The organism is Rhodococcus sp. B7740 (assembly GCF_000954115.1).
Taxonomy (GTDB): Bacteria; Actinomycetota; Actinomycetes; order Mycobacteriales; family Mycobacteriaceae; genus Rhodococcoides.
In genome coordinates, this window is record NZ_CP010797.1 from 1784302 (window position 1) to 1841972 (window position 57671).

The 57671-nt window shown below is 65.8% G+C and carries 55 protein-coding genes (2 of these 55 only partly in view); 32 read left to right on the plus strand and 23 right to left on the minus strand.

Annotated elements, in window-relative coordinates:
- From NY08_RS08215 to NY08_RS08250, 8 genes are all read left to right on the plus strand, one after another.
- Window positions 1-518, plus strand: the 3' portion of a protein-coding gene (locus NY08_RS08215) for a condensation domain-containing protein (protein ID WP_045195786.1). Its footprint begins 940 nt before the window's first position; only the last 518 of its 1458 coding nucleotides appear in the window; the start codon falls outside the window, past its left edge; the stop codon is at window positions 516-518.
- Window positions 496-1869, plus strand: a complete 1374-nt coding sequence (locus NY08_RS08220; protein WP_045195787.1) for a condensation domain-containing protein — start codon at window positions 496-498, stop codon at window positions 1867-1869. The genes NY08_RS08215 and NY08_RS08220 overlap by 23 nt, the downstream gene beginning before the upstream one ends.
- Before the next feature lie 154 nt (window positions 1870-2023).
- The gene (locus tag NY08_RS08225) at window positions 2024-2920 is read left to right on the plus strand and encodes a sulfurtransferase (protein WP_032397641.1); all 897 of its coding nucleotides are present in this window, start codon (window positions 2024-2026) and stop codon (window positions 2918-2920) included.
- The gene (locus NY08_RS08230; RefSeq protein WP_032397640.1) at window positions 2917-3330 is read left to right on the plus strand and encodes a SufE family protein; all 414 of its coding nucleotides are present in this window, start codon (window positions 2917-2919) and stop codon (window positions 3328-3330) included. Before NY08_RS08225 ends, NY08_RS08230 begins: the two co-directional genes overlap by 4 nt.
- A gap of 131 nt (window positions 3331-3461) precedes the next feature.
- Window positions 3462-4931: a condensation domain-containing protein gene (locus tag NY08_RS08235; RefSeq protein ID WP_032397639.1), complete on the plus strand. Its 1470-nt coding sequence runs from the start codon at window positions 3462-3464 to the stop codon at window positions 4929-4931.
- A 128-nt stretch (window positions 4932-5059) separates the two neighbouring features.
- Window positions 5060-6859: an acetyl/propionyl/methylcrotonyl-CoA carboxylase subunit alpha gene (locus NY08_RS08240; protein WP_045195788.1), complete on the plus strand. Its 1800-nt coding sequence runs from the start codon at window positions 5060-5062 to the stop codon at window positions 6857-6859.
- A 66-nt stretch (window positions 6860-6925) separates the two neighbouring features.
- Window positions 6926-7351 carry a DUF1707 SHOCT-like domain-containing protein gene (locus tag NY08_RS08245; RefSeq protein ID WP_045195789.1) on the plus strand — a complete coding sequence of 142 codons (426 nt, stop codon included), beginning with the start codon at window positions 6926-6928 and terminating at the stop codon, window positions 7349-7351.
- Complete coding sequence (locus NY08_RS08250; RefSeq protein WP_032397423.1) at window positions 7348-8034, plus strand: haloacid dehalogenase type II; 687 nt, start codon at window positions 7348-7350, stop codon at window positions 8032-8034. The genes NY08_RS08245 and NY08_RS08250 overlap by 4 nt, the downstream gene beginning before the upstream one ends.
- Window positions 8035-8047: 13 nt before the next feature.
- Here the strand turns inward: NY08_RS08250 and NY08_RS08255 are convergent, their stop codons facing one another.
- Genes NY08_RS08255 through NY08_RS08265 form a run of 3 tightly spaced genes read right to left on the minus strand, consistent with a single transcriptional unit; the run spans window position 8048 to window position 9662 of the window.
- Window positions 8048-8611: an AAA family ATPase gene (locus NY08_RS08255; RefSeq protein ID WP_442970813.1), complete on the minus strand. Its 564-nt coding sequence runs from the start codon at window positions 8609-8611 to the stop codon at window positions 8048-8050.
- Complete coding sequence (locus NY08_RS08260; protein WP_045200007.1) at window positions 8608-9231, minus strand: class I SAM-dependent DNA methyltransferase; 624 nt, start codon at window positions 9229-9231, stop codon at window positions 8608-8610. Before NY08_RS08260 ends, NY08_RS08255 begins: the two co-directional genes overlap by 4 nt.
- Window positions 9232-9260: 29 nt before the next feature.
- A complete protein-coding gene (locus tag NY08_RS08265; protein WP_045195790.1) occupies window positions 9261-9662 on the minus strand; it encodes a VOC family protein in 402 nt (133 codons plus the stop codon).
- A gap of 167 nt (window positions 9663-9829) precedes the next feature.
- Here NY08_RS08265 and NY08_RS08270 point away from each other — a divergent pair, with 167 nt between their 5' ends.
- On the plus strand, window positions 9830-10354 hold the full coding sequence (locus tag NY08_RS08270; RefSeq protein ID WP_045195791.1) for an alpha/beta fold hydrolase: 525 nt from the start codon (window positions 9830-9832) through the stop codon (window positions 10352-10354).
- Here NY08_RS08270 and NY08_RS08275 read toward each other — a convergent pair.
- Window positions 10345-10881: a nucleotidyltransferase family protein gene (locus tag NY08_RS08275; RefSeq protein WP_045200009.1), complete on the minus strand. Its 537-nt coding sequence runs from the start codon at window positions 10879-10881 to the stop codon at window positions 10345-10347. The two genes, NY08_RS08270 and NY08_RS08275, sit on opposite strands and share 10 nt — an antisense overlap.
- A gap of 175 nt (window positions 10882-11056) precedes the next feature.
- On the opposite strand from NY08_RS08275, the gene uraD (NY08_RS08280) reads away from it, so the two are divergent.
- The 4 genes from uraD (NY08_RS08280) to pucL are packed head-to-tail and all read left to right on the plus strand — an operon-like array spanning window position 11057 to window position 14720.
- Complete coding sequence (uraD, locus tag NY08_RS08280; RefSeq protein ID WP_045195792.1) at window positions 11057-12961, plus strand: 2-oxo-4-hydroxy-4-carboxy-5-ureidoimidazoline decarboxylase; 1905 nt, start codon at window positions 11057-11059, stop codon at window positions 12959-12961.
- A gap of 10 nt (window positions 12962-12971) precedes the next feature.
- Window positions 12972-13475 carry a 2-oxo-4-hydroxy-4-carboxy-5-ureidoimidazoline decarboxylase gene (gene uraD / locus NY08_RS08285; RefSeq protein WP_032397426.1) on the plus strand — a complete coding sequence of 168 codons (504 nt, stop codon included), beginning with the start codon at window positions 12972-12974 and terminating at the stop codon, window positions 13473-13475.
- Window positions 13472-13798, plus strand: a complete 327-nt coding sequence (uraH, locus tag NY08_RS08290; RefSeq protein ID WP_032397427.1) for a hydroxyisourate hydrolase — start codon at window positions 13472-13474, stop codon at window positions 13796-13798. The genes uraD (NY08_RS08285) and uraH overlap by 4 nt, the downstream gene beginning before the upstream one ends.
- 1 nt (window position 13799) lies before the next feature.
- Window positions 13800-14720, plus strand: coding sequence for a factor-independent urate hydroxylase (gene pucL, locus NY08_RS08295; protein WP_045195794.1), 921 nt, complete (start codon window positions 13800-13802; stop codon window positions 14718-14720).
- Between the two features lie 10 nt (window positions 14721-14730).
- Here the strand turns inward: pucL and NY08_RS08300 are convergent, their stop codons facing one another.
- Window positions 14731-15363 carry a DUF2461 domain-containing protein gene (locus NY08_RS08300; protein WP_045195795.1) on the minus strand — a complete coding sequence of 211 codons (633 nt, stop codon included), beginning with the start codon at window positions 15361-15363 and terminating at the stop codon, window positions 14731-14733.
- Between the two features lie 9 nt (window positions 15364-15372).
- Complete coding sequence (locus NY08_RS08305) at window positions 15373-16941, minus strand: PucR family transcriptional regulator (protein ID WP_045195796.1); 1569 nt, start codon at window positions 16939-16941, stop codon at window positions 15373-15375.
- 216 nt (window positions 16942-17157) lie between these two features.
- On the opposite strand from NY08_RS08305, the gene NY08_RS08310 reads away from it, so the two are divergent.
- The gene (locus NY08_RS08310) at window positions 17158-17970 is read left to right on the plus strand and encodes an FAD binding domain-containing protein (protein WP_032397431.1); all 813 of its coding nucleotides are present in this window, start codon (window positions 17158-17160) and stop codon (window positions 17968-17970) included.
- Window positions 17967-20681 carry a molybdopterin-dependent oxidoreductase gene (locus tag NY08_RS08315; RefSeq protein ID WP_045195797.1) on the plus strand — a complete coding sequence of 905 codons (2715 nt, stop codon included), beginning with the start codon at window positions 17967-17969 and terminating at the stop codon, window positions 20679-20681. Before NY08_RS08310 ends, NY08_RS08315 begins: the two co-directional genes overlap by 4 nt.
- Here NY08_RS08315 and NY08_RS08320 read toward each other — a convergent pair.
- From NY08_RS08320 to NY08_RS08330, 3 genes are all read right to left on the minus strand, one after another.
- Window positions 20653-21090: an Lrp/AsnC family transcriptional regulator gene (locus tag NY08_RS08320; RefSeq protein WP_032397433.1), complete on the minus strand. Its 438-nt coding sequence runs from the start codon at window positions 21088-21090 to the stop codon at window positions 20653-20655. The genes NY08_RS08315 and NY08_RS08320 overlap by 29 nt on opposite strands.
- Window positions 21091-21188: 98 nt before the next feature.
- The gene (locus NY08_RS08325) at window positions 21189-21899 is read right to left on the minus strand and encodes a CPBP family intramembrane glutamic endopeptidase (RefSeq protein ID WP_032397434.1); all 711 of its coding nucleotides are present in this window, start codon (window positions 21897-21899) and stop codon (window positions 21189-21191) included.
- Entirely contained in the window at window positions 21899-23083 is a 1185-nt protein-coding gene (locus tag NY08_RS08330) for an NAD(P)H-binding protein (RefSeq protein WP_045195798.1), read from the minus strand. The genes NY08_RS08325 and NY08_RS08330 overlap by 1 nt, the downstream gene beginning before the upstream one ends.
- A gap of 54 nt (window positions 23084-23137) precedes the next feature.
- Here NY08_RS08330 and NY08_RS08335 point away from each other — a divergent pair, with 54 nt between their 5' ends.
- Window positions 23138-23740, plus strand: coding sequence for a ribulose 1,5-bisphosphate carboxylase large subunit (locus NY08_RS08335; RefSeq protein ID WP_045195799.1), 603 nt, complete (start codon window positions 23138-23140; stop codon window positions 23738-23740).
- Between the two features lie 3 nt (window positions 23741-23743).
- On the opposite strand, the gene NY08_RS08340 is transcribed toward NY08_RS08335, so the two are convergent.
- Window positions 23744-24862 (minus strand): acyl-CoA dehydrogenase family protein, encoded by a 1119-nt coding sequence (locus NY08_RS08340; RefSeq protein WP_045195800.1) that lies wholly within the window; start codon window positions 24860-24862, stop codon window positions 23744-23746.
- A gap of 377 nt (window positions 24863-25239) precedes the next feature.
- Between NY08_RS08340 and NY08_RS08345 the strand changes: the two genes are divergently transcribed.
- Together NY08_RS08345 and NY08_RS08350 are read left to right on the plus strand one after the other, a co-directional pair.
- Complete coding sequence (locus NY08_RS08345; RefSeq protein ID WP_045195801.1) at window positions 25240-26469, plus strand: aminotransferase class I/II-fold pyridoxal phosphate-dependent enzyme; 1230 nt, start codon at window positions 25240-25242, stop codon at window positions 26467-26469.
- A complete protein-coding gene (locus tag NY08_RS08350; RefSeq protein WP_045195802.1) occupies window positions 26466-28031 on the plus strand; it encodes an NAD-dependent epimerase/dehydratase family protein in 1566 nt (521 codons plus the stop codon). The genes NY08_RS08345 and NY08_RS08350 overlap by 4 nt, the downstream gene beginning before the upstream one ends.
- Here the strand turns inward: NY08_RS08350 and NY08_RS08355 are convergent.
- Together NY08_RS08355 and NY08_RS08360 are read right to left on the minus strand one after the other, a co-directional pair.
- On the minus strand, window positions 28015-28539 hold the full coding sequence (locus tag NY08_RS08355) for a J-domain-containing protein (RefSeq protein WP_045195803.1): 525 nt from the start codon (window positions 28537-28539) through the stop codon (window positions 28015-28017). The two genes, NY08_RS08350 and NY08_RS08355, sit on opposite strands and share 17 nt — an antisense overlap.
- Before the next feature lie 102 nt (window positions 28540-28641).
- Window positions 28642-28893, minus strand: a complete 252-nt coding sequence (locus NY08_RS08360) for a hypothetical protein (protein WP_032397441.1) — start codon at window positions 28891-28893, stop codon at window positions 28642-28644.
- Between the two features lie 96 nt (window positions 28894-28989).
- Between NY08_RS08360 and NY08_RS08365 the strand changes: the two genes are divergently transcribed.
- The 4 genes from NY08_RS08365 (at window position 28990) to NY08_RS08380 (ending at window position 36096) form a co-directional block, all read left to right on the plus strand.
- Window positions 28990-33567 (plus strand): ATP-dependent helicase, encoded by a 4578-nt coding sequence (locus tag NY08_RS08365; RefSeq protein WP_045195804.1) that lies wholly within the window; start codon window positions 28990-28992, stop codon window positions 33565-33567.
- Window positions 33568-33610: 43 nt separating this feature from the next.
- Window positions 33611-34399: a DNA-formamidopyrimidine glycosylase family protein gene (locus tag NY08_RS08370; RefSeq protein ID WP_032397442.1), complete on the plus strand. Its 789-nt coding sequence runs from the start codon at window positions 33611-33613 to the stop codon at window positions 34397-34399.
- Between the two features lie 93 nt (window positions 34400-34492).
- On the plus strand, window positions 34493-34843 hold the full coding sequence (locus tag NY08_RS08375; protein ID WP_045195805.1) for a YciI family protein: 351 nt from the start codon (window positions 34493-34495) through the stop codon (window positions 34841-34843).
- A complete protein-coding gene (locus NY08_RS08380; RefSeq protein WP_045195806.1) occupies window positions 34840-36096 on the plus strand; it encodes an RNA polymerase sigma factor in 1257 nt (418 codons plus the stop codon). The genes NY08_RS08375 and NY08_RS08380 overlap by 4 nt, the downstream gene beginning before the upstream one ends.
- A gap of 148 nt (window positions 36097-36244) precedes the next feature.
- Here the strand turns inward: NY08_RS08380 and glpD are convergent, their stop codons facing one another.
- From glpD to NY08_RS08395, 3 genes are all read right to left on the minus strand, one after another.
- Window positions 36245-37975, minus strand: coding sequence for a glycerol-3-phosphate dehydrogenase (gene glpD, locus NY08_RS08385; RefSeq protein ID WP_032397444.1), 1731 nt, complete (start codon window positions 37973-37975; stop codon window positions 36245-36247).
- A gap of 66 nt (window positions 37976-38041) precedes the next feature.
- On the minus strand, window positions 38042-39259 hold the full coding sequence (locus NY08_RS08390; RefSeq protein ID WP_045195807.1) for an aminotransferase-like domain-containing protein: 1218 nt from the start codon (window positions 39257-39259) through the stop codon (window positions 38042-38044).
- A 142-nt stretch (window positions 39260-39401) separates the two neighbouring features.
- On the minus strand, window positions 39402-40805 hold the full coding sequence (locus NY08_RS08395) for an NAD(P)H-quinone dehydrogenase (RefSeq protein WP_045195809.1): 1404 nt from the start codon (window positions 40803-40805) through the stop codon (window positions 39402-39404).
- A gap of 181 nt (window positions 40806-40986) precedes the next feature.
- On the opposite strand from NY08_RS08395, the gene NY08_RS08400 reads away from it, so the two are divergent.
- Complete coding sequence (locus NY08_RS08400) at window positions 40987-41451, plus strand: gamma-glutamylcyclotransferase (RefSeq protein WP_032397447.1); 465 nt, start codon at window positions 40987-40989, stop codon at window positions 41449-41451.
- Window positions 41452-41464: 13 nt separating this feature from the next.
- Here the strand turns inward: NY08_RS08400 and NY08_RS08405 are convergent, their stop codons facing one another.
- The 4 genes from NY08_RS08405 to NY08_RS08420 form a co-directional block, all read right to left on the minus strand.
- Entirely contained in the window at window positions 41465-41941 is a 477-nt protein-coding gene (locus NY08_RS08405) for an SAM-dependent methyltransferase (RefSeq protein WP_235387143.1), read from the minus strand.
- Window positions 41942-41943: 2 nt separating this feature from the next.
- The gene (locus NY08_RS08410) at window positions 41944-43107 is read right to left on the minus strand and encodes a M20 family metallopeptidase (protein WP_045195811.1); all 1164 of its coding nucleotides are present in this window, start codon (window positions 43105-43107) and stop codon (window positions 41944-41946) included.
- On the minus strand, window positions 43104-44267 hold the full coding sequence (locus NY08_RS08415; protein ID WP_045200012.1) for a M20 family metallopeptidase: 1164 nt from the start codon (window positions 44265-44267) through the stop codon (window positions 43104-43106). The genes NY08_RS08410 and NY08_RS08415 overlap by 4 nt, the downstream gene beginning before the upstream one ends.
- Before the next feature lie 113 nt (window positions 44268-44380).
- Window positions 44381-45085 carry an enoyl-CoA hydratase/isomerase family protein gene (locus NY08_RS08420; RefSeq protein ID WP_045195813.1) on the minus strand — a complete coding sequence of 235 codons (705 nt, stop codon included), beginning with the start codon at window positions 45083-45085 and terminating at the stop codon, window positions 44381-44383.
- On the opposite strand from NY08_RS08420, the gene NY08_RS08425 reads away from it, so the two are divergent.
- On the plus strand, window positions 45084-45986 hold the full coding sequence (locus NY08_RS08425; RefSeq protein ID WP_442970814.1) for a purine-nucleoside phosphorylase: 903 nt from the start codon (window positions 45084-45086) through the stop codon (window positions 45984-45986). The genes NY08_RS08420 and NY08_RS08425 overlap by 2 nt on opposite strands.
- A complete protein-coding gene (locus tag NY08_RS08430; protein ID WP_045195815.1) occupies window positions 45983-47584 on the plus strand; it encodes a phospho-sugar mutase in 1602 nt (533 codons plus the stop codon). Before NY08_RS08425 ends, NY08_RS08430 begins: the two co-directional genes overlap by 4 nt.
- 14 nt (window positions 47585-47598) lie before the next feature.
- On the opposite strand, the gene NY08_RS08435 is transcribed toward NY08_RS08430, so the two are convergent.
- On the minus strand, window positions 47599-48453 hold the full coding sequence (locus NY08_RS08435; protein ID WP_235387144.1) for a DUF2797 domain-containing protein: 855 nt from the start codon (window positions 48451-48453) through the stop codon (window positions 47599-47601).
- A gap of 74 nt (window positions 48454-48527) precedes the next feature.
- Window positions 48528-49151 (minus strand): uracil phosphoribosyltransferase, encoded by a 624-nt coding sequence (upp, locus tag NY08_RS08440; RefSeq protein WP_032398209.1) that lies wholly within the window; start codon window positions 49149-49151, stop codon window positions 48528-48530.
- Between the two features lie 133 nt (window positions 49152-49284).
- Here upp and NY08_RS08445 point away from each other — a divergent pair, with 133 nt between their 5' ends.
- Genes NY08_RS08445 through NY08_RS08465 form a run of 5 tightly spaced genes read left to right on the plus strand, consistent with a single transcriptional unit; the run spans window position 49285 to window position 52690 of the window.
- Window positions 49285-49617, plus strand: a complete 333-nt coding sequence (locus NY08_RS08445; RefSeq protein ID WP_144407326.1) for a type VII secretion target — start codon at window positions 49285-49287, stop codon at window positions 49615-49617.
- A gap of 6 nt (window positions 49618-49623) precedes the next feature.
- Window positions 49624-50748, plus strand: a complete 1125-nt coding sequence (locus tag NY08_RS08450) for a C40 family peptidase (protein WP_045195817.1) — start codon at window positions 49624-49626, stop codon at window positions 50746-50748.
- Between the two features lie 11 nt (window positions 50749-50759).
- Entirely contained in the window at window positions 50760-51098 is a 339-nt protein-coding gene (locus NY08_RS08455; protein WP_045195819.1) for a hypothetical protein, read from the plus strand.
- The gene (locus NY08_RS08460) at window positions 51095-51409 is read left to right on the plus strand and encodes a YbaB/EbfC family nucleoid-associated protein (RefSeq protein WP_045195821.1); all 315 of its coding nucleotides are present in this window, start codon (window positions 51095-51097) and stop codon (window positions 51407-51409) included. Before NY08_RS08455 ends, NY08_RS08460 begins: the two co-directional genes overlap by 4 nt.
- Window positions 51410-51424: 15 nt before the next feature.
- Window positions 51425-52690 carry a hypothetical protein gene (locus NY08_RS08465; protein ID WP_045195823.1) on the plus strand — a complete coding sequence of 422 codons (1266 nt, stop codon included), beginning with the start codon at window positions 51425-51427 and terminating at the stop codon, window positions 52688-52690.
- A 21-nt stretch (window positions 52691-52711) separates the two neighbouring features.
- Here the strand turns inward: NY08_RS08465 and NY08_RS08470 are convergent, their stop codons facing one another.
- Window positions 52712-53836 carry an adenosine deaminase gene (locus NY08_RS08470; protein WP_045200020.1) on the minus strand — a complete coding sequence of 375 codons (1125 nt, stop codon included), beginning with the start codon at window positions 53834-53836 and terminating at the stop codon, window positions 52712-52714.
- Window positions 53837-54082: 246 nt separating this feature from the next.
- Here NY08_RS08470 and NY08_RS08475 point away from each other — a divergent pair, with 246 nt between their 5' ends.
- On the plus strand, window positions 54083-55585 hold the full coding sequence (locus tag NY08_RS08475) for an APC family permease (protein WP_045195825.1): 1503 nt from the start codon (window positions 54083-54085) through the stop codon (window positions 55583-55585).
- Window positions 55586-55605: 20 nt separating this feature from the next.
- The gene (locus NY08_RS08480) at window positions 55606-56460 is read left to right on the plus strand and encodes a universal stress protein (RefSeq protein WP_045195827.1); all 855 of its coding nucleotides are present in this window, start codon (window positions 55606-55608) and stop codon (window positions 56458-56460) included.
- A 75-nt stretch (window positions 56461-56535) separates the two neighbouring features.
- Here NY08_RS08480 and NY08_RS08485 read toward each other — a convergent pair whose 3' ends face one another.
- Window positions 56536-57671 carry the 3' portion of an NAD(P)/FAD-dependent oxidoreductase gene (locus NY08_RS08485; RefSeq protein ID WP_045195829.1) on the minus strand. The gene runs 286 nt beyond the window's last position, so the window shows 1136 of its 1422 coding nt (coding positions 287-1422); its start codon lies off the right edge, out of view; its stop codon occupies window positions 56536-56538.

Here is a 57671-nt window from a genome sequence, read left to right on the forward strand (position 1 = left end):
GGCACCACGGTGACTACGGGCAATCCCAGGGGTGGTTCGTCAATTTCGCTCCGGTCGCGTTCGAGGTGGCAGGAAACGACAGGTTCTCCGACGTCGCCGTTCTGGCCCACCGAGGCTTCGAGCAGGCCAAACGGATCGCGGAGGCCCCGGTGCACGCCGTACTGGGTGCTCTCGCCGCCGACGGCACTCTGGGTAGCGAGTTGGCCGTGAGCCCGAACATGCTCTCGTACATCGACTTTCGCTGGTTCCCCGGCGTCGGACGAGACGCGGACACCCGCGCCGAGCACTTCACCGGCGAGGGTTCGACGTCGAACGCATCGATGTGGATCAACCGAGACGGTGAGCACTTGTATCTGGTGGCCCAGACCCCTGACACCGACGTTGCGGCCGCAGCGGTGAAGCGCTACCACGATCATCTGGCACACGTGCTCGAAGCCATTGCACGCGACGGTGATTACCGCCTCACGCACGACGATCTCGTTCAGGAGCCGGCCGGTGCGGGTCACCTCGATCACTGAGTACACCCCACGCGCGGGCACGGTCGTCGAGTTCACCGCCGTCGTCACCGGGAATCCGCAACCCTCACCGGTCCCACCGTCGTTCAACCAGCGGTTTCACCTCGGTGATCTCGAGCAGGCCGAGCGCGTCTGGATAGCCGGAGCCTTCGAAGTGCAAGGCAACCTCGACATCCGAGCGCTCGAGTGGGCCTTCGAGCGCCTGATCGACCGCCACGACACCCTGCGCAGTTCGTTCGTTCGCGTGGTGGACGGAATCGAGCGGACGCTCCACGAACCGGGTTCGGTGGAGATGAGGCAATCCACTCGAACCACCTTCTCCTCGGCGTCGACGCTCCGGAATCACCTCCGAAACACGCTCGAACTGCACTGCGATGCACGACGATTCCCGTCGTACACCTGCGTCGGAATCGACCGACCGGACACCTCGACGATCCTGTGCGCTTTCGACCACTCCAACGTCGACGCCATGTCGATCGCCGTCGTCGTCGACGAGATCCACACCCTGTACGAGGCCCACCGCCGCTGCCCGTCGAACCCGGAGACAGACCTGCCCCCCGTCGGTGGGTTCGTCGAATACTGCCGCATCGAAGCAACCCAGCCACTCGTCGATCCAACGGACGAGCGCATGGTGCAGTGGTCGACCTTCCTCACCGAGTGCGGGGGCACCACGCCGCGCTTCCCGTTGGACCTCGGCGTCGCCGAGGGTGAAACAGCGCCTCAGGCAACGACTGTCACCCCCTTGCTCGACGCGCGGCACACCGCCGACTTCGAGCAGCTCTGCGCCCGTTCCGGAGCCGGAATGTTCGCCGGGGTCGTCGCAGCGATCGCACAGGCCTGCGCCGGCACGGGCGGACCGAACCGTGTGCCGTTCCTGTTCCCGTTGCACACCCGCCATCAGCAGCACTTCTCGCGAGCACTGGGCTGGTTCACCACCAACGCTCCCATGACCGTGGAGGTCGAACGAGATCTCACCGACACGATCACCGCGGCCCACACAGCGTTTCGCGCGGCACTACCTCTGAGCACAGTTCCGATCCCCCAGGTACTGAACAACCTCGGTGACGCCTTCACCCTGTCGCGTCGAGACGTGTTCATGGTGTCCTACATCGACTACACCAGAATCGGTGGACACGAGCGCTTCGACCGAACCGACGCACACCACATCAGCAATGCCACGGTCTCCGACGACGCACAGTTCTGGGTCTCCCGCACCGCTTCGGGCCTGGCACTGCGATCACGATTTCCCGACACGGCAACGGCACACTCGGTGATGACCGCATTCACCGCGGAACTGATCGCACTCATGCGGGCCTCCGCAGCGAAACCCGAGAGCGCAGCCCTCACGCCCTGACAAACTGCGTTCCGCAGGCTCCACTCCCGCCCCCTGAGGTCATTCCGCAGGCTCCACTCCCGCCCACCCGCGGCGGTTCCGCATAGGATCGAGAGTGCAGACCGTTCACCCCCGGGCGGGCCGCCAGCCGAATATCTTCCGTAGGAGCCGATACGTGCCTGTACCAACCGATTCCACCGCAACGTTCGCCGACTATGCGCATCCGGATCGTCTCGTATCGACCGAATGGCTGTCCGCTCATCTCGGCACCCCCGGCCTTCGCGTCGTCGAATCCGACGAGGACGTGTTGCTCTACGACGTCGGCCACATTCCCGGCGCAGTCAAGATCGATTGGCATCTCGACCTCAACGATCCGGTCACCCGCGACTACATCGACGGCGAGCAGTTCTCGAAGCTGATGAGCCGCAAGGGTATTTCCCGGGACGACACCATCGTCGTGTACGGCGACAAGAGCAACTGGTGGGCCGCGTACGCACTGTGGGTCTTCACGCTGTTCGGACATCAGGACGTGCGTCTGCTCGACGGCGGCCGCGACGCCTGGTTGTCGGAGAACCGCGACACCACCCTCGATGTGCCCGAGTTCCCCGCAACCGAGTATCCGGTGATCGAACGCGACGACGCGCCCATCCGCGCGTTCGCCTCCGACGTCCTCGGCTCGCTCGGAACGGTGCCGTTGATCGACGTGCGCTCCCCCGCCGAGTACACGGGCGAGCGCACCCACATGCCCGACTACCCCGAGGAAGGCGCATTGCGCGGAGGTCACATCCCCACCGCCGTGAGCATCCCCTGGGCCAAGGCAGCCGCACCGGACGGACGCTTCCGTTCTCGTTCGGAACTGGACGAGATCTACTCCGGCACGTCTGCGACCGACGACGTGATCGCGTACTGCCGTATCGGTGAGCGTTCGAGCCACACGTGGTTCGTGTTGACCCATCTGCTCGGATACCAGTCGGTTCGCAACTACGACGGCTCGTGGACCGAATGGGGCAACGCCGTCCGCGTTCCGATCGCCAAGGGCGAGGAGCCCGGATCGGCTCCGGCCACTCGATGAGTGCCCTGCCGGAGTCGCTGGCCGAGATCGTCGAGGACTTCGCCGCGGTGGAGGGACAGGACAAGCTGCAGCTTCTGCTCGAGTTCAGTCGTGAACTTCCTCCGCTGCCGGAGCACCTTGCTCAGGATGCGATGGAGCCGGTGCCGGAATGCCAGTCTCCGCTGTTCCTGTCGGTGGACGCCGCCGATCCCGAGCGAGTCCGGCTGTACTTCAGCGCCCCGCCGGAAGCGCCGACCACGCGAGGGTTCGCCTCGATCCTCGCGCAGGGACTCGACGGCCTCGGCTCGCAGGAGATCCTCGACGTACCCGACGATTTCTACTCGGCGCTCGGGTTGAGCGACGCGGTCAGCCCGCTCCGACTGCGCGGCATGTCGGCGATGCTGGCGCGGATCAAGCGTCACCTTCGCTGACGGTCGATCAAGACGACGGCGCGGTGGCGCGCCGTCGTCTTGATCGATACAACGGGTCGTCGTTAGACTCCGCGGCGGGGCATCGATGCCCAGTCCCCCGACGCTGACGACGAAGGTTGGTTGCTGCCGATATGGAGTTCACGGAGTTGGCGGACTACGCGGTTCCCGCGGGCACGCTCACCGAGTGGATACCCAGCGTCGGTCCGCAGGCCCGCACTCCTGAGGCCGCAGGGTGGCACCCCGACGCCAGGCCGACGTCCTACGTCCACGAGGCGCACCTTCGTACGAGCCTGAGCAGTCCTCGTCGCGGCCGTGAATCATGGCTCGGCGCGGCCTTCGAGATCGCGGGCCCCCTGGACAAACCCGCGTTCCGCCGGGCAGTTCTGAACTGGATCGACCGGCACGAGGCGATGCGGTCGAGCGCGTCGATCGACGAGGTGACGGGCGAGATGACGCGGGTGACCGCGGCGCAGGGTGCCATCGACATCTGGCAGGTCGAGCAGGAACGGTGCGCGCAATCGAGCGAGGTGTTCGAGCACCTGCAGTATCTGTTCGACGAGTTCACCTCACCGTTGATCTGGCCCGCCTACGCCTTCGTGACTCTCGAACCGGTGGACGAGACGCGTCCGATCACCGTCTTCTTCGCAGCGGATCACTCCATCATCGACGGTCTGTCCACGGTGTTGGTCGCGCACGAGATCGCTGCTCTGTACGGAGAGGAACTCGGCGGTGCGCCTGCTGCCCTGTTCGAGGCCGGCAGCTACCTGGACTTCGGTTCCTCCGAACGCGAAAGGAATGCTGAGCTCGAACATTCGCACGACGCCGTGAGGATCTGGCGAGACTTCCTGGTCGACGGCGACGGCGAACTACCGGCGTTCCCCCTCGACATCGGCGATCCGAGTCCGGACGATCTGCCGCAAGGCGGTTTGTCCGCGTGGGTGCTCGACCCCGAGCAGGCCGACTCGTTCTCGGTCGCGTGTCGCAAGACAGGACACAGCCTGTTCGCGGGATTGCTCGCGGTACTCGCCATCACCGGCTCGGAACTGGGCGGGGGTAGTCGTTTCCGCACGGTAACGCCGGTGCACACCCGAGACGAGCCCCAGTGGGCCTCCGCACTCGGCTGGTTCGTCGGACTGTGCCCCATCTCGTTCGACATCGCCGGTGCCGACTCGTTCGGTTCGGTGGTCGCGGCGGCCTCGGCCGAGGTGAAGAAGACCAAACCGATCGCCCGCGTTCCTCTCGATCGGGTATTCACCACTCTGGGCTACTCCGCCCGCCCGCGTTTCGTCGTCTCCTTCATGGACGTACGGTTCGCGCCTGCGGCCGAGCACTGGCCGGACTGGAACGCCAGAGCACTGCGCAGCAAGCAGTACCAGCACGACGTGTACATCTGGATCAACCGCACGCCGCAGGGAATCAACATCGCGGCTCGCTACCCCAACACCGAGCAGGCGACCGCTCGGGTGCACGAGTACGTCGGTGCCTTCCGGAAGCTGTTGACCGATGTGGCGGACACCGGGACCGCGCGATTCCCTCTTCCGGACCACCACCGGTCCGATATCGGACATACCGACACCGGTCAGATCGCTACCAATCAGTAGCTCGCTGCGACGCGTCCTCGATCCGCTGCAGCTGTACGGACCGATTGCAGCGACGACAGTGCCGATGCTTAGACTCCGACGTGACGTTCGTAACGAAGCACGCGAGAAACACATCTGTAGGAGGCTCAGTGCCCAGCCATGCCAGTGCTCAGATCACCAAGGTTCTTGTCGCCAATCGTGGCGAGATCGCGGTGCGGGTGATCCGGGCGGCCGCCGATGCCGGGTTGGCCAGTGTCGCTGTGTACGCCGAGCCCGATGCCGATGCCCCGTTCGTACGGTTGGCCGACGAGGCGTTCGCGCTCGGGGGTCAGACCTCGGCGGAGTCGTATTTGGTGATCGACAAGATCCTCGACGCCGCCGCCAAGTCCGGTGCCGACGCCATCCACCCCGGCTACGGGTTCCTCTCCGAGAACGCCGACTTCGCCCAAGCGGTGATCGATGCCGGGCTGATCTGGATCGGGCCGTCTCCGCAGTCGATCCGCGACCTCGGTGACAAGGTCACCGCCCGCCACATCGCCGCCCGCGCCAAAGCACCGTCCGTGCCGGGCACCTCCGAACCGGTGAAGAACGCCGACGAGATCCTCGCCTTCGCCGACGAACACGGTCTGCCGATCGCGATCAAAGCCGCGTTCGGTGGCGGCGGACGCGGCATGAAGGTCGCCCGTACCCGCGAGGAGATCCCCGAGTTGTTCGATTCGGCCACCCGCGAAGCGGTCGCGGCGTTCGGGCGGGGGGAATGCTTCGTCGAGCGGTACCTCGACAAGCCCCGCCACGTCGAAGCGCAGGTCATCGCCGACCAGCACGGCAACGTCGTCGTCGCAGGCACCCGCGACTGCTCGCTGCAACGCCGCTTCCAGAAACTCGTCGAAGAAGCCCCCGCCCCGTTCCTCACCGACGCCCAACGCAAGGAAATCCACTCGTCGGCGAAAGCGATCTGCCTCGAAGCCGGCTACTACGGTGCCGGGACGGTCGAATACCTCGTCGGCCAGGACGGCCTCGTCTCGTTCTTGGAGGTCAACACCCGCCTGCAGGTCGAACACCCCGTCACCGAGGAAACCTCCGGCATCGATCTGGTGTTGCAGCAGTTCCGTATCGCCAACGGTGAGGAACTGTCGATCACCGAAGATCCCGAACCGCGGGGGCATTCGTTCGAGTTCCGGATCAACGGCGAAGACGCCGGCCGTGGGTTCCTGCCCGCACCGGGCCCGGTCACCACGTTCATTGCCCCGTCGGGTCCGGGTGTGCGCGTCGATTCCGGTGTCGAATCCGGCTCGGTGATCGGGGGCCAGTTCGATTCGATGCTCGCCAAGCTCATCGTCACCGGAGCCACCCGCGAGGAAGCCCTCGCGCGGTCGCGTCGGGCCCTTGCCGAGTTCACCGTCGAGGGGTTGGCGACGGTGATCCCGTTCCATGCTGCGGTGGTCTCCGATCCGGCGTTCATCGGCGACGGGGAGTCGTTCTCGGTGCACACCCGGTGGATCGAAACCGAATGGGACAACCAGGTTGCCCCGTTCACCGCCGGGCAACCGATCGACGACGAGGAGGTGCTGCCGCGGCAGTCCGTCGTCGTCGAGGTCGGTGGCCGACGTGTCGAGGTCTCCCTGCCCGGGGAACTGTCCCTCGGTGGCGGTAACGGCGGCGGTGCCAACGCGGGTGCAGTGCGGCGTAAGCCGAAACCGCGTACCCGTGGTGGTGCCGGAGCCGGTGCGGCATCCGGTGACGCGGTGACCGCACCGATGCAGGGCACCGTGGTCAAAGTCGCTGTCGACGAAGGCCACACCGTCGAGGCCGGGGACCTCATCGCCGTCCTGGAAGCGATGAAAATGGAAAACCCCGTCAACGCCCACAAAGGCGGCACCATCACCGGCCTGACCGTCACCGCAGGCGACGCCATCACCCAAGGCACCGTCCTCGCAGAGATCAAATAACGACATATCGGTAGCGATGCGAATTTTGGCTCGAATCCGGGCCTTGGATAGCGTTACCCTGTAGCAATGTCCGAGCTTCCGGAAATTCGTATCGGTACAGCTGATCGGGAAAAGGCGCTCGACGCGCTGAGCCTGCACTTCAGCGAGGGTCGCCTCACGGTTCCCGAGTTCGACGAGCGTAGTGCCACTATCGCTTCGGCCACGACGCGTGGGGAGCTCGACACAGTATTCGTCGATCTCCCCGCGACGCCGGGTACGGCCCAGGCACCTGCTCGGACCGGGGCGTCGCCCGTTCCCGCAACGGCCGGAACCGGTATCGACTGGCGCGCAGTGGTGATGCCGGTGGTGATATTCGGTTCCCTGGCATTGTTCTTCCTCACCGACTTCGATCAGAACTGGCTCTTCTTCCTTCTCATTCCGTTGGCGGGTGTGGTGCTGTCGGCAGGTGGCCATTCCAAGAACGAGAAAAGGAAGAAGAAGAGGAATCGTTGAAGGCGCTTCTGTTCGATGTGTTCGGCACGGTGGTCGATTGGCGCACCAGTGTGGCCCGTGAGGTCGAATCTCTGTGTGGTTCCGACGTGGACAGTCATGCATTCGCCGACCGCTGGCGCAGCCTGTATCAACCGGCGATGGAACAGGTCAGGTCGGGTAGTCGACCGTTCACCCGGCTCGACGTACTTCATCTCGAGTCTCTTCGAGTCGTACTGTCGGAGTTCGACGTTCAGCTCGACGACGCCGACGTCGCATCCTTGAACAACGTGTGGCACCGATTGGATCCGTGGCCGGACTCGGTGCCCGGTCTCACGAGACTGCGGACCGATTTCATCATCGCCCCACTCTCCAACGGCAATATCTCGTTGCTTCTCGACATGGCCAAGAACGCTGGGCTGCCGTGGGACGCGATCCTCGGTGCAGAACCGGTCCAGGCGTACAAGCCCATGCCCGACGCGTATCTCCGCACCGCGGATATTCTGGGTCTGGAGCCGAGCGAATGCATGATGGTCGCTGCCCACAACAGTGATCTCGTGGCAGCAGCCGACTGCGGGTTCGCTACGGCCTTCGTCGCCCGTCCACTCGAACACGGGCCGAGCCAGACCGCCGACCTCGCCGCGGAGTCGGACTGGACCCACAGCGTCGACTCGATCGAATCTCTCGCAACACAATTGGGCTGCTGACCGCACCTGCCGCTCAGTGACGCGCGAGAGGAATGAGTTGGCGCGCAATCCACGCGTCCACGTCCCGATGCGACCGGAAGCGGACAATCATCAGCTCTGGGCGGCGCACACTCAGTTGCCGCACCCGCGCGGTGGTCGACCGATCGGTGTTCCACGCCCATCGAATGATGTGCTCACGGTCGAGGAAGATGCGGTGCAGTGGCGGCTCGATGTTCCCGTTCCACAGCTCACGCCTACCGAACCTGCGGCGTAGCGTCCGAATAGTCACCTGCCGCATGACTGTTCGACGGGGTAGGTCGAGCCACAGGAACAGCTCGGCTCGATCGGCGAGACGGTCTCGGACATACTGCCATTCGGTGACCCACGAAGAACGTGCAACGAACTCGTCGACGTCGTGCTCGAAGGTCGGACGCGGTGTCCAGTTCGGTCCGTGGAACAGGCTGTCGATCTCGATGTGTTCGATACCGAGCAGGCACCCGAGGCGCGCGGCCAGCGTGGTCTTGCCGGAACCGGATGTTCCCGCGACGACGATTCGCGCAGGGCGATGTGGCAGCGCGGCATCCGGTCCGAAAATCACGACCGCGTCGCTCGTGTGCGGGCCAACAGATACGCCTGAGGCGTGGGTTCGTGCCCCATCGGGGCTCGATGCACGCGCACGTCCACCTCGAAGTCCGCGTCGACGAGCATGCCCGCGACTGCCTCGGGGTCGAGTCGATAGGCGTCGTAGGAGACCGAGTGCCCGTAGACGTGTTCGAGCCGCACTCGCTGGTCGCCGGACTGAAATGCCAAGAGCAGTGGACCGTTGGGCATGAGCACTCGATGCAGTTCGGCGAACACGGCAGGCAGGTGCGCCGGAGGGGTGTGGATGATCGAGTACCAGGCAACGATCCCGGCGACGGAGCTGTCCCCCGCGTCCAACGCCTCCATGGATCCGACACCGAATCGCAGGTGCGGATGTTCGCGCCGAGCGACCTCGATCATGTTGGGCGACAGATCCATTCCCGCTACGTCGAGGCCGAGGCGGTGCAGCTCCGCGGTGACGCGGCCGGATCCACAGCCCACCTCCAGAACGGACCCGCTCGGTACCCGGGCCGCGAATGTCGCCAACAATCCGTGCTCGAGATGTCGGCCGTCGAGCTCGTCGCGGACGAGGTCGGCGTAGCTTTCGGCGACGGTGTCGTAGGCAGATCTCGTCATCGAAACATGCTGGTGCTCGGCCACGGTGGCTACGGTACCGGCTCACCCGGCGTCGGCAGGTACGAGTGCGTCAGCATCTCGAAGAAGTGACCGGTCGGGTCGCGGAAGTACACTCCGCGGCCACCGTGCCCGGTGTTGACAGTGCCGGGTTCGGTCATCCGAGGATCGGCCCAGTGCTCGACGCCCTGGTCGACAAGCCTGGCGTAGGCCGCATCGAACAGATCGTCGCTGACTCGAAAGGCGTAGTGCTGGAACTGAATATCGTCGAAGGGAGGCTCGGCGAATTGAACGAGCGTGCCGTCGGTGAGTTGCACGTTGACGAACGGCCCCCACGACGGTGCCTCCGGCAGACCGAACAGCGTGCGAAAGAACGCCGCAGAGTCGGAACTGTTCTTCGCCACGATGATGGTGTGATCGAACGAAATGGACATGCGCTGCTCCTGGGCAGTACGACGCCTCCATGCCTGACGCAGTCCGTCATCGACACGCGACGCTGTCGCCGATGCTCGCACGGACCCCGAATCCGAGTCAACCGGTGAATTCACGGTCGCAGTTCGGTCATCTCCGATGACAGCATCGCCGAGGAAAGGACCACAGCATGGTCGGCAGACTTCTGTTCGTTCACGGTGCCGGCGGATTCGTCGACGACGCACCGCTGGCCAACGGGCTTGCGCAGGCTCTGCGCCTCGACCTTCGGATGCCGGAGCTGCCCGACACCGCCATGGGTTTCGAGGACTGGGCCGAACCGGTTCGGCAGCACCTGGACCGGCTCGGACCCGAGGATGCGGTGATTGCGCATTCTTTCGGCGCATCGATCCTCGTCAGAGTCTTGGCAGAACATCGCCGGGAGCGACCCCTGCGAGCCACTCTGTTGGCAATGCCGGACTGGACGCCGCGTGGGTGGGACGTCGCCGAATACGCGTTCACCACCCAGGAGCCCGAGACCGACCTGACGCTGCTTCACTGCCGGGACGACGACGTGGTTCCCATTTCTCACCTGGCGCTGAACTCGAAGGCTCTCCCGTCGGCGACGGTGGTCGAGTTCCCGACCGGTGGTCATCAGTTCGACGGCATGATCGACGCTGTTGCCGCTCGAATCCTCCGACCGGGCGCTCACCGATAGTCGTGATCGATTCCCGTTGCCCAGTGCGAACATTCGACGGCAACGACGTCGTCTCTTCCCCTCAGGAAGTCTCGGGCACCGGAGTCTCCCGATGCCGATGCCACGGCTGCGTCCACGTGTCGACGCGCCAGAACGACAGGATGGCCGGGACGGCCGTCGAACACGGCCCTGGCGAGACCGGTGTCCCGCGCTGCGCCGAGTACTGCCCGAACCACCTCGGCTCCGACGTCCGGGGTGTCGACCACGTGCACAACCGCGTACTCCGCGTCCGCCGTCGCCGCCAAGCCGGCGGTGAAGGAGGCGCTCATGCCCTGGTTCCAATGGGGCGTGTGCACCGCGATCACGCCGTCGGGCATGGGCGCATCTGCTGCGCCGAGAACCACGACCACGCGATCACAGCCACCGTCGCGCAGCGCCTGCACCGCCGTCCGCAACCACAGCCCGTCGTGGGCGAGAACCTTGGGTGATCCGTATCGCGTTCCGGCACCGGCGGCGAGCAGCACTCCGACGGCAAGGTCCGACACGATCGCTCCCTTCTCCGTTGGGTGGAGTCTTGGATGTTCGCACAACGTCCACGTCGAGTACGCCCCGAAGTTTGTGCGCGCTCGACTAGCGAGGATAGGCGTGATGGCTGATTCTTAGTGCACTTCTCCTGCAGCGTCGCAGGAATCCTGCCCTGTTGCTTCCGCGAGGTGCCCACCCATGTCCGTCAAGCCCACCACACGCAAACGTGTCCATCCTGTCGACGAAGTGCTTCCCGTTCCGAAACTTGCCGCCTACGGGTTCCAACATGTCGTCGCGTTCTACGCAGGCGCTGTCCTGGTACCGATCATCATCGGCAGCGCGATCGGACTGACCAACGAACAGTTGATCCACCTGATCAATGCGGATCTGTTCACCTGCGGCATCGCATCGATCATTCAATCGGTCGGATTCTGGAAGGTCGGCGTTCGACTCCCGCTGCTGCAGGGTGTGACGTTCGCCGGTGTCTCTCCGGTGATCGCGATCGCGATGGCGAACGGCGGCGGCACCGAGGGGTTGCTGTACGTCTACGGCGCCGTCATCGTCGCCGGACTCGTCACCTTCTTCATGGCTCCGTACTTCAGCAAGCTGCTGCGGTTCTTCCCGCCGGTGGTGACCGGTACCGTCATCACGATCATCGGTGTCGCGCTGCTCCCGGTGGCCGTCAACGATGCGGTGACCAATCCCGCTACGCACGAGCAGGATCCGACGAACGGCCGGTGGATGGCGTACGCGATCGGCACGCTGCTGATCATCGTGCTGATCCAACGTTTCTTCAAGGGCTTCATGGCCACCATCGCCGTGCTGCTCGGCCTGGTGATCGGAAGCGCCGTGGCATTCGTGCTGGGAGACATGAACTTCGACGGCACCTCGGATGCATCGTGGGTCGGCTTCACCCAACCCTTCCTGTTCGGTGTACCCAAATTCAGTGTCATCGCGATCATTTCGATGATCGTCGTCATGCTCATCATCGCCGTCGAAACCACCGGCAGTGTGTACGCGACGGGTGAGATCGTCGGCAAGCGCATCAAGAAGGACGACATCGCAGCGACTCTGCGGGCGGACGGAGTGGCCACCGTCATCGGCGGTACGTTCAACTCGTTCCCGTATACGGCGTTCTCGGAGAATGTGGGTCTGGTGCGCCTGACCGGTGTGCGCAGCCGGTGGGTCGTCGCCGCGGCCGGCGGCATCATGATCCTGCTCGGCCTGCTGCCCAAGACCGCGGCGGTCGTCGCGTCCATCCCGCCACCGGTACTCGGTGGTGCCGCGCTGGCGCTGTTCGCGACCGTCGCCGTGGTCGGAATCCAGACGTTGTCGAAGGTGGACTTCACCGATCATCGCAACCTGATCATCGTGGCCACCAGTCTCGGACTGGCGATGCTGGTGACCATTCAACCGTCGGTCTCCGAGGGCGTGCCGGATTGGCTCGAGATGTTGTTCGGCAGCGGCATCGTTCTCGGCGCGGTGTCCGCGATCGTGCTCAACGTGTTGTTCTTCCACATCGGCAACCGCGGCCAGGCGGTTGCAGGCGGTCCGGGTAAAGGCATCACCCTCGACAAGGTCAACGAGATGTCCGCCGAGGACTTCGCCGCCACGTTCGGCGGCCTGGTGCAGGGCACTCCGTGGGTGGTCGAACGCGCCTACCAGCAGCGCCCTTTCGCCGATGCGCACGGTCTGCGCGAGGCCTTCCAGGAAGCACTGTTAGCCGGCACCACCGAGGAACAGATCGAACTGATCAACAGCTACCCCGATCTCGGCAGCGAGGACGCCACCGGCACCCTGAACGCGGCCGATCACGTCGGCCTGTCCAACCTCGAGGAGGACGAACACAACAACATCGTCCAACTCGCCGCCGAGTACAGGGAACACTTCGGCTTCCCGCTGGTGATCTGCGCGCGGGAGACCGAACGCTACGATCGAGTCCTGGCCAACGGCTGGTCTCGCGTCGAGAACGCACCGTCGGCCGAGCGGTCGTTCGCGATGATCGAGATAGCCAAGATCGCCAACTACCGGTTCGACGATCTCGTGGCCGATGCCAACCCGATCGCGGCCGCGCGGTTCGGTCGCATCAACGATTTCAGATAGAGAGCGCGAGTTGCTACACGAATGGATAGGGCTCGACGGGTTCAATCGGCTCAGTGACAGGCAGGCGATGCATGCGCTCTACGAGTGCTGCGCGTCGTCGATCTGGGCCCGTCGAGTCGCCCACGGTCGCCCCTTCGACAGCCGAGACATGCTGTTGGACAGAGCAGATCGGGTGTTGGCCGAACTACCCGAGGCGGAGATCGACCATGCGCTCGACGGTCATCCTCGGATCGGAGGCAAGGCCGACAACCCATCGTCGAAACGTGAGCAGGCCGCGGTGACGAGCGCGGGCACCGAGGTGCTCGACAAGTTGGCGGCGGGGAATCGTTCCTACGAGGAGAAGTTCGGTCACGTCTACCTGGTGTGCGCCACCGGCAGATCCGCGGAGGAACTGCTCGCTATCCTCGAGGAGAGGCTCGACAACGATGCCGAAACCGAAAGACGGGTGCTGCGCGTGGAACTGGCCAAGATCAATCGAATTCGCCTCGGCCGCATGCTGGGTCCCGAGCAGTGACGGGATTGTCGACGCACGTCCTCGACGCGACGTCGGGGACACCTGCGGTAGGGATGAGGGTGCGGTTGTTCCATCCCGAGGAAGGCGAGATCTCCACGGCCACCACCGATGGCGACGGCCGCATCGGCGAGGTCGTGCCCGGTCCGATCGATCCGGGCGTGTACCGCCTGTCGTTCGACACCGGCGACTACTTCGAGGCGACGAGAACCCCGAGCTTCTATCCCGAGGTGTCCATCTCGTTCACCGTCACCGATCCCGACGCCCACTACCACGTCCCATTGCTGTTGTCCCCCTTCGCTTATTCGACCTATCGCGGGAGCTGACATGACCGACCTGACCGGCAAGATCGTCCTCGGATCCAATCAGTACGGCAAGGCCGAGAACCGCGTGGTGCGGATCTATCGGGACTCGCCTCGGCACGAGATCCACGACATCAACGTGTCGAGCGCTCTGCGTGGCGATTTCTCTCCCGCGCATCTGGTGGGCGATCAATCCAATGTGCTTCCCACCGACACCCAGAAGCAGACCGCGTACGCGTACGCGAAGACCAAGGGATTGCTCCACCTGGAGAGTTACGGCCTCGATCTGGCCCGCCACTTCGTCGACGATGTGGAGCCGGTGGAGGGTGCGCGCATCGAACTAGAGGAGTACGCGTGGGCCCGCGCGGTGATCGACGGCGTCGAGCACGATCACACGTGGACCCGCAAGGGCGAGGAGATCCGTACGTCGGCGGTGACCGTCGAGGGCAAGGGTGACGCGCAGAAGACGTGGGTGATCAGCGGCTTCAAGGAGATGGTGATCCTCAAGTCCACGGGTTCGGAGTTCCACGGATTCCTCGAGGACGACCTGACGATTCTCGAGCCCACGACCGACCGGGTGATGGCGACATCGTTGACAGCGCAGTGGCGATACACCACCACCGACGTCGAGTGGGATGCCGTCTACGCGGGCGTGAAGGCGGCGATGATCGAACGGTTCGCCAACCTGCAGTCACTGGCCCTCCAGCAGACCCTCTACGCCATGGGCGAGGCGGTGCTGGAGAAGTATCCGTTCATCGCCGAGATCACCATGTCCGCACCGAACAAGCATCACTTCGTCTACGACCTGGGCAAGTTCGGCATCGAGAACAATCTCGAGGTCTTCAACGCGGACGATCGGCCGTACGGTCTGATTCAGGCAACCGTCGAACGCGAGGATGCCCCGGACGCCGGAAGTGCCTGGCGGACATACTCTGTCGTCGGATAGGGTGCCGCACTCATGTGTGCAGCGCCGCGGTCCATTCCACCAACGGGGCGAGAGCTCGCCAGGCATCGCGCACCTTCGTCGCGGCCTTGGGTGTCTCGAGCCACGCGGGTGAGCCGAAATGCTTGCCCGCGGTGAGTGACTTGTGGCGCAAGAGGTCGATGCGCGGGTGGTCGAGCTCGTATCCCCGCGGCTTGGTCTTGAGCTTGTCGCCGCCGATCTCGTAGCCGGCCTTGGTCAGCGTCGCCAGTATCCGCTCGAGTTCGGCTCCGCGGACGTCGTCGTCGACGGTGCGGCGGTAGCGGGCAACGCCTTCGGACGAGGAGTTGTAGAAGCCGCCTGCAACGAACAATCCGGCGGGATCTATCTGCACGTAGAAGCCGAGACTGTCACCGCGAGCGACGAAGCCGCCCTGGTGGGTCTTGTACGGGGTCTTGTCCTTGGAGAAGCGAACGTCGCGGTAGGGGCGGAAGACCTTGGCGGTACCGAACTCCGATTCGAGTGTCGCGAGCAACGCCGTCATCGGACCCTTGACCGCGTTGTCGTAGACATCCTTGTGCTCGTTCCACCAGAGCTTGCTGTTGTCGGCTTCGAGGTCCTCGTAGAAGTCCAGGGCCGCGAAGGGTATTCCGGTGAAGCCAGTCATCGTTCGATCCTATGCGGCCCCGGTAGCCGACGAACGAGGGATGGATTGAAGCGCGAGATAGACATCGAGCCGATCCGAGGTGGAACTCATATCGCGGCCCAGCAACTCCTCGACTCGCTTGATTCGGTACCGCACGGTGTTCAGGTGTACGTGCAACGATTCGGCCGTTCGGTTCCACGATCCGCCGGTGGCCAGGAACTCGCGGAGGGTATCGGTCAGACCGGCATCGGTTCGCCTGTCGTAGTCGAGCAGCGGCGCCAGAACGTGTTCGACGAACGACCGACGCACGTCGTCGGGCAGAGCCGAGAGCATCGTCACCGCCGATGTCGGTTGCGCACCCGCGGTGATGGTCACCGGGCTCGACCCTTGCCTGCTCATTTCCAGTGCGTGGCGGGCCGATCGCAGCGCGCCGTCGATGGTGATCCCGGTCGCTTCGGAACTGACGCCCACGAGCAGACGGCTGTGTCCGATGCCGGAGCCCAAACGGCTCAATCGGGTTCGCAGTGTGTGCGTGAAGCTCGGATCGTCGGTGTTCACGACGGCGACGATGTCGCCGTGCGTGCTGCATCCGACGCACCCGCCGCCGAAGGAGGTCAGGGTGTCGCTGAGAACCGTGCGCAGCATCTCGCGCAGGTCGATCCGTCCGCTGTGGACGACCCTGACGACCACCAGCGAGCGGTCCGGGTCGACTCCTGCCTGGCGCAGCCGCGTCATGGCTTCGGGTCTGGTGCTGTCGGTTTCGATCAACGCCACTGCCTGGTCGGCGATTTCACGACGGACCAGCCGTCCCTCCTCGCGTCGAGCACGATCGAGCGCGGCGATCGCCGCGAGCTGACCGAACGCGTCGGAGATGGCGGGTGGGAACGTCGCCATGTCTCCGGCCACTGCGAGGAACCATCGCGTGGTCCGCTGCACGAGCGACGGTCCGATGCCGAAGATGCTGTACACATCGCCGTCACCGAGAGTGGTTGTCGTGGGGAGCCTTTCGGAGGACAGCGCGGCGTGCGTCAGCGTGTCCACGTCGGCATCGGTGAACGCCGAGACCTCGGCGACCAGCCGACGTCCGGTCGCGGTGAAGATCAGACACGCCATCCCGGTCTCCCTGGAGGTGTGCAACGCCAACTCGTCGAGCGCTCTGCCGTCCGCGATCGCCGTGAGCAGCTGACGTTGCCGGACGAGCGAGGTGTTCAGCATGGCTATGCGGTCTCCGGTGACACGGCCGACGAGGAACTCGGTCACCTCCCCGAACGACACGGCCTCGGGTATTGCGAGCAGCGGTAGACCGTGCCGCTCGCAGGCCTCGATCAGGTCGGGTGGGACGTGGCCGAGAAGCCCTTCACCGGCGGCCAGTGCCGACGCTCCCGATTCGGTGACGGCCCGGACGAACATCTCACTGTCCGCGCGCGTTCGATGCCATACGAGACCGGTGATGACCAGCTCACCACCCGCGATGTAGCGCGACGGGTCGGGCAGATCCGTCGTGTACGTCCATCGCAACGTCCGACCCAGTGCGTCGGTATCGGAGGTGAGCAATCGAATGCCGAGCTGCGCGGCGTCCAGCAAGTCCTTGACCTGCACTGCGGTTCCTCCCCCGGCCCTCGCTGAGCGTGCCCGAAACAGCCGAGCGCGTAGGAAGAAACAGTATGTGTGGGTTGTTTCCACCGGGTTTCGGGCGTATCGCCGAACGACCGAAGATCGGTAACAGATACTCATTACAGTTCGAGAGGACACATCGGCTGGTGGATCTGCCGGCGTGGAGGATCCGCCGGCGAGGACGAGGGGTGAACGACGACCATGGATCTCGGTACTGTCGACGACATCGTGCTTCCCGGCTCCCGCGCGGACCTTCCGCCAGGACGTGTGGACACTGCGGTCCTCGCGGGAGGTACCTGGCTGTTCTCGGAGAAGCAGGACCATCTGGCCACCCTCGTCGACATCACCGCCTTGGGCTGGGAGCCGTTGACAGTCACCGAGACCGGGCTCTCGATCGCCGCGACGTGCACCATCGAGACGCTGGCACGCTACACCTCTCCGTGGCCGGCCACCGCGCTGTTTCCCCGCTGCGCAGCAGCATTGTTGGCCTCGTTCAAGATCTGGAAGACCGCCACCGTCGGCGGCAACATCGCGCTGGCTCTTCCTGCCGGAGCGATGATCTCGTTGACCGCAGCCCTCGACGGCGTCGGGCAGGTGTGGTCGGGCGATGGCCCCGATCACGACTATCGCATCGCGATCGCAGACCTGGTCACGGGCCCGCACGCCAATGCCCTCCGACCGGGAGACGTGCTGCGCAGTATCGATGTTCCACTGCACGCTCTCCAGTCGCGAACGGCGATGCGCAAGCTCGCGCTGTCACCGCTCGGCCGATCGGCGGCCGTGGTGATCGGGCGGGTCGACGAGGGCGGCGAGTTCGTTCTGACCGTCAGCGCGTCGACCGTCCGTCCGTTCGTTCTACGCTTCCCGGCCCTGCCGACGGCGGGCGAGCTCGACGACGCGCTCGCCGCCACCATCGGTCCCCAGCACTGGTACGACGACCCCCACGGGGCTCCGGACTGGCGGCGTCACATCAGTTGCACTGCAGCGCAGCAGATTCGCGAGGAGTTGTCATGATCGTAGACATCAACGGTGTGCCGACCGATGTCACTCCACGGCCAGGTCAGTGTCTGCGCACCATGCTCCGTGAACACGACCACTTCGAGGTGAAGAAGGGGTGCGACGCGGGCGACTGCGGCGCATGTTCGGTTCTCGTCGACGGTGAACCGGTGCATTCGTGCATCTTCCCCGCGTTCCGTGCAGCGAACCGGTCCGTCACCACCGTTGCGGGGCTCGGTACACCGGACGATCTCCATCCGATGCAGAGCCGGTTCGTCGAAGCCGCCGGATTCCAGTGTGGGTTCTGCACTGCGGGAATGATCGTCACGGCCTCGACGCTGACCGAGGGCGATCTGGACGAGCTTCCCGAACGGCTGAAGGGAAACCTGTGTCGCTGCACCGGGTATCGCGCCGTGTCCGACGCCGTCTGCGGAGTGGTCAACACCGAGAAGTCCGTCGACGGTCCGGCGTGTGGACGGTCCCTCGCGGCACCGGCAAGTACCCGCATCGTCACCGGAACCGAGCCATACACACTCGACCACACCCCTCCCGGATTGCTGCACGCCAGTGTTCTCGGAAGTCCACACGCACATGCCCGGATCGTGTCCATCGATACCAGCGCGGCCGAGCAGGTGCCGGGCGTCCAGTTGATCCTGACTGCGAAAGACAGTCCGAGAACCGCGTTCTCGACGGCCCGACACGACCGCCGCGTCGACGATCCGGACGACACCCACGTTCTCGATACCGTCGTGCGCTTCATCGGCCAGCGAGTGGCGATCGTCGTAGCAGAATCGGTCGCGGCAGCCGAGGAAGGGTGCCGCGCTCTCGTCGTCGAGTACGACGTGCTGCCCGCAGTGTTCGATCCGGAGTCCGCGCTCGCCCACGATGCGCCGAAGATCCACGGCGACAAGGACGCGACGGCTCGGATCGCGGATCCGTCGCGCAATCTGGTGGCCGAGCTGCACGGCAGTACCGGGGACGTCGACGCAGGCGTTCGCGACGCAGCTGCGGTGGTCACCGGCCGCTGGACCACTCAGCGGATTCAGCACGTGCACTTGGAAACCCACGGCACCATCGGCTGGTTGGACGAGACCGGAAAGCTGAATCTGCGCACCAGCACTCAGGTTCCGTTTCTGGTGCGAGACGAGATCTGCGAGATCTTCGGCTTGGCACGCGATCGCGTCCGCGTGTTCACCGCGCGCGTCGGCGGCGGATTCGGCGGCAAGCAGGAGTTGCTCACCGAGGACGTGGTGGCGCTGGCGGTACTGCGTACCGGTAGACCGGTGCAGTTCGAGTTCACGCGCACGGACGAGTTCACCGTGTCGCCGTGTCGTCACCCGTTCCGTGTCGACGTCACCGCCGCCGCGAGCGCCGACGGTATCCTGACGGCCCTGTCGATCGACGTCCTCACCGACGCCGGTGCCTACGGGAACCACAGTGCCGGTGTGATGTTCCACGGCTGCGGCGAGTCGGTGGCGATCTACCGGTGCGCCAACAAGCGCGTCGACGCGAAAACCGTGTACACCAACAACATTCCGTCCGGAGCCTTCCGCGGTTACGGGTTGGGGCAGGTGATGTTCGCGATCGAATCGGCGATGGACGATCTCGCCCGAGAGATCGACATCGATCCGTTCGAGTTCCGCAGGCGCAACGTGATCGTCCCCGGCGACGACATCGTCGCCGCCCACCACGAGGCGGACGATCTGCAGTTCGGCAGCTACGGCCTCGACCAGTGCATCGATCTGGCCGAAGCCGCTCTGCGACGTGGCAACGGCGAGCACGCACCGGCGGGATGGAAGGTCGGCGAAGGGATGGCGGTGGCCATGATCGCGACCATTCCGCCGCGCGGTCACCGCGCCGAGACCTCGGTGGCATTGCTGCCCGAGGGTCGGTACGAGATACGGGTCGGGACTGCAGAATTCGGCAACGGCACCACCACCGTCCACACTCAGATCGCGGCGAGTGAGCTGGGCACGTCCGTCGACCGCATCGGAGTCGATCAATCCGACACCGACTCGGTCACGTACGACACGGGCGCATTCGGTTCGGCGGGCACCGTGGTGGCGGGCAAGGCCCTGTACGCGGCGGTTCGCGCGATGTCGACTCGGATCCTGGAGTTGGCCGCCGCCGTGACCGGACACCGGAATTCGGACTGCACACTCGGACCGGAGGGGGTGCGCTGCGGAGATCGCTTCGTCACCCTCGACGACGTTCTGACGATGGCAGGAGGCACCCTCGTGACCGCGGGCAACAGTGGTGGGCTGCCGCGTTCGCTCGCGTTCAACGTGCACGCGTTCCGGGTGGCGGTGCACGAGGACACCGGTACCGTGAAAATACTGCAGTCGGTGCAGAGCGCGGACGCAGGAACCGTGATGAACCCGCAGCAGTGCCGTGGACAGGTCGAGGGTGGCGTCGCCCAGGCGATCGGGAGCGCACTGTACGAGGAGATTCGTACCGACGGTGCCGGTCTGGTCACCACCGATTCGATTCGCAGCTATCACGTTCCGCAGTTCGCGGACATTCCCCGCACCGAGGTTCTGTTCGCCGACACCTACGACCGTCTGGGTCCGTTCGGTGCCAAGTCGATGAGCGAGTCTCCGTACAACCCCGTGGCACCGGCTCTGGCCAACGCGATCCGTGACGCCGTCGGTGCCCGACTGTACGACCTGCCCATGTCGTCGGACCGGGTGTGGCGTGCGGTCAGCGGTCGTAGAAGGTCTGCAGAATGATCGTGCTGCGTGTCCGCACGTTGGCGGTTGCTCGGATCTCCTGCAGCAGACGCTCGAGCGCCCTCGGCGACTCGACGCGTACCAGCAGGACGTAGCTTTCCTCACCGGCAACCGAGTGGCACGACTCGATGGCCGACAGATGCTTCAACCTGGCGGGGGCATCGTCCGGTTGCGCGGGATCGATCGGAGTGATGGCCACGAACGCCGACAGCGGCCGGCCGAGGGCCTCCGGGTCGACCTGCGCCGTGTACCCACGGATCACGCGTCGGGACTCCAGCCGCCTGACTCTGGATTGAACGGCCGAGACGGACAGCGAAGCCTTCTCCGCCAACGTCGCCAGAGTGGCGCGTCCGTCGGAGACAAGCTCGTCGATGATCAAACGATCGACGCGATCGAGATTTTCACTCACCTGCGCAATGTAGCCCAGATCCCGAACGAATCAGCGGCCAGATCCGTTATCGCTGGTCGAATCGGTGCTTGCGCCTCTTTTCGATCGTCCGGCAGAGGTCACACGAAGAGCGGCGGTAGGGCGAGAACCATGACCGCCGACCAACTGACGTGCGTCAGGATCGGCGCAAGAATTCCGCCGGACGCACGCCGCTGCAGTCCCATCACGTACCCCAGAAGTACCGCGGCGAAGCCGAGCATCGGGTTGCCCGAGGCGAGGGTGGCGATCGCGTAGACGACCGTCGAGATGATGACCGGATGCCTGACGCCGATGGCCGCGTACAACGCTCCTCGGAAGAAGATCTCCTCGGCGACGCCGTTGAGCAGCGCGATGAACACGATGAGCACCAGAGAACCCACCCGAGCGTGCGCCAGTACGTTCTCGGTGAAGTCGGCGAGCGGCGGTATCTGGCGAACGACGAGTCCGCCGAGCATGAACACCCCACCGACGGCGAGGCCGATCAGGATGGGTGTGACGATCGGTCGCCTGATCGATCCCCCGACCTGAATGCGTCCGAGATGCAATGGGCCCGAGAGGAATCCACCTATCGTCCACACCGCCGCCAACACCAGGGTCAGCGCGTAGAACGCCGGATCGCCCGGCTCGACCTTGAGCGAGAAATAGAGCACCGTCGCACCGATCACCAGTGTGATCAGCACGATGATTCGCCGCTTGCGGAACGCTGCGTCGGACTCCTTGTGATCGCGCTCGACCGGGTCGACCAGAGCGGACTTCATCACGTTGAGCGCGGTCGTGGACCACGTTCCCATCACGCCTCCTCGGTATCGGTCAGTCGGCGCACGACCGACCTCGCGCGTCGATTCACGTCGGCCATCACGTCGAGATTGGTCCGCACCGCCGCCGCAACGGGCTTCGAGTACAGCAGTCGACGCCCACCGAGGGCTTCGATCAACCCCCACGTGCGGTCCGACGACGCCGCGACACCGCGACGCCTGATCCCCAGGGCGTCACCGCCGCTCCACGCCGCGTCGGTGTTCGCCAACCGAAGCGGATCCTTCAGGGCGCACACACCGGGAGGGTCACCCACCATTCCCCGCACACTACGGGCCATGGCGTCGGCGATCGTGGTGAGACCTCGGGGAGGGTCGGGAACGAGCTCGCGAATCCGACTCTCGGCCGTCGTCATCGTGTTGTGCAGTGATCCGACGAGATCCTCGGCGAGTCCGGCGGGAACCGGAATGATCTTTCCGATCACCTTTCCTGCGAGCGAGGTCGGCACCAGCGGCACCGGAACGCCGATGCGCTGGAGACCGGCAGCCTCGACGTACGCGAACACCAGATCTCGATACGGCACCACATCCGGCCCACCGATGTCGTAGGAGCCCGCCGGAACCGTCTCGGCGTCGGCGGACGCCACCAGGTAGTGCAGCACGTCGTCGACGGCGATGGGCTGCACGGGCTCGGCCAGCCAACTCGGCAGCGGCAGCACCGGCAAGCGGTCCGCGAGGTAACGCAACATCTCGTACGACGTCGAGCCGGCACCGAGGACGATGGCCGCTCTGAGCCAGACCAGCTCGACGCCGTCCACCGTCAGTGCCTCGCCGACGTCCGCCCGGCTCGCGAGGTGCTCCGACAGACGGTCGTCGTCGGGTACGAAACCGCCGAGGTAGACGATTCGGCGTACTCCCGCACGGGCGGCCGCGGCTGCGAACTGCTCGGCGGATCGTCGGTCCTGCGCGCGGTAATCCGACTCGCCGATGGCGTGAACGAGGTAGTAGGCGACATCGATGTCACCGGATTCCGCGAACGCGGCCGCGCAGGACCGTTCGTCGGTGACGTCGAGCGAGACTGCGGTGACGGAGTCGAAGAAGTCGAAGGTCCGCAGGTTGTCCGGCGTTCGGGAGCCGACGACGACGTCGGCATCGTCGGCCAGCAGCGCTGCCACCAACCGCGACCCGATGTATCCGCTGGCACCGGTGACGAGAGCTCTCATGCGTCGAGGCTAACGGCACTCGGGGCGTGGTGTCGGTGTGGCATTGTCGCTCCTATGGCTCTGGTCTTGGCAGGTGTGGTTCTCCCCGATCCCCTCGGTACCGAAACGGTGCTCCGGCGCGGAGTCGCGGTAGCGCGGGCCGGAGCGGGCTGGATGCTCACCACGACCGCTTTCGGGCTTACCCTCCCCGGCCGAATCGAAGCACTGCTGACGCGTATTGAGATGTTGATGACACGCATCGATCACGTGATCGACTCCGCCGACGCCGTGGTCGCCAGCGTGCAGCGGACAACCGGTGCCGCGGACGACGTGGTCGCCTCGGCATCGGTCGCCTCGCACACCGCGCTGGAACTGATCGAGTTGTTCGATCCCATCGCCAAGAAATCCGAACCCATGGCCCGCAAGTTCGTCGACAACCTCTCGGAGGAGGAAGTCGACGCAGCGATCGCCATGGTCGATCAGCTGCCTGGACTCCTCGCTCACATGGAAGCGCTGCTTCCCATCCTCGCCACCCTCGACACGGTGTCCCCCGAGATTCACGAGCTGCTCGGAGTCACCAAGGACGTCCGACGCGCGGTCATCGGAATCCCCGGATTCAAGTTCTTCCGAAACCGCGGCGAGGACAAGCTGGCCGACGAAGAGCGATTCGAGGACTGACCCCTACTTGACGAAGGCGAACTCTTCGCCTGCGTGGAACCGGGCGAGGGTCTCCGAGATCGATCGCCGTGACGGCGGATGAAAAGCAAAGGCGTGCAATGCCGCTGCAACATAAGCGATTTCGGGTGACTTGATGAAGCCGATCCCGCCCAACGATTCGACCGCAGCGGAACTGCCCCGCACCAGAGCGTCGCGAACGGCGATGCGGTTGAACAACAACCTCACCGAGATGTCCTGCCCGCGTTCACCTTCGTCGAAGGCGCGGGCCACGTTCTCGATCGCCGCCATCGACGTCTCCAGTTCGGCCGCCGCGCGAGCGTATCCCTCGTAGTCGCCTTTGTCCTGCTCGATCATGCGCTCGAGCAGAGACGTCGCTGCACCGATGTAGTTGGCCGAGATCAGCATGCCGAACCAGAGGTATCCGGTCATCTCGTGCACGCCGTCGGGGTCGTCGTCCTTGTTCGGCAGAACCAGACTGGCAGGCACTTCGACGTCCTCGAGCAGGACCTCTTCGCTCTGCGCGCCGGCCAGGATGTCGGTGGTCCAGAACGGCTTCACGCTCATTCCCGGGAGACTTGCCGGGATCAGGGCGACGGCACGGTCGCCGGAGTCGATCTCCACGCTGCAGGTCAGCAGATCCATCGATCGTGCCAGGCTGCACGGCTTCTTGCTGCCGTTGACGATGTAGTTCTCGCCCTTCTTCACCGCGGTCATCGTCGGGATGAACACACTCCCGCCGGTCACGCCCTCCGAGAATCCGGAGGCGACGATCGCCTTCTGTTCGACCAGTCCCTTGATCAAGGCACGGTCGTCCTCGGTGGCACCGCGAGCGAATTCCGTCAGCGAGGCGACCGAGAGATGGTGCATCGTGGTTCCCGCACCCAGAGAGGGCGACCGCGACCCGATGGCCCGCTGCGCCCGGACCGCGTCGATGGCCCGAGCACCGAGACCCCCGAGTTCGGTCGGAACCACCAAACCGGTGCCACCGAATTCTCGAAACTTGTCGATCGCGTCCGACTCACGCGACTCGAGTCGATCCAGCGGGGTTGTGTCCAGATAGTGCATCAAACCCGGCATGTACTTCTCGAGGGTTTCCCTTTCGCGCACCATTAATCCAGTCACAGTTCTTCTCCTTGTGTCACTAATCGATTGTGTGCCACTGATTGATTGCATCTACGCCGTTTTTGTGCCATCACTTGATCGCGACAAATCGGTCGTAATCCATAATCACAGCGGTGGAGCAGGTGAATTCGCGCTGACCATCGACGATACCCTGTGACCTGCACAGATAAACTAAAGATATCGTAAAATCTTGGCGATCAAAAAATACCGAGATCATTTTTTCGGGCCGTTTTACCGACTGATTTCCGTTGCGAAAGCGTCTATCGAAACATCGAATATTCTTTCGTCGAATACCGATCGATGTCGCCGCCGGCTCCGAATCAACTCATGAATTCGCGACGAACCACAATCGACTCTGTGAGGAGTTCTGGTACACGATGGTTGTCAACAGATTGATGAAACGACTCGGCGGCGACGAACGCGTGGATTTGCTGCGGGCCGTCCGAGAAGCCGATGTGGTCCCCTACTTCCGCAAGATGGAATCGGCTGTCGCTCCCGTCGTTCGCGTCGAGGGCGAAGACAAGATCATGCTCGGTTCCAACAACTACCTCGGCATCGCCGACCACCCGAAGGTGGTCGAGGGTGCTCAGCACGCGCTCGACACGTTCGGCAGTGCCGTCACCGGAAGTCGCCTGCTCAACGGCACCCTGGACCTCCACCTCGAACTCGAACACGAGATCGCCCAGTGGCACGGAACCGACGACGCACTCGTCTTCACCACCGGCTACCAGACGAATCTCGGAACGATCAGCGCGATCGTCGGCCCCGGTGACACGGTGATCGTCGATTCTGCAGCCCATGCCTCGATCCGCGACGGCAGCGCGCTCTCCGGAGCGTCGGTGGTCAAGTTCAAGCACAACGACATGGCCGATCTCGAGGCCCGACTCCAGCAGCCCGTCGTCGACGACGGGGCCGTGCTGGTCATCGTCGACGGCCTCTACTCCATGGAGGGCGACCTCGCACCGCTCGACGCCGTCTCCGAGCTGTGTATCCGTTATCACGCGGCACTGATGGTCGACGAAGCCCACAGCCTCGGCATCTACGGGCCCCAACTCACCGGAGCCGCCGAGCTGTTCGGCATCACCAGGGACGTCGACGTCACGATGGCGTCACTGTCGAAGAGCCCCAGCTCCACCGGCGGGTTCGTCACCGGATCGAGTGATCTGATCGACACCCTGCGAGTCAAGGCCCGCGCCTTCCTGTTCACGACTTCCGGCGTGCCTGCTGCGGTGGGAGCCGCGCTGGCTTCCGTCAAGCTGATCCGCAGCGACGAAGGTAAGGATCGGGCTCGGCGCGTCCTCGACAACGCCGAGATGCTGCGCGGCGGATTGCAGTCGGCCGGGCTCGACGTAGCCGGTCGCTCCGCGACCCCGCACGGAGACACGGCCTCACCGATCGTCTCACTCCACGTCGGCGACGATCTGGTGGCCATGAGTCTGTGGAAGAACCTCTACGACCGCGGCATCTTCACCAGCGCCGCCTTGCACCCCGCGGTGCCGAAATCCGGTGCGATACTGCGCCTGTGTGTGATGGCAACACACACCGAACAACAGCTGTCGACCGCAACGGACCACATCGTCGAGGCCGTGGCCGGACTACCCGGATGAGTGAGCACACCCGGGGTCTCCGTATTGCGGTCACCGGTGCCACCAGCGATTTCGCGGCCGCGATCCTGCCCAGATTGTTCGACGACCCCGAGGTGGACACGGTCGTCGGCATCGCCCGTCGGCCTGCGCGAATACAACACCCCAAGTTCACCTCCGTCCGATCGGACATCCGGTCGCCGGATCTCGAGACGCTGTTCGACGGCTGCGATGCCGTCCTGCATCTGGCGTTCGTCGTCGAGGAGCTCAGGGACAAGACCGAAACTCACGACATCAACCTGCGCGGCTCACGCAACGTGATCGACTCGGCGTACCGAGCGGGCGTCGCGCGGGTTGTGATCGCGTCGAGCATCAACGCGTACGGTGCCGACATCGCACCGGAACCGCTCACCGAGAACACCTATCCCACAGGTGACCCCGGCCGCTACTACTTCTACGACAAGGCCGAGGTGGAGCACTACGCGGAGTGGTGGCTACGCAGACACCCCGGGGAGATGGCCATCTCCATGCTGCGGTGCACCTACATCGTCGGACCCGACTTCTCCAACGACGGAATCGATCAGTTCACCGGCCCGGTGGGAGCCTTTCCCGACGCGGATCGCGCGTCGTATCAATTCCTGTATCAGGACGACATGGCCGACGCGTTCCACCGAGCCGCGAAGACCGACCTCGTCGGCCCGTACAACCTCGGTCCGGTGGACTGGGTCGGTGTACGCGAACTCGCCGCGATGCAGGGGCAGGTGATGTTCGACGTTCCCCAGAAGGCCGCGACCCACGTCGCGAACGTGGCGTTCCGGCTGGGCCTGACGCCCTTCTCCGGGCAGTGGGTGACGCCGGGCGAACCGATCGTCGACTCCTCTGCCCTCGGCCGCGCCACCGGCTGGGCTCCGACCCTCACGGCACACGAGAGCGCGGCGGTGATGATTCTGTTGCAAGGCAAGCCGCTGCTTCGGCGCGGTGACGCCCTCGCGCGCGGCATCGCCTGCGAAGCCGCCCTACGCCCGGCCTCCGAGGCGGTGGAGCTGAGCCGCGCGGACGTCGCGGCCCTGCAGATCGACCATCGACAGCTCGATACCGGTCACGGAAGCGTGCACGTCGAGATCCATCGGTCGTCCGCGGGATCCGATCGTTCCGTCGTACTTCTCGCGGACACCGGTACGCACGGGCGGTATCTGACGACGTTGGCGTCGGACATCGCGGCCGGAGGGGTCGATGCCGTCGTGCTCGATCTCCCCGGGCACGGCTTGAGTACGGGTCGGCGCGGTCGATCGTCGGCGGCGCAGACCACCGCCGCCGTGGATGCGGCGTCACGGTTCGCTCGGGTGGAACTCGACACCGCGCCGATCACGGTGCGCAGCGGTGTTCGCCACGCAGCGGACACGCTGATCGGCGGTATCGTCCGGCGGGCGACCGGCTGGACGACGATGGACGAGCCCAGCCGATCCGACGGCCTGCTGCCGGACCGGACTCGCGTCGACGGGACCTCGAGCATTCCGTTCGTGTCGACCGCCGCCGATGCACTGGCCCTGTGCGCGACGACACCGGGCCTCAGCGCCGCCGGATGAACCTGCTGCCGAGACGTGTCCACCACGCCGGTCGGCCGACGCCCGTCGTCGTGGCACCGGACGTCCGGGCCGCCTGAGCGGCGTGCTCGCGCGCGAGTCGGTCGACCTCGGCGCGGTTGATCCGCCAACTCTCCATCCAGGTCTCGACGTCCACCGGGCCGAGCGGCACGACCGGCGGCGTCGGGAACCGAATCCAGTCGACGATGCGAGCATTCAACTCGTCCAGCACATCTCGCGCCGAGTCCTCGCGCCGGATGGCGATGAGCGTCGACGGCAGCCGCTCGATCTCCTTGCGCAGCTGCAATGCGGTCGGCAGCAGTGCGTCGGCGGGCAGGTTCTCCCTCTTCAGAAAGCCTCGCACCCACCACAACTCGTCACCGGGATCCCCCATCGGGATCGGCTTGCCGGTCCCTTCCAGATTCTCGAACGCGCCGTCTTCCTGCGCCTGACGTATCTGTTTGTCCACCCAGGACTCGAACGTGACTCCTGGTTCCTTGCGCTCGGTCACCCCACCGACTGTAGATCCGTGGCTGCGCCGTTCGCCAGATCCGAACACGACGAAGCCCCGGACCGTTGTGCGGGCCGGGGCCGGGGTCGCGGCGGTGTCGGGTCAGCCGTACTCGGCGACCAATCGATCGAATTCGTCACGGTCGATGACCTGTGGCTCGTTGATCGCGAGCGCCTGCGCGTACTTGCTCGCCAGGTGGTAGTCACGACCGAGCGGCCCCTGCTCGGCATCGTCCTCGTCGGATTGGATGCTTGCGCCCGGAGGCACCTCGTTCTGCAGTCCGTTGGTCTTGCTGCCGAGCAGAGCGTCGAGTTTCGCGGAAATCTTCTGCATGATCTCTTGGTCGTCGGTCATGGGAAGGGTGTACCCGAATCGCTCGAATCGACACCGCTGCGCGATCGGGGAACCGCGTGAGGATTATCTGTCGGTGCCCGGGGGCATGATGATGGGATGGCCAGACACAGTACGGGCACCGACGTAGCGGGCGAGCTGTCGGTGATGGAGAAGTTGTCGCGGCCGACCCGGGAGTGGTTCTCCGGCGCTTTTCCTGCTCCCACGTCCGCGCAGTTGGGCGCGTGGTCGTCGATCTCGAGTGGTTCGCACACTCTCGTGGTGGCGCCGACGGGTTCGGGCAAGACGCTCTCGGCCTTCCTGTGGGCCTTGGACGAGCTGGCGCAACTGGGTGCGGACAGCACTCGCAAGACCAAGGTTCTCTACATCTCGCCACTCAAGGCCCTTGCCGTCGACGTCGAACGCAACCTGCGTGCGCCACTGGTCGGCATCACCCAGACCGCCAAGCGCCTCGGCCTGAACCCACCCGAGATCTCGGTCGGCGTGCGGTCCGGCGACACCAGCGCCGCCGACCGCAGAAACATGATCAAGACTCCGCCGGACATTCTGATCACCACCCCGGAATCGCTGTTCCTCATGCTCACCTCGGCCGCCCGCGACATCCTCGCCGAGGTCGACACCGTGATCGTCGACGAGGTTCACGCCGTGGCAGGCACCAAACGCGGCGCGCATCTGGCGGTGTCCCTGGAACGGCTCGACGCGATGCTGGACAAGCCCGCCCAGCGCATCGGCCTGTCCGCGACGGTGCGACCGCACGAGGAGGTGGGCCGTTTCCTGGCCGGTGCGGCCCCCATCGAGATCGTCGCACCACCCGCTCCGAAAACCTTCGATCTGACGGTCCAGGTGCCGGTGGAGGACATGACCGAACTGGGCGTCACCGATCCGAACGCCGACACCTCCGCCGCTCCCCCGGCGCAGGGCTCGATCTGGCCGCACGTCGAGGAGAAGATGGTCGATCTCATCCTCGAGCACAAATCGTGCATCGTCTTCGCCAATTCCCGTCGCCTCGCCGAACGGCTCACCGCGCGGCTCAACGAGGTGTACGCCGAGCGGATCGGCGACGGCGTGGAGACACAACACAAGCCGCCCTCGCAGGTCGGCACTCCGAACGACGTGAACCACGGTGCCGATCCGTTGCTGGCCCGGGCCCACCACGGCAGCGTCAGCAAGGATCAACGCGCACTGATCGAGGACGACCTCAAGACCGGCAGGCTGCGCTGCGTCGTGGCCACCAGCAGCCTCGAGCTCGGAATCGACATGGGCGCAGTCGATCTGGTCGTTCAGGTCGAAGCACCGCCATCGGTGGCCAGCGGTCTGCAGCGCGTCGGACGCGCAGGCCACCAGGTCGGCGAGATCTCCAAGGGCGTGTTGTTCCCCAAGCATCGAACCGACCTGATCCACTGCGCGGTCACGGTCGAACGCATGACGTCGGGCAAGATCGAGGCGTTGTTCGTTCCCGCCAACCCTCTCGACGTCCTGGCGCAGCAGACCGTGGCAGCCTGCGCCCTCGAACCGATCGACGCGGAGGACTGGTTCGACTCGGTCCGTCGCACAGGCAGTTTCGCCACCCTGCCCCGATCTGCCTACGAGTCGACTCTCGACCTGCTCTCGGGCCGCTACCCGTCCGACGAGTTCGCAGAACTGCGGCCGCGGTTGGTGTGGGACCGCGACGCCAACACTCTCACCGGCCGTCCCGGGTCGCAGCGACTGGCCGTCACCTCCGGTGGCACCATCCCCGACCGCGGACTGTTCACCGTCTACATGGTCGGTGAAAAGCAGTCCAGGGTAGGTGAACTCGACGAGGAGATGGTCTACGAATCGCGAGTGGGTGATGTGTTCGCACTCGGTGCCACCAGCTGGCGCATCGAGGAGATCACCCACGACCGGGTGCTGGTGAGCCCCGCGTACGGCCAACCCGGCCGGCTCCCCTTCTGGCACGGCGACGGTCTCGGTCGACCGGCCGAACTGGGCCAGGCGCTGGGCGAATTCCTGCGAAGCACCACCGATCGCAGCGACCTCGCCGAGCGACTGAGCTCCGACGGTCTCGACGCCAACGCCGTCAACAACCTCATCGCCTTGCTCGACGAGCAACTCGAGGCGACGGGGCAACTGCCCACCGACAAGACGATGATCGTCGAGCGGTTCCGCGACGAACTGGGCGACTGGCGGCTCGTGCTGCATTCCACCTACGGTCAGCAGGTACACGCACCGTGGGCCCTCGCAGTCGGGGCGAGACTGATCGAGCGCTATGGCATCGACGCCGCTCCTACTGCATCCGACGACGGCATTATCGTCCGGCTCCCCGACACCGACGACCAGCCGCCGGGCGCAGAACTGTTCGTGTTCGAGCGCGACGAGATCGCCGACATCGTCACAGAGCAGGTCGGCGGGTCGGCGTTGTTCGCATCGAGATTTCGCGAATGTGCCGCGCGCGCACTGCTCCTCCCCCGCCGAAACCCGGGCAAACGCGCGCCGTTGTGGCAGCAGCGCCAGCGTTCGGCTCAGCTGCTCGACGTGGCACGCAAGTACCCGACGTTCCCGATCCTGCTCGAAACCGTCCGCGAGTGCCTGCAGGACGTCTACGACCTTCCTGCCCTCGAGGACATCCTGGCCCGCATCGGCCGACGCCAGATCAGAATCGTCGATGTCGAAACGCCGTCACCGTCACCGTTCGCCAATTCGCTGTTGTTCAACTACGTCGGCGCATTCATGTACGAGGGCGACAGCCCGTTGGCCGAACGCCGGGCCGCCGCACTGTCACTCGACTCGGCGCTCCTCGCCGAACTGCTCGGACGCGTCGAGCTGCGAGAGCTGCTCGACGACAGCGTCATCACCACCACCGAACTCGAACTGCAGCGTCTTCCCGAGGACCGTCACGCCAAGGACATCGAAGGCGTGGCCGACCTGCTACGCCTGCTCGGACCGTTGACCGTGGACGAAGTCGGCCTGCGCACCGACGGCGACGAATATCCGCAGTGGCTCGCCGAACTCGCCGACGCCAAACGGGCGATGGAGGTCTCGTTCGCCGGCCGGAACTGGTGGACGGCCATCGAGGACGCCGCTCGATTGCGCGATGCGTTGGGCGTCCCGCTTCCCATCGGTACTCCGGCCGCCTTCATCGAACCCGTCGACGATCCGCTGGTGGACCTGATCAGCCGGTATGCCCGAACCCACGGACCGTTCACCCTCGACGACGCAGCGGCGCGCTTCGGGGTCGGCACCGCCGTGGTACGCGACGTCCTACGCAGACTCGCCGTCGACAAGCGCGTCGTCGAGGGCGAATTCCGGCCCGGTGCCACGGGTAGCGAATGGTGCGACGCCGAGGTACTTCGGCGACTGCGGCGGCGGTCGCTGGCTGCGGCCCGGCAGGAGGTCGAACCCGTCTCCACCGCCACCCTGGGCCGCTTCCTGCCCGCGTGGCAGCACGTGGACAGCCGACGCCTGAGCGGGATCGACGGCGTCGCGACCGTCATCGAACAGCTTGCGGGCGTTCCTGTTCCGGCATCGGCGTGGGAATCTCTCGTGCTCTCGTCGCGGGTGACCGACTACAGTCCGGCGATGCTCGACGAGCTCACCTCGACCGGCGAGGTGCTGTGGTCCGGACACGGCGCGATCTCGTCGAAGGACGGCTGGGTGAGCCTGCACATGGCCGACACCGCACCACTGACCCTGGTGCCTGCAGCCGAGTCCGATCTGTCGGAACTGCAGATTCGCATTCAGGACGCCGTCGCGGGGGGCGGTGCGTACTTCTTCCGGCAGCTGTCCGACACCGTCGGCAGTACCGACGACACCGCACTGCAGGCTGCACTGTGGGAGCTGGTGTGGGCTGGCCGTCTGAGCAACGACACATTCGCTCCGCTTCGCGCGCTGCTGAACTCCACGACCACCCGCTCGGCCCCGAGTCATCGTGCACCTCGTCGTACACCGCGGTTGCGCTCGTACCGACAATTCGAGCGTCCCTCGCTCCCGACCCGAACCGGACCGCCGACGGCGGGTGGGCGATGGTCACGATTGCCCGAGCTCGAACCCGACCTCACCGTCCGTGCGCACGCGACCGCCGACGTCCTGCTCGAACGCTACGGCGTGGTGACCCGCGGTTCGGTGATGAACGAAGGTGTGCCCGGCGGCTTCGCCACGATGTACAAGGTGCTCACCGGATTCGAGGATTCCGGTCGATGCCGTCGGGGCTACTTCGTCGACTCACTCGGCGGTGCGCAGTTCTCCACCTCCGACGTGGTCGACCGATTACGCAGCTACGACGAACCGAAGAAGAACGCCAGCGCTGTCGTACTCGCGTCGTGCGATCCGGCCAATCCCTACGGCGGAGCACTGCCCTGGCCGAAAGCCGGCAGCGGCGAGGCCGGTGTCGGAGATACGCCGGACGAGACGACGAAGCATCGGCCGGGCCGAAAGGCCGGTGCACTGGTCGTCCTCGTTCGGGGCGAGTTGACGATGTTCGTCGAACGCGGCGGGAAGTCGGTGCTCACGTTCGGTGAGAACGCCGACGACATCGGCGCTGCAGCAACCGCATTGGCGGCCACCGTTCGCCGCGGCGGAGTCGACAAGCTACTCGTCGAGCGGATCAACGGTCACGACATCCACGGCACCGACTTCGCCAAGACCTTGACCGAAGCAGGTTTCTCGGCGACCCCACGCGGACTTCGCCTGCGTCGCTGATTGCCCACTGCCTGCGAGACCACCGGAGAGGACACGAACACCGATGCCCGAGGGCGATACCGTCTGGCGCGCCGCCAACACCCTGCGCGCCGCACTCGAGGGCCGACAGCTCACCACCTGCGACATTCGCGTACCGCGCTACGCCACAGTCGACTTCACCGGCGAGACCGTCGATTCCGTCGCCTCACGCGGTAAGCATCTGCTGATTCGAGTCGGCGGGTACTCCATTCATTCGCATCTGAAGATGGAGGGCACCTGGCACGTCTACGCACCCGGTGCTCGCTGGCGCCGCCCTGCGTTCCAGGCGCGGATCATCTTGAACACCGCCGACGCGCAGGCCATCGGTTTCGAGCTCGGAGTGCTCGAGATCCTCGAGGACGAGGACGATGCCGTCGGATATCTCGGACCGGATCTGCTCGGTCCCGACTGGGATCCCGACGTGGCGCTGTCCAGGCTCGCAGCGGATCCGGCCCGGCCGATCGGGCTCGCGCTTCTCGATCAGCGCAACATTGCCGGACTGGGCAACGTCTACCGCAACGAGATCTGCTTTCTCCGGGGCGTCGACCCGCGCACCCCGGTCGGCGAAGCCGGTGACCTGAGCAAGACGATCGACCTGTCCTACCGATTGATCATGGCCAACAAGGATCGCAACCAACGCGTCACCACCGGAGATCGACGTCCGGGCCGACACTTCTGGGTGTACGGGCGCGAAAACAAGCCGTGCAGACGCTGCGGAACCACCATCGAATTCGGTCTGATCGGAGATAATCCCCTGGAGGAACGCCAGATCTACCACTGCCCACACTGCCAGAAACGAGGTGTGGCGAGATAGTTCGGTCCGTGGTGTCCTTTTCGACGAACCCCGTTCGTCCTTCGTGTGTAGGTCGGCAAACGGTGCCGATCGCGACGAACCCGAGGAGTCTTCATGACCACGTACGCAGCCATCGTCTACACCCATGATGCCGACTGGACCTCGCCCGAGGTCGCCGACGAGATGGCCGAATACGGTGCATTCAGTGCCGCGGCCGGATCCGCGATCACCGGCGGAGCGGTCCTGCATCCCACGTCGACCGCCACCACGGTGCGCGTGTCGGGAGGGAAGGGCGGCGACGTCCTGACAACGGACGGTCCGTTCGCCGAGGCGAAAGAGGTGCTCGCCGGGTTCTTCCTCCTCGAGGCACAGGACCTCGATGCCGCGATCGCACTGGCCGCCCAGATCCCAGCGGCATGGAACGGAGCAATCGAAGTCCGGCCGATCATTCCGATGACTCGATGAGTACACCGGCCGAGCACCTCTCGGCCGTGGTCCGTGACGAGGGTCGCCGGGTCCTGGCGACCCTCGTGCGCACCACCGGCAGTTTCGCCGTCGCCGAGGACGCGGTCTCCGAGGCGGTGGTGACCGCACTCGCTCACTGGCCCGGATCGGGTGTGCCCGACAATCCGCGTGCCTGGCTCACGACCGTGGCCCGCAACAAGGCGCTCGACATCCTCCGACGCGAGGCCGGGCGCACCGCGAAGGAACGAGAGGCGGCGGATCTCGCCGTGTCGAACCAGAACTGGAGCGAGAGCGACGAGTCCGAGATCGACGACGATCTTCTGCGGTTGGTCTTCACCTGCTGTCATCCGACGCTCTCCGTCGAGGCGCAGGTGGCACTGAGCCTGCGCACTCTCTGTGGGCTCGCCACTGCCGACGTCGCCCGACTGATGCTCGTGCCCGAGGCCACCATGTCCAAACGGCTCACGCGTGCGAAGAAGAAGATCGCAGCTGCCAACATTCCGTATCGAGTACCGAATTCGGCGGAGTTGCCGCAACGACTCGACGCGGTGGCCACCACGGTGTATTTGATGTTCACGGCCGGCCATCTCGGCGGCGAGACGCTGGTGCGGCCTCGACTGTGCGACGAGGCACTCAGGTTGGCCCGCCTGCTGATCGACCTGATGCCCGACGAGCCGTCACTTCGGGGGCTACTGGCCCTCATGCTGTTCACGGATTCGCGCCGGGCGACCAGGACCGATGAATCGGGCGGCCTCGTCAGGCTCGAGGATCAGAACAGATCTCGATGGAATCGAGAGGCGATCGAGGAGGGCGTCCGGTTGATGGACGGTGCTCTGCGGCGCAACGACTCTCGGCCCAGTCGCTACACCGTCCAGGCAGCCATCGCCGCGTGTCACTCCACAGCAGCGACCTACGCCGACACCGACTGGTCTCGGATCGTCGCGCTGTACGACGCGTTGGCGGTTGTGGAGAACACACCGATCGTGGCACTCAACCGCGGCGTGGCCATCGGAGAGAGCCAGGGGCCTGCCGCCGGGCTCGACGCACTCGACGCCATCGATTCTTTGGGCGGCCACTATCTGTGGCATGCCTGTCGAGCTGTGATGCTCGATCGCCTGGACCGCGCGGAGGAGGCCAGGAACGCACGAACGACCGCGCTAGCTCTCGGCCCGTCGCCTGCCGAGAGGGCGTATCTCGAGGCGCAGCTCGCGCCGCCCTCCCACCCTGTCGAGCGACAACGAGAAGAAACCTGAAAGCTCCCTGTCAGGTGCGACCAAGCCCCTTCACAGCTTCGCCGACCACCATGGATCGCATGCTGACACTTGCGATACTCACCCTGCTCGTCATGGCCGTCTCCGGCGCGACGGCCGCTCGCGCGCCCCGGACGCTGGTTCGACTGCGCTAGATCGTGCGAACGGGTTCGAGGATTTCCTGGCGGGCCTCGGGCGCGACGACGCGCAGTGCGTCTGCCGACTCGTCGTCGGGCTGACGCTGCGACTCGATCTCGGCCTCCACTCGGGCGCGGTAGGTCTCGACCTCACGATCGACCGTGGCCTCGTCCCAGCCCAGAACCGGTGCGATCAATGCAGCGACCTGACCCGCGCAGTTCATCCCACGATGCGAGTACTCGATCGAGATTCGGGTCCGACGCGAGAGCACGTCCTCGAGATGCAGTGCGCCCTCCGCTGCCGCGGCGTACACCACCTCCACCTGGAGGTATGCCGGCGCATCGGTGAGTGGTTGCAGCAGTTCGGGTTTGCCGTCGGCCATGGCCAACACTTCGTCGATCAACGAACCGTATCGGTCGAGCAGATGCGTCACCCGATGCGGATGCAGCTTGTGCATCTCGCCCAGGTGCGGTGCCTGATTGACCAGCGCGAAGTAGCCGTCGGCACCGACGAGGGGCACCTTCTCGGTGATCGAGGACGCCACCCGCACCGGGATGTCCTCGGCGGCCAGATCGACTGCGTCCTCGGCCATCACGCGGTAGGTCGTGTACTTGCCGCCCGCGATGGCGACGAGTCCGGGTGCGACCCGAGCGACCGCGTGTTCCCGGGACAGCTTGGAGGTTTCGTCGCTCTCGCCGGCGAGCAGTGGCCGCAAGCCCGCGTAGACCCCGTCGATGTCCTCGTGGGTGAGCGGCGTGACGAGCACCGAGTTGACCTCGCCCAGGATGTAGTCGATGTCGGCCTTGGTGGCGGCCGGGTGTGCGAGATCGAGGTTCCAGTCGGTGTCGGTGGTACCGATGATCCAGTGCGCGCCCCACGGAATGATGAACAGCACCGACTTCTCGGTGCGCAGAATGATCGCGGCCTCGCTGACGATTCGATCGCGCGGCACCACGATGTGCACGCCCTTCGAGGCGCGTACCCGGAACCGGCCGCGCATGTTGGACAGTGACTGGATCTCGTCGGTCCACACGCCGGTGGCATTGATCACCACGTGTGCCCGCACCTCGGTGGTGGCACCGGTCTCCGAATCACGCACGCGCACACCGGAAACCCGGTCGGCCTCACGCAGGAATCCGACCACCTGGGTCGATGTGCGCACCACTGCGCCGTAGTGGGCGGCCGTTCTGGCGACCATCATGGTGTGCCGGGCGTCGTCGACGACGGTGTCGTAGTACCGAATCCCGCCGATCAGCGACTTGCGTTTGATCCCGGGCGACATACGCAGTGCACCGGATCGAGTCAGGTGCTTCTGCTGCGGCACCGATTTGGCCCCACCCATGCGGTCGTAGAGGAAGATGCCCGCGGCGATGTAGGGCCGCTCCCACAACCGATGCGTGAGCGGGAAGAGAAATTTCAGCGGCTTGACCAAGTGCGGTGCGAGCGTGGACAGAGAGAGTTCGCGTTCGTGCAGGGCCTCGCGCACGAGCCCGAACTCGAGCTGCTCGAGGTATCGAAGCCCGCCGTGGAACATCTTGGACGAGCGAGAGGACGTTCCCGACGCGTAATCACGCGCCTCGACCAGGGCGACCTTCAGTCCGCGCGTCGCCGCGTCGAGGGCCGCTCCTGAGCCGACGACGCCACCGCCGACGACCACTACGTCGAACTGCTCGGTTCCGAGCTGGTCCCACGCCTCCACCCGCTGGTCGGGTCCGAGGAACTTCGTATTCGATCGGTTGCTCATCTCGAACGCTCCCTCTCCTTCGAAAATCCCCGCATTGCTTGCACGTCAGGCTACCGCCCCTGGTCGTCAGGCCGCAGAACCTGCCGAGTGCGCGGCGGCCAATCGTTGCACTGCGTCTGCCAGCACGGGCGGGGTGGACCCGGCGTAGCTCAACCGGAGCGAGTGACGGTACTGCGCACCCGACGCGAACGCCGTTCCCGGCACGAAGGCAACTCCGTGCTCGAGTGCCGCATCGAGCAACTGGCCGGTGTCGGTTCCGTCCAGGAAGGTGGCCCAGGCGAACATCCCTCCCGCGGGGCGTGAGACGACCAGCCGATCACCGAACTGTGCGGCGAGAGCGGCGATCAATGCCGTTGCACGGCAGGCATACTCGCGCCGCAGAACAGTCAGGTGTGCGTCCAGCCACGCGGAGTCGGCGAGCATCTCCGCCGTCATCGACTGCGTCAGCGAGGATCCGCACAGATCCGCGCCCTGCTTGAGCAGTTCCACCGCCGCACAGACGCTGGGTGGGGCGACGAACCAGCCGACTCGGAGCGTCGGAGCCAGGATCTTCGACGCACTCGACAGTCGGATGACGCGATCGCTGTGACGCGCGATCGGTGCCGGCGGGGCGTCGACGCCGGATTCCGTTGTTCCGAACCAGATCTCACCGTACGGGTCGTCCTCGATCACCCAGAATCCGTAGTGATCCGCCAGCGCCGCGAGGTGACGACGTCGCTGCTCGCTCATCGTGACTCCACGCGGATTGTGGAAGTTGGCGACGGTGTGGACCACAGCGGGCCGCAGTCCCGCTGTCAGTCGGCGTTCGAGTTCGTCGGTGTCCATTCCGGTATCGGTCAGGGGAATGGACTCGATGCTCGCTTCGGCGATAGAGAAGACCTGCAGCGCACCGGTGTATGCGGGTTCGTCGACCACGACGACAGCGCCCGGGTCGATCAGGGCCTGCGCGAGCAACGTCAGGGCCTGTTGCGAACCGTGCGTGACGATGACGGACTCGACCGGAACGGGCACTCCCCCGCGCACGGCCGATTCCCTCGCCGCAATGACGCTGCGCAGAGTGCGGTGGCCGGATGTCTCGCAGTACTGCACCGCGTCGTGGCGGCGAAGCGCAGCCTCTGCGGCTGCGGCGATGCGGTCGACCGGTATCAGATCGGTGGCCGGTAGACCTCCGGCCAGGCTGATCACGTCGTCACGTGCGGTAAGGGACAGGAGGTCGCGGATGGCCGAGCTGGTGAGCGAGTCGGTGCGCCTGGCCAGGCCGGCGGGAAGGTACGTAGAGGACATGAGAGAGACTCCGGGGCAGCAGGAATGGGGGAAGAACGGCCCGCGGATCCGCTGAGTCGAAGAAGGAGCGGACGGGTGTGTCCGCTCCTTCGACTGTCTCACGTGCTACCGAAATATGAAACGCAATTCTCACATCGTGAGATCAGTCCAAATCGTCGTGCGCCATCAGCTGGCGCGCGGCCTCGATGACCGAACCGGACAGCGACGGGTACACCGAGAACGTGTTGGCCAGGTCGTTGACCGACAGATTGTTCTGCACCGCCATCGCGATGGGCAGAATCAGCTCCGACGCACTCGGGGCGACCACGACACCGCCGATGACGACGCCGGTTGCCGGACGGCAGAAGATCTTCACGAAACCACGCTTGAGGCCGCTCATCTTCGCTCGCGGATTGGTGGTGAGCGGCAGCATCACCACGCGCGCGGGCACGTCGCCTGCGTCGATCGTGGACTGCGCGACGCCGACCGACGCGATCTCGGGCCGAGTGAACACCGCCGAGGCCACGGTCTTGAGCTTGATCGGGCTGACCGCCTGCCCCAGTGCGTGGTACATCGCGATGCGTCCCTGCATCGCCGCGACCGAGGCCAACGGCAGCAGACCGGTGCAGTCGCCGGCTGCGTAGATGCCCGCGACCGCGGTACGCGAGACGCGATCCACGCGCAGATATCCGCCCTTGTCGAGTTCGATGCCGACCCTCTCGAGACCGAGACCGGAGGTGTTGGGCACCGATCCGACGGTCATCAGCGCATGGCTACCCTCGACGGTACGACCGTCCGAGAGCGTGACGCGGACACCGTCGTCGGTGCGGACCACCGAATCGGCGCGGGCATGCTTGACGAGGGTGACACCGCGCTCGTTGAACGCGTCCTCGAGCACCAGCGCGGCGTCCTCGTCCTCGTGCGGGAGGACGCGGTCACGGCTCGAGACCGCGGTGACCTTGACGCCCATCTCGGTGTAGGCCGAGACGAACTCGGCACCGGTCACACCGGATCCGACGACCACCAGGTGTTCGGGGAGAGCCTCGAGGTCGTAGAGCTGACGCCAGTTGAGGATGCGTTCGCCGTCGGGCTCGGCTCCCTTGACCACGCGGGGGCGGGCTCCGGTCGCGATGAGCACGACATCGGCGTCGAGGATGCGTTCTTCGCCGTCGGCGAGGACGGCCTTGATCTGGTGCGAGGCCATCCCGACATGGGAGTCGATCATCTCGGCGCGTCCGGCCAGCAGTTGCACCCCGACGGAGGTGACGCGGTGGGCGATGTCGGACGACTGCGCCTGCGCGAGGCTCTTCACGCGGTCGTGAATCTTCGGCAATGCGACGGCGGCCTGCGACGGATCGAGGGAGATGCCGAGGTCGCTGGCTCGACGCATCTCGGTGCGAATGCCGGTCGACGCGATGAACGTCTTCGACGGCACGCAGTCCCAGAGGACGCAGGCACCGCCGATACCGTCGGAATCGACGAGCGTCACCTCTCCGCCGTGCTGTGCGGCAACCAACGCTGCTTCGTACCCTGCCGGACCACCACCGATGATCACAATCCGGGTCATTGATCCTCTTCTCGCGTGCTCGAAATCTCTCGTTGTCTCGCGTCAACGGTATTCGAGAGGCTGTCCTCGCGCGTCGGTAGGGCTGGCTTCGTCGGCCCGATGGGAGGCCGGACCTGGGGCGACGCACCGAAAGACGACCACGGGGCGTCAGTGTGCACCGATACGGTTTAGGCTGGCCGACGTGCCAATTTATGCCGCCTACGGATCGAACATGCATCCGGAGCAGATGTTGCAGCGATGCCCTCACTCGCCCCTGTCGGGAACCGGATGGCTGCACGGATGGCGGTTGACCTTCGGCGGCGGCGACATCGGCTGGGAAGGCGCGCTGGCGACGGTCGTCGAGGATCCCGACTCGCAGGTCTTCGTGGTGCTCTACGACGTGTCCGAGGAGGACGAGGAGAGTCTGGATCGCTGGGAGGGCTCCGAACTCGGCATTCATCGGAAGATCCGGCTGCGCATCGAGACCGGCCGGGAGCCGGTGCTCGCGTGGATGTACGTACTCGACGCCTACGAGGGCGGTCTGCCGTCGGCACGCTACCTCGGCGTGATGGCCGAGGCAGCCGAAATCGCCGGTGCCCCAGCCGAATATGTGCGAGACCTACGCACCCGCAACAGCCGCAACGTCGGCCCGGGTACCACCTCGTAGCCGGTGATCCAGCTCAGAAGTAGTTCTTCATGACCGACGCCACCCACGCCGGTTCCCTCACGTCCTCACGCTTCGGAACCATGGACTGCAGGAACGGCTTGATATCGAACACCGGTGAGCCGTCGATCGCATCGAGACCTCGGACTCGGATGCGCAGTCCGTCCACGTCGACGAGCTCGCACCGCGACACCCCGAGATGATTGGGTCGGTCCTTGACTCGTTGAGCGAGGACACCCACCCGAGGAAGCGTCGTATCACCGCGGGGGTGCCGTGAGCCGGTGGTCGTCGCGGCGGGATCGCACAGGTGGAAGCCGTAGATCACCTCGAGGTGGGAGAACTCGGCGAGACCGAGGGTCGCGTCGGCGTCGAGGACACTCTCGTGCAGGTCGATCACGGACTCGACCGATCCCCAGTTGTCGTCGACCACTTCGGCGCGATCGGTTCCGACGATCCCGATCGGCGACACGTCGAACACCGTCTCGTCCCCCACGTCTAGCTCGGATCCAGCGCGATTGCGGTCATCACCTTCACGCCGACGGCCAGTGCTCGTTCGTCGAGATCGAAGGTGGGTTGGTGGATGTCGAGTTGTGGTCCGGTACCCGGCCACACACCGAGTCGAGCCATTGCGCCCGGCACGCGTTCGAGGTACCACGAGAAATCCTCACCCCCACCGGATTGCGCGGTATCGGCCAGCGCGTCGGGTCCGACCCGGCCGATGGCCTTCTCGAACGTGCGCGTCGACTCCGGATCGTTGACCACGGGAGGCACGCCGCGACGGTAGTGCAGCTCGAATCGGACCCCGGTCGGTGCGAGCAATCCGGTGACGATCTCGCGGACCAACGGTTCGAGCAATGCCCAGGTCTCGTGGTCGCCGGTGCGGACGGTGCCGGTCAGCATGCCGGTCTGCGGTATGGCGTTGGGAGCCTGGCCGGCGACCACCGCTCCCCAGACCATGACCGTGCTGGTCCGCGGGTCGATTCGCCTGCTCAACATTCCGGGCAGGCCGGTGATGACGGTGCCGAGCGCGTACACGAGATCGGTGGTCAGGTGTGGCCGCGAGGTGTGCCCGCCGGGCGAATCCAGCCTCAGCTCGACGGTATCCGCCGCCGAGGTGATCGCTCCGAGACGTAGGCCGACCTGCCCCACTTCGAGCCGCGGATCACAGTGCAGCGCAAAGATCTTGGTGACGCCGTCGAGCGCTCCCGCGGCCACCGCGTCGAGCGCACCGCCCGGCATGACCTCCTCGGCGGGCTGGAAGATCAGGCGCACCCCGTACTGCAGGTCCGGCAGCGACGCCAGCGCCAGCCCGGTTGCGAGCAACACCGTGGTGTGTGCGTCGTGCCCGCAGGCGTGGGACACCCCAGGCACGGTCGACGAGTACACCGCGCCGGTGTTCTCCTGCAGCGGCAGGGCGTCCATGTCCGCCCGCAACGCCACCCGGGGACCGTCGGGTCCGATGTCGCAGATCAACCCTGTTCCGCCGGGGAGCGGCTTGGGTGACAGGCCCGCTGCTTCGAGATGCTCCATCACGAATGCGGTGGTGCCGAATTCGCGTCGAGCCAGTTCCGGATTGGCGTGAATGTGCCGACGCCACAGAGACAGGTCGGCCGTGTGCGCGTGAATCCACCGATCGATTGCGTCTTCTCGGGTGCTCACGACTGCGCCGCCGAGCGGGCGATCACGCCGTCGAGCAGACGAGCGCGGGTACCGGGATCGGCGGCGGCACGCGCAGCCGTCCTGGCGAGACCGAGGGCTCCGTCGAACAATGCCCGATCGGCCGACTCCGTGATGCACGCGGCGGCGAACTCCGGCTGATGCGTCACCGCCCCTCCTGCATCGAGTCCGACGACGGGATGGATACCGGGTAGAACATTCGTCACGTTTCCCATGTCTGTGCTGCCCAACGGGCGAAATCCTTCCAAATCCGGCGCGAGGGGCGATCGGCCCAGCGCTTCGATCTCCTGCCGAAATGCCGCGACCAGCCACGAATCCGGCGTCAACGCCGCGTAGGTCGGCGACACCGTACGGATCTCGTGAGTGCACCCGGTGGCGATGGCTCCCGCCTCGAAACACGCGTACGTCTTCGCGGTCAGAGCGTGCAGCGATTCGGTGGTGTTCGCGCGGAGGTAGTACAGCAACTCCGCGTGGCCGGGCACGATGTTCGGGGCCGCACCCCCGTCACTGACGATGCCGTGCAGCTGCTGACCCGGCGCGAGGTGCTGCCGCAGTAGCCCGAGTGCCACCTGACTGATGGTCACCGCATCGCCTGCGTTGATCCCCCACTCGGGAGCGGCGGACGCGTGGGCGGCCCGGCCGGTGAACTCGACGGCGATGTCCGCCAGCGCCAGCGACGTCGCACCGACGATGTCGAAGGGACCGGGATGGACCATCAACGCCGCTCCGACGCCGTCGAACACTCCTCGCTCGAGCATCAACACCTTGCCGCCGCCGGTCTCCTCGGCCGGGGTACCGAGCACTCGCACGGTGATGCCGAGAGCGTCGGCGACCGGAGCGAGCGCAAGCGCAGCACCCACAGCCGAGGCCGCGATGATGTTGTGCCCGCACGCATGACCGATCTCGGGTAGAGCGTCGTATTCGGCACAGATACCGATCACCAGATCGCCGCTGCCGAACGACGCGGTGAAGGCGGTGTCCATGTCTGCAACGGCCGTCTCGACCTCGAAATCGTGCGCCCGGAGGGTATCAAGAATCTTGGCGACGCTGCGATGTTCGGCGAACGCCAGCTCCGGTTCCGCGTGGATCGAGTGCGAGAGCGCGACCACTTCGTCGGTGGCGTCGGCCAGGGCGCGGTCCATCGCCTCGCCCACGGCAGCACTGTTCGATTCGTCGATCACGAGAGACAGTGTGTCACTAGCGCGACCGAGTGTCGGAACAGAGCTGTGCCGAGTCGCGGGTGACGACGGTCCTGCTACTTCCCGAAGCTGAAGTTGCTGTCGTCTGTCGTGGTGTTCAGCGCGGCGAGCAGATCCACGTGCATACGACTCTTGATCCCGGCAAGGTTCGCACCCCGGGTGCTCGTCAGCGCCGCCGCCTTCGCGACCGCGTCGGACAGCAGCGTCTCCTCCGATGCCGTCGCCTCGACGATTCCGGCGGCCACTGCGTCGGCACCACCGTAGCGGCGACCGGTCGTCATGGCTTCGACGGCGGTCTGCTTGGGCAGCCGGGAGTTGATCAGAGCAGACATTCCCACGGTGAACGGCATGTTCAGGTTCACCTCGGGCAGGCAGTAGAAGCCTCGATCGGCGCGCTGGACACGGAAGTCGTGCGAGGTGGCGAACATCGCGCCCGCGCCGAACGCATGCCCCTGCACAGCTGCGACGGTGGCCATCGGGAAAGCGAGCAACCGGGTGTAGAGGGTGTGGACGCGGTCGAGATACCAGGTGATCTTGTCCAGGTTGGCGAACAGCCAGTCGGTGTCGAGACCGTTGCTGTAGAACTTGCCTGCCGACGTGGTCACCAGGGCCGCCGGGCCCTCCGAGGCCTCGACTTCGTCGAGCAACGCGTGGGTGGCGTCGATCCAGTCCGGGTGGAAACGGTTCTCTGGATTGTCCGCTCCGTCCTGGGCACCGAGGAACAGGATGTGGACGTCGCCGTCGCGTTCGAGATAAGGCATGCAGCGGATACTACCCAACGGTAACTTCCGCCGGTCGCACATCCGTGTCGTCGATCTCCTACTGTTGTTCATCGTGGCAACCACCGACGCACTTACGACCGACCCCGTGACCGATCCCGACGGTGCCGCGCGCACCGCCGCCGACGCACTCGCCGCAGCAACCGGGGTCGATACCCACACCGTGGCCATCGTTCTCGGTTCCGGATGGCAGGCGGCAGCCGACGTCTTCGGCTCCCCCACCGCGACCGTGCGCATGGCCGACCTGCCCGGTTTCGCGCCGCCGTCGGCGTCGGGACATTCCGGCACCATCACCTCGGTGGACGTCGGCGGTACCCACACATTGCTGTTGCAGGGACGCACTCATGCCTACGAGGGCCACGATCTACGACGCGTCGTGCATCCCGTGCGGACCGCGATCGCCGCCGGTGCCACGACCGTCGTGCTGACCAACGCTGCAGGCGGTATCAGGGACGGTATGAGCGTCGGGCAGCCCGTGCTGATCTCCGACCACCTCAACCTCACGGCTCGCTCGCCCCTCGTCGGTGCCGAATTCGTCGATCTGGTCGCCGCGTACTCGCCCGAACTTCGCGCGCTCGCGGCACGGATCGACCCGTCGCTCGAGGACGGCGTCTACGCCGGACTGCCCGGCCCCCACTACGAGACGCCCGCCGAGATCAAGATGCTGCGCACGCTCGGTGCCGACCTCGTGGGGATGTCGACGGTGCACGAGACGATCGCCGCTCGCGCGAAGGGCGCACACGTCCTCGGCATCTCTCTGGTGACGAACCTCGCCGCCGGAATGACCGGCGAACACCTCGATCACACCGAAGTGCTCGCTGCCGGTAAGGATTCCGCCGCTCGCATGGGAGCGCTGTTGCACGAGTTGGTTTCACGCCTGTGACCGAGGAGCTCACCGAGCGGGTGCAACGATGGATCGCAGGCGATCCCGACCCCGTCACCCGCGAGGAACTCGACGGCCTGTCCGACGCCGAACTCGCCGACAGGTTCAGCGGCCCCCTGACGTTCGGCACCGCGGGACTCCGTGGCCCGGTGCGCGCGGGACCGAACGGCATGAACGTGGCGGTGGTGACGAAAACCTCGGCCGGCATCGCGGCGTGGTTGATCGAGAACGGTCTCGGCGGGTCAACCGTTGTGGTCGGTCGCGACGCCAGAAACGGATCCGAGCAGTTCGCTTTTGCGGCCGCCGAAGTCTTCTCCGCGCAGGGCTTTTCGGTGGTGATGCTGCCGCGGCCGCTGCCGACCCCCGTCGTCGCCTTCGCTGTGCGGGCACTCGACGCCGAACTCGGCGTACAGATCACGGCGTCGCACAATCCCGCCGCGGACAACGGGTACAAGGTGTATCTCCGGGGCGGCTCGCAACTGATCCCGCCCAGTGACGCCCAGATCGAAGCGCTGATCGCCGCCACGGCCGACGCGGTCGAGATTCCGCGCGCGATCGTGCAGCCCGGCGGCTCCGACATCGCAGCGCGATACCTCGACTCCGTTGTCGCACTGCCACGTTCGACGCGTCGAGACATTCGCATCGCGCTGACTCCCCTGCACGGTGTCGGTGGCGAGCTCGCGACGGCCGCACTGCGTGGTGCGGGGTTCCGTGACATCCGGGTGGTCGAGGACCAATTCGAACCGGACCCCGCCTTCCCGACCGTGACGTTCCCCAACCCCGAGGAACCGGGCGCGGCCGACGCGGTGCTCGCACTGGCGGCCGACATCGACGCCGATATCGCGATCGCACTCGACCCCGATGCCGACCGCTGTGCGGTCGGAGTTCCCGGGCCCGACGGCTGGCGCATGCTGACCGGCGACGAGACCGGCGCCCTCCTCGCGAACCACCTGCTGAGCCATTGCCCCGCAGACCCGTTGGTGGCCAACACGATCGTGTCGTCACAACTGCTCTCGGCGCTCGCCCCGGCGCGCGGCGCTCGCTATGCCCGCACCCTGACGGGCTTCAAGTGGCTCGTCCGTGCGGGTGAGGGCCTCGTGTACGCCTACGAGGAGGCCATCGGACACTGTGTCGATCCGACGGTGGTGCGGGACAAGGACGGCATCTCGGCCGCCGTGGTACTCGCCGACCTGGCCGCCGGCCTGAAGCAGAAGCGCCGCACCCTGCTCGATGTGCTCGACGACCTCGCGGTCGAGTTCGGCGTACACCTGGGTGCACAGGTCTCGCGGAGGGTGCAGGACCTCGCCGAGATCGGGAACATGATGGACCGGCTCCGCACCGAACCGCCGACCGAATTGGCCGGTCGGGCCGTCACCGTTGTGGACTACGCCCAGCGCGACGACGAATTACGCACCGACGCAGTCGACATCAGCGGATCGGGGCTGCGGGTGATCGTGCGACCGTCCGGTACCGAACCGAAGCTCAAGGCCTACCTCGAAGTGATCGAGCAGGTCGACGGCCGAGAGGACCTGCCGAGAGCGCGCGCGGCAGCAGCCGAGATCCTGGCCGAACTGACCGACTACGCCCAACACCTCTAGGCGTCGAGGAACCCTCAGAACAGCGCCGACTGCACCGCAGGCAGATCGGACGTGAAGGCCCCCAGTTCGATTCGCCGACCCTTCAGCGCCGCCAGATCCACGACGTAGGTCTCGTCGTCGACGGTCGCGATCACCGCCTGCCCGACGCAGGTCCTGATCTCGAGACCGTGGGATCCGGTTGCGATGTCGGCGGGGTAGGCGACGCGACTGACGTTCTCGCTCAACGCTTCCCGGCCTGCGGGCGGGGCCCACCGTTCGTCGACCGGGGTGCATCCGGCGATGCCTGCCTCGGTCAGCATCTCGCGGACCTGCTCGGCCCTGGCAGCGGCGGCGGCGTCGAGCCTGTCGACGTCGATCGGCAGACACAGCGAGGCGGCCTTTGCGGCCGACCGCACCGCCTGCCGTAGTCCCATCGATTCGGTCACGAGATCCTCGGCCACTCGGACGACCTTTCCATCGTCCGCGTGAGCGACGTACCGAGCGCAGATGGCACCTTGCTCGGCCAATCGGCCCCATTTACGGGTGTCCGCTGCCGTCCCGATCTTGAAGGTGCCGTTGGCGAACGCTGCCAGATACAACCAATGCGGTTGCATGACATGCTTTTCCAGATCCCGCGAGACGAACCCGCTGCGATGTACGGTGTGCACGAATCGGAAGCTGTCCTTGTCCGCGCACGACGCGCACTGTCCCGACGCGACGGCCCGCTCCCGGCCGGGGCACGGCACGTAGCGCGGCGGGCCGTCGGCCCGAAATGCTATGCGCCCGGTGCAGTACCGATCGGTCGACGCACCCGGCGCACGGAATCCGAGCGTGCGACCGACCAGTTCGCGGAACTCGATCTGCTCGGTGGCGACGTCGAGCAGCCGCAAGCCGGGCTGCGGTGCAGGTGACGCCGCCGACGGCCACGAGACGCCGAGGACCAGACTCGGCGCGGCAGCGTTCGTCAGCGCGGGCCGAACTGACGATCGCCCGCGTCGCCGAGGCCGGGAACGATGAAGGCGTTGTCGTTGAGGCCGTCGTCGATGCTCGCGGCCACCAGTCGCACCGGCAGACCCGAGGCTTCGAGGGCGGCAACCCCTTCGGGAGCAGCAACGACGCAGATGGCGGTCACGTCGGCCGCGCCGCGGCCGACGAGCAGTTCGATCGTGTGGACCATGGATCCGCCGGTGGCGAGCATCGGGTCCAATACGTAGACGGGCGTCCTCGACAGATCGTCGGGCAGGGACTCCATGTACGGCACGGGCTGGTGCGTTTCCTCGTCTCGGGCCATCCCGACGAAACCGACGCCGGACTGCGGGATGAGGCTGCTGGCCTTCTCGACCATGCCGAGGCCCGCACGCAGAACCGGAACCAGCAATGGCGGTCGAGCCAGCCTGGTTCCCTCGGTGACCGCGACGGGTGTCCGAACCTCGAAGGTGTCGATCGCGGCATCGCGGGTGGCCTCGTAGACCAGCATGTGGGTGAGCTGGCGCAGAGCCGACCGGAACGTGGCGTTGTCGCTGCGCTCGTCCCGCATCGTGGTGAGCAGGGCTGCGGCCAGTGGGTGATCGACCACGTGTGTTTCCATGCCGACCAGAATAGGACCTGCGCGGCGGGGCGCGAACGGCAACTCGGGGGAACCGAATGGCACGTACCCGCGTCGAACCAGTTGGGCGTCGCACTCGGCGACCGTGAATCGATTGCATTCTCAGGGGGCAGTGATGGCCGAGCTCGTCGTCGAAACCGAGGGGGTCCTCGCATACGGTGCGGTGGCGTCGACCATGGCCGAGCAGATCGCGGCGGCAGGTGCTGCCGCCGCCGCGTGCGGCCCCGCTGTGCTGGCTCCGGTCTTCGGCCTGATCGGACAGGAGTTTCTCGGCGCGGTCACCGGCACCCATCTGGCGCACACCGATGCCGTGGTGCGCCTGGCCGGCGCGGTGGCGAGCATCGGCTCCGCGGCCACTGCATCCGCGGTCTCGTACGCCCTCACCGACGCCGGCACCGGCGCAACCGTTGCGGCCTCGGCCGCCGGTGTCGCGCAGGACGCGCGGTAAGCGCCGATGATCGATCTGCTGGCCCGTCCCATCGTCGATCTGCTCGGGGCCTTCGGCAACGGGGCGCTCCCCACCGGGGGGCCGGCCGACGTGCTGCGGGTGTCCTCGGCAGCGATCGAGGCGGCTCGGGGAATCGGCAGGGTCGCGGTCACCGAGCTCGCTGCGAATTGGAACGGTGAGGCCGCCGATGCGGCAGTTCGCTACGCCGAGAACGCTCATACGAGCGCCGTCGCTCTCGCCGACCACGCCGACGACATCGCTGCCGTCGTCGATCGGGCCTGTCGCGACACCAACCAAGGCTTCCTCGAGCTGCAGGCGATCGTGCAGTCCTTCGTGGGGATCGCACTGTCGGCCGGGCCGATCATCGCCACCCCGCCGGGGCAGACCATGCTGATCACGGCGGCCATCGAGCACCTCGAGCGAGCTCTCGTGGTGGTGTCCAGGGTTCGCGGCGAATTGGCCGTCCACACCGCGAAAGTCGGTGAACTGGCCGTTCCGCCCACGGTTCCCGCCCCCGTGGGCGGCGAACCGACACTTGCCTCGGGCGCACCCTCGAATGTCATGACCACGCCCGCGACATCACAGGTGATCGAGGCAGGTGAGAAGCTGGCGAAGACGTTCGCCCAGTCCGTCTCGTCCCCCGCCGCGGGGACCGAGTCGCTCGGCAGCGGTGGTGCCCACAACTACCTGGGCAATCCGGGCACCGATCCCTCCCGATCCCCCGAGCACATAGGCCGGGGAGTCGAGATACGCCTACCCGACGGCAGTACCGTCACCGCACCCAACGCCGAAGCCGCAGGTGCCGTCCGCAGCGCACTGACCCAACAGGGTGTGCCCTACGCGTGGGGCGGTACCACGCCGGGCCGCGGGCTCGACTGCAGCGGATTGACCCAGTGGGCGTACGCGCAGCAGGGCATCGAGATCCCGCGTCTGGCACAGGAACAGGACATCGGATCCGCCGTGGCACCCGGTGAGGTGATGCCCGGTGACCTCGCAGTCTGGGACGGGCACGTGGCCATGGTCATCGGAAACGGTCAGCTTGTCGAGGCAGGCGACCCCGTGCAGGTGGGACCGATCAGAACGACCAACAGCGGTATGGGCTTCAAGGGCTTCTACCGTCCGACCGAATGAGGGGTCAGACGATGACGGACTCGGACACCACCGTCGTCAGCGCGGTGTCGGGTACTCGATCGGGGTCGGTGACGGTGCGTGCCACCGAACACGGACTGCCGATCGGAATCGTCATCGACGAGCGCGAACTGCGCTACGGCGGAGGCGCATTGGCGTCGACGATTCTCCAGCACTGCGAACGGGCGAGCGCGGCTGCCCGCGCTCGGCGCCGCACGCTTCTCGCCGAGGACGGCGTTCCCACCGAGGTTCTCGATCGCCTCGGTCTGCCCACCCGTGCCCGAGTCGCTGCCGAGGCGAACGAGAATCTCGCAGAGGACTCCGCACCCACGAGTTGGTTGAAGCAGGTATGACCCACGCCCGCACCACCGACCTCGACACTCTGGTCGGCAGCGCCCAGGACCGGCTCGATGCGCTCCGCGAAACGCACGAGCGCCTGGACCGCATCAGGATTCGACTCACCTCGCCGGACAACCTGGTCACTGTCGTCGCCGACGGATCCGGAGCCCTGGTCGAGCTCGAGCTCGCCGAGAACCTCGGATCGGTTGCCGCCCACGCACTCGCGTCGACGATCACCGCAGCGGCCGCAGAGGCCGCCGCTGCGGCGCTCGAGCAGCGCGAGACAATCCTGCAAAGTCTGCGGGGTTCGTTCACAGACTCCTGAGATAGGCTTCGCGCCATGGCTGGAGACATCATCCCGATCGAACTCGGTCTCACCGCAGGTGACTTCTCGACGCTGTGGGCACCGGAGTGGCGAGAAGGCGACGACGAGTGGGAGGCATTTCTCGGACACGAGGAAGACCTGTACGGCTTCTCGAGCGTCGCAGAGCTCGCGGCATTCGTCAGATCCGACGACGACAACGATCTGGTCGACCATCCGTCGTGGAAGGTGGTCTCCGCACTCGCCGCACACGAACTCGAGCCCGACGATCTGCACCGCTTCGATCTGGTGGCGGTACCGGAGCTGGTGGCCTCCGACCCCGAGGCCGACGTTCTCGCCGAACTGCAGGCCACCTTCGACATCGTCTCCTCCATCGGCGATGTCTGCGAATTACGCCCCGTCACAAGCTTTTTCGGCTCCAACCCATTCGTCGGGGCCGTCGGCGGAGGCGTCGAGAACTTCCTCGGTCGCGAGGGCGGAGAACTCTGGGACCGCATCGGAGCGGCTGTCGCCAAGCACTGGGACGACGTGCTCGACGCCGTCGACTCCATCGTCACCTCCCCCGCTGTCGACTCCGCTGCCGTCGCCGTAGCGGAAGCCGAGATCACCGCCGCGGCCGAGAACGCCGTCGACGCCGACGACGTCACGGACGACATCGACTCCGATTCGGACGACGACGACGAAGACGACTCTGCCGAGGTGGACCGTGATCCGATCGCCGCGGCGGCCGCCGAGGAGACCTTCTGGACCACCGTGGGCATCGACCCGATTCGCATCATCACCTCGGACGACACCCTGTACACCCTGCGGTGCTACCTCGGTGACAAGCCGGTGTTCCTCGGTCGCGGCGGAGCCATCAGCGTCTTCGGTTCCGAGCGGTCGCTGGCCCGGTATCTCGCCGACGACCACGATCACGACCTGGCGCAGGTCAGTACCTACTCCGACGTTCAGACCGCGGCCATCGACGGATCCCTCGACATCACCGTCACCGACGACAACGTGTACGTGCTGCCAGGTCTGGCCGACGACCTCGCCGAAGGCCCCACTGCAGTCGACGTCGACCAACTCGACCTCGCTGTCGAGTTGTTCACCGACGCAGCCGATTTCGCCGGCGACGACTCCGTGGACGAGGCTCTCGCCACATCCACCCCGCTGGGCTGGTACGTCTCGTACACCCTCGAACCCAGCCCCGATCGGCTCGCCCCGAGCGCACCGTTCGACGTCGAGGCCGAGGCGTGGCGCGCACTCGAGCGTGAGTTCGAGAGCCGGCTGCGCAAGAAGTAGCAGCCGGCTCGGTCCGCGGCATCAGCCGATGAGCACTGCGTAACCGGGCTTGATGACGTCGTCGATGAGGGCCAGCCGCTCGTCGAACGGCAGGAACGCCGACTTCATCGCGTTGATGGTGAATCTCTCGAGATCGCTCCAGCCGTAGCCGAAGGTCTCGACCAGCTTGGCCATCTCGCGACTCATCGAGGTATCGCTCATCAACCGGTTGTCGGTGTTGACGGTGACCCGGAATCGCGCTCGGGCCAGCAGATCGAACGGGTGCGTCGCCAACGATTCGACGGCACCGGTCTGGACGTTGGAGCTGGGGCACAGTTCGAGGGGCATCCTGGTGTCGCGGACGTAGGCGGCCAGCAGACCGAGTTGCGGTGTGCCGTCGTCACCGGTGGTGATGTCGTCGGTGATTCGAACTCCGTGACCGAGCCTGTCGGTGCCGCAGAACGCCACTGCTTCCTGGATCGACGGCAGACCGAACGCCTCTCCCGCGTGAATGGTGAAGTGCGCGTTGCTCGCTCGCATGTACTCGAAGGCGTCGAGGTGGCGGCTGGGAGGAAAGCCCGCTTCGGCACCGGCGATGTCGAAGCCGACGACGCCGCGGTCGCGGAAGCGAACCGTCAGTTCGGCGATCTCCCGCGACCGCGCCGCATGCCGCATGGCAGTGAGCAAGGTGCCGATCGTGATGTTCTTGCCGCGCACCTTGGCGGCGGAAATACCCGCCTCGAAACCGGCGAGAGTGTGGGTGACGACCTCGTCGAGAGTCAGGCCACGCTCGAGGTGCTGTTCCGGAGCGAAGCGCACCTCGGCGTACACGACCCCGTCGTCGGCGAGATCCTCGGCACATTCGCGCGCCACTCGGAACAGCCCTTCGGGGGTCTGCATCACGGCGACGGTGTGCGCGAACGTCTCGAGATACCGCACGAGGGAGCCGCTGTCCGCGGCGTCGCGGAACCACTCGCCCAATGCTGCACCGTCGGTGGCGGGAAGATCGTCGTAACCACATTCCTCGGCCAGCTCCAAGACGGTCTGCGGGCGGAGCCCGCCGTCGAGGTGATCGTGCAGCAACGCCTTGGGAGCGGTCCTGATCGACGCGAGATCGAGTGGCGCACTGCCACCGATCGAGGACTGAGTGTTCTCCGCGGTGCTCATGTGACGACGGTAGCGTGCGGCCCTCGCGCACGCGCGTCCGCCGAAGCCCATCGGCGAGTCCACGGATTTCGGCGAACCCCGCCGCTTGCGCGACCCATTCCGTTGCATTGTTACTCCGATGAAAACAATTCCGTCGATACACAGCGAATCGGCGACGGAAATCGTAGTGTTCATCCCACACACGCGGCCGATTCTGTCGGGTCCCCCCTCCGACGTGCTCGGTCGACTCGAACTTCGGAGAGACCTATGTCCACTGTGGAACCGCCGAACACCCTTCCGGGTAAAGGACTCAACACCGGCGCTCTCGGGTTGGTCGGCAACATCGTCATCGGGCTGTCGGCAGTGGCTCCGGCATACAGTCTCGCCGCCACCCTCGGCTACGTCGTTCTGGCCGTCGGCGACAAAGCGCCGTCCATGTTCCTCATCGCGTTCGTCCCGATGCTGCTCACGGCCTTCGCCTACCGAGAGCTGGGACGCGACACCCCGGACTGCGGAACGTCGTTCACCTGGGGTACCAAGGCGTTCGGCCCGTGGGTGGGCTGGATGGCGGGATGGGGGCTGGCGGTCTCGGCGATCATCGTGCTCGCCAACGTTGCCGAGATCGCCGCCATCTACCTGTTCGAGTTCCTCGGCCTGTCGGACCTGGCGGAGTCGACCGCGGCCAAGGTCACCCTCGGTTCGTTCTTCATCGTCTCGATGACCTACGTCAGTTTTCGCGGCATCCTCATCAGCGAACGGATGCAGAACGTGCTGCTCGTCGTGCAGTTCGGTGTGCTCATCGGAGTGTCGGTGACGGCATTGGTCAAGGTGGGCACGGGCACCGCGGGACCACAGGCCATCACCCCTGAGTGGAGTTGGTTGGTCCCCACCGGGGTGACGATGTCCGACGCGGCCCAGGCCATCATTCTGTGCATCTTCATCTACTGGGGATGGGATGCGTGCCTGGCCGTCGGCGAGGAAACCAAGGATTCGGAGAAGACCCCGGGCCGGGCCGCAGTGATCACCACACTGATTCTCGTCGCGACGTACGTGCTGGTCGGATACGCCGTGCAGTCGTTCGCCGGGTTCGGCGACACCGGAATCGGCCTGAACAATCCGGACAACGTCGACGATGTGCTCACCATTCTCGGCGATCCGGTCGCCGGCTCGATCGTGGCGTCGTTGCTGCTGTTGACGGTCTCCATCTCGGCACTGTCCTCGACGCAGACGACCATCCTGCCCACGGCCCGCGGAACACTGTCGATGGCCGTGTACGAGGCGATTCCCAAGCGGTTCGCCAGCGTGCACCCCAAGTACATGACGCCCGGCTTCGGCACGCTCGTGATGGGGGCCGCGGCCCTGATGTTCTACCTGGTGCTGACCTTCGTCAGCGCCAACGCACTGCAGGATTCGGTGGCGTCGCTGGGACTGGCCGTCGCGTTCTACTACGGCATCACCGCGTACGCGTGCACCTGGTATTTCCGTCGGACCCTGTTCTCGTCCGTCCGAAACCTGTTCATGCGCGGCATCTTTCCACTTCTCGGTGGATTGTCGATGACATGGGCGTTCGTCCAGAGCGCGGTCGACATGATCAAGCCCGACTACGGTTACACCGTCTACGGTCCGATCGGCGGAGTGTTCGTTCTCGGCGTCGGCATGCTGGTACTCGGAATTCCGCTCATGCTTTTGTGCTTCGTGGGCAACAAGGACTTCTTCCAGGGCAAGACACTCACCGCGTCCACCGAAGTCAAGGTTCCGGACACTTACTAGCAGAGAAGGACACCGAGCTCATGAAGATCACCGTCGGCTACCTCGCCACCCCCAGCGGAGACGACGGCGTAGCCCTGGCCACCGCCCTCGCCCGTGCCCTCGATGCCTCCATCGACATCGTGCTGGTCATGGCCGTGGACGAACCCGTCATGGAGGGCAGCGGACCGTACCGAAAGGTTCTCGAGGCCAAGGCGCGAGGCTGGGTGGACGACGCGGCCGCCCAGGTGCCGTCGGGCATCGAGGTGACCACGCACGTGCTCACCCACGAGTCGTTCGCCCGTGCCCTGATCGACTTCGCGGTGAACACCGATGCCGACATGATCGTCGTCGGTGGTGCCGGTGACGGTCTGTTGAACCGGCACTCGATCGGGTCGGTCGCCAGTCAACTGCTGCATGCGTCGGAGGTACCGCTGGCCCTTGCCCCTCGGGGTTACCGGCTCTCCAGCGCTCCGATCACCGACCTGACCGTCGCCGTCCCCACTCGGGCCTCTGCCCCGAATCCGCTGCCCTTCGCCATCACCCTTGCCAGCGCGGCGCACGTGCCGGTGCGCTTGGTGTCGCTGGTCTCGCTCGAACCGACCGGGGCTCCGAGCGACGAGACGTCACTGGACACCCGTCGACGACAGGTTGCCGCCGCGCAGGACAATCTCGACCGGGCGGTTCGCGCCCTCCCCGATATCGACGGCCTGCAGTCCGTCGTCGCCGACGGGTCGACGCTGGACGAGGCGATGGGCAACCTCGACTGGAAGCCGGGCGATGTGCTGTTCCTCGGCTCGAGTCGACTGGCGACTCCCAAGCGGGTGTTCCTCGGTTCGAGCGCAGCGAAGATTCTGCGGGCCGCCCCGGTGCCGGTGGTCGTCGTCCCGCACGACTAGAGCGGCTGCGCCGCATGTGAGCGGAAATTCGTAGCAGAGGTCGAGTTTCCGTGCACGTGCGGCGAAGCCGCTCTGTCAGCTGTCGAAGCCCAGACCCAGCGCGTCCATTCCCTTGAGCCACAGGCCGCGCTTGCCGCCGTTGCGGTCGGCTCGGGCGAACTCGGCGCGGGTGACGTTGATGCCGATGGATCTGATGGGCTCGGGTGGGAACGGCAGAGGCTTGCTGCGCACCATCTTCAGTCGTGTTCGTTCGGTGTCCTTGCCGTCCAGCAGATCGAGGGCGGTGCGGGCCCCGAAGTGCGACGCGCCGACGCCGAGGCCGGTGAATCCGGCCACCGAGGCCACCCGTCCGTTCAGTCCGAGGTCCCAGAAGGCGCTGAACCGCGAGCACGTGTCGATCGACCCGCCCCAGGCATGGGTGGCACGGATTCCTTCGAGGCCGGGGAACATCTGCAGCAGGTGTTCGGCGAGCAATGCGAACTCTTCGGGATGTTGGGTTCGGCGTGGGTCGGTGTCGCTACCGTAGAAGTAGTGCGCGTCCCACCCGCCGAACAGGATGCGATCGTCCGCCGTCAACCGGAAGTAATGGAATCTGTTGCCGCAGTCGGCCAAGCCTTCGCGACCGGACCAGCCGATGTCGGCGAGCTGCGCCGACGTCAGCGGTTCGGTCATGATCACGTAATCCCACACCGGGACGATCCAGTGACGGAGCTTGCGTCGCAACGACTTCGATGCCGAGGTGGCGAGCAGAACCTTGGCGGCCTCGATGGTGCCGTATCCCGTCTTCACTCGAATACCGTTGCCGGACTTGCCGATCGACAGAGCCCTGGTGTTCTCGTGAATCCGAACGCCGAGCGACTCGGCCGCGTCGGCCAGGCCCCACGCGAGTTTGGCGGGATCTATCATCGCGACGTCGGGGTCGAACAGTGCGCCGCGCGCCATGGGTGAGGCGATTCTGGACCGCACTGCCGCGGCATCGAGGTATTCCATCGGCTGCGACAGTCGTCTCCCCTCGTCGCCGAGCTCCCGCAGGTCGTCCACCTGCCAGTCGAAATTGGCGATGTCGAGCTCGCCGGTGCGTTCGATGTCGGCGTCGATTCCGTACTTCTCGGCAGTCGCGCAGATCGCATCGAGCGTCTCGGTGCCCATGCGCAGCAGCTCGGGTAGTTCGTCGGCGTAGCGGTCGAGTCCGTTGCTCAGTCCGTGCGTCA

Coding starts and splice junctions, on each gene's coding strand:
- NY08_RS08230 (WP_032397640.1), top strand. CDS start 2,917: ATGAGTGCCCTGCCGGAGTCGCTGGCCGAGATCGTCGAGGACTTCGCC.
- NY08_RS08260 (WP_045200007.1), bottom strand. CDS start 9,231: ATGACGAGATCTGCCTACGACACCGTCGCCGAAAGCTACGCCGACCTC.
- NY08_RS08390 (WP_045195807.1), bottom strand. CDS start 39,259: ATGTCCTCTACGTACCTTCCCGCCGGCCTGGCCAGGCGCACCGACTCG.
- NY08_RS08350 (WP_045195802.1), top strand. CDS start 26,466: ATGAGTGAGCACACCCGGGGTCTCCGTATTGCGGTCACCGGTGCCACC.
- NY08_RS08450 (WP_045195817.1), top strand. CDS start 49,624: ATGATCGATCTGCTGGCCCGTCCCATCGTCGATCTGCTCGGGGCCTTC.
- NY08_RS08345 (WP_045195801.1), top strand. CDS start 25,240: ATGGTTGTCAACAGATTGATGAAACGACTCGGCGGCGACGAACGCGTG.
- NY08_RS08330 (WP_045195798.1), bottom strand. CDS start 23,083: ATGAGAGCTCTCGTCACCGGTGCCAGCGGATACATCGGGTCGCGGTTG.
- NY08_RS08325 (WP_032397434.1), bottom strand. CDS start 21,899: ATGGGAACGTGGTCCACGACCGCGCTCAACGTGATGAAGTCCGCTCTG.
- glpD (WP_032397444.1), bottom strand. CDS start 37,975: ATGAGCAACCGATCGAATACGAAGTTCCTCGGACCCGACCAGCGGGTG.
- NY08_RS08475 (WP_045195825.1), top strand. CDS start 54,083: ATGTCCACTGTGGAACCGCCGAACACCCTTCCGGGTAAAGGACTCAAC.
- NY08_RS08300 (WP_045195795.1), bottom strand. CDS start 15,363: ATGACTGGCTTCACCGGAATACCCTTCGCGGCCCTGGACTTCTACGAG.
- NY08_RS08465 (WP_045195823.1), top strand. CDS start 51,425: ATGGCTGGAGACATCATCCCGATCGAACTCGGTCTCACCGCAGGTGAC.
- pucL (WP_045195794.1), top strand. CDS start 13,800: ATGACCGACCTGACCGGCAAGATCGTCCTCGGATCCAATCAGTACGGC.
- NY08_RS08310 (WP_032397431.1), top strand. CDS start 17,158: ATGGATCTCGGTACTGTCGACGACATCGTGCTTCCCGGCTCCCGCGCG.
- NY08_RS08380 (WP_045195806.1), top strand. CDS start 34,840: ATGAGTACACCGGCCGAGCACCTCTCGGCCGTGGTCCGTGACGAGGGT.
- NY08_RS08360 (WP_032397441.1), bottom strand. CDS start 28,893: ATGACCGACGACCAAGAGATCATGCAGAAGATTTCCGCGAAACTCGAC.
- NY08_RS08470 (WP_045200020.1), bottom strand. CDS start 53,836: ATGAGCACCGCGGAGAACACTCAGTCCTCGATCGGTGGCAGTGCGCCA.
- NY08_RS08460 (WP_045195821.1), top strand. CDS start 51,095: ATGACCCACGCCCGCACCACCGACCTCGACACTCTGGTCGGCAGCGCC.
- NY08_RS08235 (WP_032397639.1), top strand. CDS start 3,462: ATGGAGTTCACGGAGTTGGCGGACTACGCGGTTCCCGCGGGCACGCTC.
- NY08_RS08370 (WP_032397442.1), top strand. CDS start 33,611: ATGCCCGAGGGCGATACCGTCTGGCGCGCCGCCAACACCCTGCGCGCC.
- NY08_RS08245 (WP_045195789.1), top strand. CDS start 6,926: ATGTCCGAGCTTCCGGAAATTCGTATCGGTACAGCTGATCGGGAAAAG.
- NY08_RS08480 (WP_045195827.1), top strand. CDS start 55,606: ATGAAGATCACCGTCGGCTACCTCGCCACCCCCAGCGGAGACGACGGC.
- upp (WP_032398209.1), bottom strand. CDS start 49,151: ATGGAAACACACGTGGTCGATCACCCACTGGCCGCAGCCCTGCTCACC.
- NY08_RS08420 (WP_045195813.1), bottom strand. CDS start 45,085: ATGCCTTATCTCGAACGCGACGGCGACGTCCACATCCTGTTCCTCGGT.
- NY08_RS08455 (WP_045195819.1), top strand. CDS start 50,760: ATGACGGACTCGGACACCACCGTCGTCAGCGCGGTGTCGGGTACTCGA.
- NY08_RS08375 (WP_045195805.1), top strand. CDS start 34,493: ATGACCACGTACGCAGCCATCGTCTACACCCATGATGCCGACTGGACC.
- NY08_RS08315 (WP_045195797.1), top strand. CDS start 17,967: ATGATCGTAGACATCAACGGTGTGCCGACCGATGTCACTCCACGGCCA.
- NY08_RS08445 (WP_144407326.1), top strand. CDS start 49,285: ATGGCCGAGCTCGTCGTCGAAACCGAGGGGGTCCTCGCATACGGTGCG.
- uraD (WP_045195792.1), top strand. CDS start 11,057: ATGTCCGTCAAGCCCACCACACGCAAACGTGTCCATCCTGTCGACGAA.
- NY08_RS08265 (WP_045195790.1), bottom strand. CDS start 9,662: ATGTCCATTTCGTTCGATCACACCATCATCGTGGCGAAGAACAGTTCC.
- NY08_RS08270 (WP_045195791.1), top strand. CDS start 9,830: ATGGTCGGCAGACTTCTGTTCGTTCACGGTGCCGGCGGATTCGTCGAC.
- NY08_RS08425 (WP_442970814.1), top strand. CDS start 45,084: ATGCAGCGGATACTACCCAACGGTAACTTCCGCCGGTCGCACATCCGT.
- NY08_RS08335 (WP_045195799.1), top strand. CDS start 23,138: ATGGCTCTGGTCTTGGCAGGTGTGGTTCTCCCCGATCCCCTCGGTACC.
- NY08_RS08395 (WP_045195809.1), bottom strand. CDS start 40,805: ATGACCCGGATTGTGATCATCGGTGGTGGTCCGGCAGGGTACGAAGCA.
- NY08_RS08365 (WP_045195804.1), top strand. CDS start 28,990: ATGGCCAGACACAGTACGGGCACCGACGTAGCGGGCGAGCTGTCGGTG.
- NY08_RS08415 (WP_045200012.1), bottom strand. CDS start 44,267: ATGGACCGCGCCCTGGCCGACGCCACCGACGAAGTGGTCGCGCTCTCG.